This window comes from Amycolatopsis sp. cmx-11-32 (assembly GCF_047608695.1).
Lineage (GTDB): Bacteria > Actinomycetota > Actinomycetes > Mycobacteriales > Pseudonocardiaceae > Amycolatopsis.
In genome coordinates this window covers 57672-115342 of sequence record NZ_JADNQN010000020.1, presented here as the reverse complement: position 1 = coordinate 115342, position 57671 = coordinate 57672, and the positions used below count along the sequence as shown (strand labels likewise).

Below are 57671 nucleotides of genomic sequence, written 5' to 3'. Positions count from 1 at the left end.
CCCGGCAAGCGCTACCTCGACTGGCCCCTGGAAGACCCGGCCGGACAAGGCGTGGACGCCGTCCGGCCGATCCGCGACGAGATCGACCGCCGCGTCCGCGGCCTGGTCGCCGAAATCCTCGACGCCTAACCCCTCGACTTCCCTTCGCGAGACTCAGGAGAACCAGCACCGTGACTCACACCGCCGACAAGGCCGGTGGCCCGGCCGACGCCGACGTCCTGCCCAAACTGTCCTTTCTGGACCGCTTCCTTCCCGTCTGGATCATCGTCGCGATGGGGGCCGGGCTTCTGCTGGGCAGCGTGATTCCCGGTCTGCAGGGTGTGCTGGACGCGGTGAAGATCGGGCAGGTGTCCCTGCCGATCGCGCTCGGGCTGTTGCTGATGATGTATCCGGTGCTGGCGAAGGTCCGCTACGACAAGCTCGACACGGTGACCAAGGACAAGCGCACGATGGTGCTTTCCTTGGTGCTCAACTGGATTCTCGGCCCGGCCTTGATGTTCGCATTGGCGTGGCTGATGCTGCCGGACCTGCCGGAGTACCGGACCGGGCTGATCATCGTCGGTCTCGCGCGCTGTATCGCGATGGTGATCATCTGGAACGACCTGGCCTGCGGTGACCGTGAGGCTGCGGCGGTGCTGGTCGCGCTGAACTCGGTCTTCCAGGTGATCATGTTCGGCGTGCTCGGCTGGTTCTACCTCGACCTGCTGCCCGGTTGGCTGGGGCTGGACGCGACGACGCTGGACTTCTCGCCGTGGGAGATCGCGCTCAGCGTGATCATCTTCCTCGGTATCCCGCTCGCCGCCGGTTATCTCTCGCGCCGCATCGGCGAGCGCAGCAAGGGCCGCGACTGGTACGAGGGGCAGTTCCTGCCGAAGATCGGCCCGATCGCCCTCTACGGTCTGCTGTTCACCATCGTGATCCTCTTCGCCCTGCAAGGCGACAACATCACCTCCCGCCCGCTCGACGTCGCCCGGATCGCACTGCCACTGCTGGTCTACTTCGCGATCATGTGGATCGGTGGCTATGCGCTGGGCAAAGCTTCCGGTCTGTCGTACGAGCGCACCACGACGCTGGCGTTCACCGCCGCGGGCAACAACTTCGAACTCGCGATCGCCGTCGCCATCGGCGTCTTCGGCGTCACCTCGGGGCAAGCCCTCGCCGGGGTCGTCGGGCCCCTGATCGAAGTGCCCGTGCTGGTCGCCCTGGTCTACGTCAGCCTGTGGCTGCGCAAACGCTGGACCGCCAAGGTTCCCGCCGAATAAGCGATTCCGCGCAGGTAGTGGTCATCGACGGCGGCAGCGGGCTACCACCTGCGACGCGCCGGTGGTCGGCGGTCGCCCGGTATGTGATGCGCTGCCCGCAGCGAACAGTGCTGACCAGTCTGAACTCGGCAAGGCGCAGTGACGTCGTCGTCGATCGACCACGTACCGCCGGGGGTATCGACGCCCAGGCGCTACGGAATCTGCTCGGTCCGGCACTACGGATGGCCGGGGCGGTGCCGGTGGACCTGTCGGCGGTGACGTATCCCTCAGGCCCCGGCCGTCGGATCCTGAGGGATCGTACTAAGCCGGGTGGGCCGGAGCCGGCGCGGCAGACGGGTGCTGAGGCCGTACGGTTGCTCACCGAGCAGGAGGACCCGGCAGGGTGTGGGTCTACCCCCGCGGGGGTAGACATTGGTCATGGATTCTCACGAGGAGCAGCGGCAGCGCGATGACGAGCCGGGCGGGTGGGACGGTGACATGGTGACGATCACTCCGTGTGTGAACGGCCCATTGCTGGTGCGCGGAACGGTCGCGTTGCGCACCCAGGCCGGGGAAGTGATCGAAGCGGGCCGGGACACCATCGCGTTGTGCCGGTGCGGCCGCTCGGCGATCAAGCCTTTCTGCGACGGCACCCACAAGGTCGCGAAGTTCCAGGCCGCCAGCGGCCCCACCCGCGACCCGCTGCGCCCCGACGCCGGCTGATCCGTACGGCGTCGTCACGAACATCCGGCGGCGCGGCGCGGGTGCGGGGGTCAGGCGGCGTCGGACGGCGCCCAGGCCTGCGTGCGCAAGGAGCTGTGCCCGGCTTGCCAGCTGGTGAGCACATGCTCGGCCATGGCGTTGTCCACGGCCAGCGCGCACGCGGCGCCGAAGAGGAGGTCGCCGGTGGTGGAGGGGTAGTCGGCCGCGTAGCCGCCACACAGATCGTGGGCTGCGATCTGTTCGTGCACCGCGTCGGCCTCGACGTGCTCGTCGTAGAACAACGTGGTCGCGGCGTCGTAGCCCAAACGGCGCAGGCCGTTGCCGTAGCGGCGGTTCGGCAACGACGAGGTCATCTCGAACACCGCCAGATGACCCAGCAGCGCCGGTGTCCAGCGGCGGTGCAGGCCGAACAGCGACATCGTGTTGCTCACGGCCAGTGTCACCCCGGGCACCTGGTCGAGAAACGCGCCGTAGGTGTCGTCGAGCCCGAGGTCGCGCATCATCGAACCGAACAACTGGGAATGCATTCGCTCGAACCGGCCGCCGCCATACTCGTCGGCCTGGATCTCCACCAGCGCCGCTTTCGCCCGCCCGCCGACGCGCGGGATCGCCCAGCTATGCGGATCGGCCTCCTTGAGGTGGTAGATCGAGCGATGCGCGACGAACTCGCCGAACTGCTCGGCCGTGGCCTCACGCTGCAGATACGTCGCCAGCGGCGGGCCGTTGTCGGCGTCGATGAGAGCGGTGAGCGCCGCCGGGACCGCCTCGGGCGCGACCCGTTCCCGAGGCGCGTCCGCCGTGACGTGCTCCAACGCCGCCAGCAACCGGCGCTCGAGGACACGGCGCAGCGCCAGTAGCGAGGGTTCGGTTTCCCACGCGTGGTCGACGTCGTCGAAACCGCGATAGCTCAGCTCGTAGCAGACCCACAGACTCAGCTGCAGATCTTCCTCACCCAGAGCCGCCCCCGCGTCCCCAGTACGCGATTGCCGCGCGGCGTGTTCCACGGCGGGTGGCAACGCGTGTGGCGGGCGGGTGAGATGGGCCAGCAGGGTGGTGCTGACCGGACCACGAGGGCGGGGTGTCCGCATGGCGTCAGGTCCTTTCTCGACTGTTCCGACTGCCTGGTGATACCCCGGTAACCGATCTTCCACGCGCGTTGTAGCTGCGAGTCACACGTGGGGGCGACCACTCCGAGTCGAAGGCCCACTCGCCACGGAAGAACTTCCGCGACCTGAACGAGGTTCTTCCGCACTCGGACTGCGCGGCGGGGACTTCCCGTTGCAGACTTGCCGGAGCTGACAGCGCTAGCGAAGGGGACAAAGAGCGATGTTCGAAGGGTTCGAGCTCGAAAACGTCGATGTCGGCGACGTGACCCTCAGGGTCCGCCACGGCGGGTCAGGGCCGCCTCTCGTTCTCCTGCACGGTCACCCCCGCACCCACACCACCTGGTACGACGTCGCTCCCCGGCTCGCGGACGTCTTCACCGTCGTCTGCCCGGATCTCCCCGGCTACGGCCAGTCCTCGAAACCCGAGACCACCGAAGACCACTCCGCCCACTCCAAACGCGCGATGGCCCGGCACATCGTCGCGCTCATGCGGCACCTCGGCCACGAACGGTTCGCCGTCGCAGGCCACGACCGGGGCAGCTCGGTCGCCTACCGGCTCGCCCTGGACCATGCCGAGGCCGTCACGAAACTCGCAGTTCTCGACGGCCTCCCCATCGGCGAGCACCTTTCCCGCGCCGATGCGGCCTTCGCTCAGGCCTGGTGGCATTGGTTCTTCTTCGGCCAGCTCGCGAAACCCGCTGAGCGGGTGATCAACGCGGATCCGGACGCCTGGTACGGCGGCGATCCCGAAGCGATGGGTGCCGAGAACCACGCCGACTTCCTGCGCGCGATCCACGATCCCGAGACCGTCCACGCGATGCTCGAGGACTACCGCGCGGGCCTCGGTCCTGACCGCGACGCCGATGACGCAGACAAAGCGGCCGGGAACAAGATCACCTGCCCCGTCCTCGTGCTGTGGTCCAGCCGCGACGACCTCGAAGACCTCTACGGTAGTCCGGTCACCGTCTGGCAGGAGTGGGCCGGGGACGTCCGCGGGCATGCCGTCGATTCCGGCCACCACATGGCCGAGGACAACCCCGCCGACCTCGCCGCAGCGCTCCGCGCATTCTTCGGATGAGCAGCGTTCGGGCGAGCCGACAGCGGCCCGTTGGGAAGTCGCCGCGCACGATCTACGGCGGTCGCGAGAGCGTTGGATGGGGGGATGACCACGCTTCCGATTCGTGATCGTGCCGGCAATGTCTTGCTCGGCGTTCGTTTCCTCGGGGAAGAGGCGTTGGCGGTCTCTGCCGAGCGGGCGGTCATGCCCGCGTCGCTGGTCGTTGTCGTTCACGCGGGCTCTGTCCTGACGATGTTCGACAGCCGGCGCAGGCAGTGGGAACTGCCGGGCGGCATGCGAGAGCCCGGAGAGGCCCCGCGTCAAGCCGCTGTGCGGGAACTACGCGAGGAGACAGGCATCGACGGGGTCGACTTGACCTTCGTAGCGGTTGCCGAGTTCGCTCTCGTGGAGCCGGCGCGTCGGGAACTGCTGGCCGTCTACCGGGGTGAGCTCCAGGTGGTGCCTCGGCTCGTTGTGAACGACGAGGCACTGGGCTTCCGGTGGTGGCGGCCAGCGGAACCGGTGAGCGAAGAGATGAGTCCGCTGGACGCGGAAATCGCCAGGCGCGTGTTTCTTCGCGACCAAGACGGTGAGGGTGGCCCGTTCGTTCAGGAGACCGAGTAGCGGTGGCTGTGCTCGAGCGGATTTCGGCGATGCTGATCTGAACGATCCGGTCGGCGCCCAGGTCCCGCGGCCGTTCCTGGTGGTCGCCGAGATCTTTGAAGGCGAGGCTCTCGTCGCGAGCGTAGGCGGAAGGGGTGGCGAGGGCGCCTGTCAGTGTCGTTGTCGTTCTCGTCATCCTTGTGTCGCGTTCAGTTCGGCTCGACCGGCGAATTCCTCTTCGCGGGCAGGCGAGGGGCAGGGAAAGACCAGGCAGGAGACCGCCGCGATGGCGGCGAGTACGGCGATGGTGACCGCCATCGCGGTATGTCCGTCGCCCATGCCGACGAGCGGTGAGACGACGGCCGCGAGTCCGAACTGCGCCGCGCCCAGTACGGCCGATCCGGTTCCCGCTGCTCCGGGCACCGCGTCCAGGGCGATCGCGGTGGCGGGTCCGAGGATGAATCCCAACGACGAGACCGCGAAGAAGATCGGTACAGGCAGCCAAGCGACGCTGATCGGCAGCAGTGACATGACGAGCAACACGGCCGAAGCACCGGCGAGCCAGCTGACGCCGACGGTGAGGACGCGGCGCGGTTCGGTGCGCCGCAGTGACCGCGCCGCCGCCGCGCTGCTCAGCACCAGGCCGAGTGCGTTGAGTGCGAACATCAGCCCGTAGCCGACGGCGCTCATGCCGATGACCGTCTGATACAGGAAAGGTGACGCCGAGATGTAGGCCATCAGCACGGCGAAGGAAAAGACGAGCGTGACCGTGGCGGACAGGTACGCACGACTACGCAGTGCTCGGAGCCCGCCACTATCAGAGCGCCCTCTTCTTTCCTTCGGAAGGCTCTCTCGCACCATCACCGCGGACCCGGCGAGCATCGCGACGGCCAGCCCCGCCAGGACACCGAGGATTCCGCGCCAGTGGATCGCTTCGATCAGCAGGCTGCCCAGCAGCGGCGCGACCACCGGCGCCACCCCGCCGACGATCATCATCAGGCTGAACGCGCGGGCGGCGGCGCGGCCGGTGGCCAGGTCGGCGATGACCGCGCGGCCGATGACCATACCCGCCGCGGCGCTCAGTCCCTGCAGGAGTCGCGCCGCCAGCAGAACGGCGATCGTGGGTGCGATCACCGCGAGGACGCTCGCGACGACGAACACCGCCGAGCCGACGAGTAGCGGTCCTCGCCTGCCCCAGCGGTCGGATACGGGGCCGAAGATCAGTTGCCCCGCCGCGAGTCCGAGCAGGAACGTCGTGAGGGTCAGTTGGATCGCCGTGTCGCTGGTCCCCAGGTCCACGGCCATCCGCGGGAACGCCGACAGGTAGAGGTCGATGCCGAACGGGGCGACGCTGGCCAGCAGGGCGAGCACGAGGAGCAAGGGGACCGGGATGGTGTCGCGGGACGAAGCGTCCACCAGTTCTCCTATCAGATGATAGCTATCAACTGACAGGAAATGTACCATTGCCTGGTGGACGAGGAGCAAACGTCGCGGCTGTTCGAACTCGCCGACCTGATCCTGGCGGTGGGCCGTCAGATCCACGCGTCCAAGGAGTTCGCGAACAGGGAGTTCGCTTCCGAGTCGTGGACGCCGCTGGAGAGCGCCGTGATGCGGTTCATCGACCGGAACCCTGGCACGTCGGCGCGCGCCGCGGCGGAGGCCACCCAGCTGATCTCCAGCAACTTCAGCAGGGCGGTGCGAGGACTGGAGAAGAAGGGTCTCGTGCACCGCGAAACCGATCAGGACGACGCCCGGCGAATCCGTCTCTACCCCACCGCCCGCGCCCACGAGAACCTGCGGCAGCTCCGCGAGATCTGGAGCGGGCTGCTCGACGGGATCGTGTCCGATCCGGACGAAGTCGACGCCGTCACCTCGGTTCTCCGGCGGGTCGAAATCCAGCTCACCGCGAAAGCCGCCGCCACGGACATCCCCGGGAAATCCGGATAGCCACGGCCGCCGCGAATCTTTCCGGAAAATGACGGGATCGCGAAGAGCGTTGCCCTCGCGGATCGCCGGTGTTCCGATTCCCTCCGACATCGACAGCTGGAGGGAACCCATGGAAATCGGTAAGCCGTCGGCACGTTCGAAGCCGCGACGCAAGGTCTTCGCCTTGGCGCTTTTCGCGCCTCTCGTAGCTCTCGTCGCGGTGCCCGGCGCGGCGGCCGCCGAGACGGCGGTCGACCGTACGATCAAGGTCGTCACGTACAACGCGGGAGACGCGAGTGGTCTCAAGGCCGACCTCGTCCGTCTCATCGAGACCGAACGCCCCGCCGTCCTCGGCCTGCAGGAGGTCGCCGACCGCGAGGACGTGGTGAAGGAGGCGGCGGCCGCGACAGGGTATGTCGCCATTTACGAGGCCGACCGCCGAGCGGTCAAGCACAACGCCATCCTCGTGCGCGGAAACCTGACCATCGCCGGCCATGGCGCGCGCGAGATCTCGCCCGCGTCCAAAGTGGACCCCGCCACACCTGGTACCGGGCCCGCGGAGCCCGGTGACTGTGGCTGCTGGGTACCGCCGAAGTACGTCAACTGGGTACGGGTCGGAGGAGCGGGCTTCGAGTGGGTCGTCGGCGTCGTGCACCTCACCCCGTCCGCGCAGCGGTTCGACCTCAACCGCGAACTGCACAACCGGCAGGTCCGCGAAAGCGCGGACTGGTTCTCCTCTCGCGCGGCCGAGCCGGTGCTCATGGGTGACTTCAACGCCGAACCGCGCTCGGATCTGATGGCGGGGCTGCGGCGCGTGGCCGAACCCTCCAGCGCTCCGAGCCATGACACCAAGTCCATCGATCACGTGTGGGCGAAGAAGGACTCGACCGGATCCGAGACCGATGCCCTCCCCGGCTACGGAAGCGATCACCGCCCTGTCCGTGTCCGTGTGACGGTGACCCGATGAGGCGCGCCCTGTTCACCGTCGCGGTCGTCGCGGCCCTGCTGGCGGCCGTACCGAGCGCGACGGCGGCCCCGGCCGAAGCCGGGCCGCGCGACGAGTCACTGGACTTCCGATTCCCGGCGGCGGATCTGATGCGAGTGCCGGAGACGAACACCTACCTGGCGATCGGTGCGAGCATCCCCGGCGTCAAGCTGCCCTACGCGATGGTCGAGTTCGGCAAGGGGGCCTTCCAGCGCCGCGGTGCGATCGACGGCGACGCGTGGGACGGTGTCACGTTCCCCGCCGGTTACTGGGCAAGGCCGGACTCTCCACTGTGGACACCGGCGATGCTCGCGCGTCAGGAGGACGGCAGGGTCGTCTACTACGTGTTCTACAGCGCGGCACTACCCGGCCCCGAGCCCGCCGGCCAGGCGAAGCACTGCATCGGCTACGCGACGTCGTTACGCGCCACGGGCGAGTTCCTCGCCAATGCCGATCCGCTGTTCTGCCCGGAGCGCGGGTGGGCGATCGACGCCGACGTGAGCAGGGGACAGGGTGAGGTCTGGCTGACCCTGCGCAACGGGGCGTGGACGCGGGACCGGGTCACCGCCCTGGGTGCCGCCAAACTGGACTTCGACCGCTCCCGCCACGTGCGGCGGTTGTCGGAAGCCGATGCGAAGAAGCTCCTCGACAACGCGAATCTCGAGTGGACGTGGCACAACAGCCCGCCGGACGACGTCCTCACGATCGAGAATCCCAACGCCGTCCGCATCGACGGGGAGTGGTACCTCTTCTATTCGGGGAACAACTGGTACGCGAACCGCTACGCCACCGGCGTCGCCTACTGCGGTACGGCGTTGACCGACAACCGGTGCACGCCGATGTCCGAGCAGCGCGCGTACTTCTCCTACGAGCCCGACCCGGACGGCGAACCGCGGTTCCGGCCGGGCCTGCCGGACAAGTACCACAAGAAGAACCTGCCGGGTAACAAGCGAGGGCCCGGCGCGTTCAACGCGTTCCAGGCGCCGGACGGCTCTTGGTGGGCCGCATGGAACTACATCACCGACGCGAGTCCGCTCCCGGGGGAAGACCCGTCTCCGGAACGACGGAGCAGAATCGCGCGGCTGACCAAAACCGGCGGTGGGGCCACCGCCGAGTTCACCGTGACCTGGTGACCGGAGACCTCGGCCGCCTGCTCGCGCGGAGCAGGCGGCCGAGGTCCTCTCCACCTGACGCCGAGGAGACCGTCGCGGCACCGTGAATCAGGCGATCCGGTAACTCGATGTCGTCGTCCGGGTGCGGCGCGTCCGGCCCAGTCCACTTTGGACGAGGGCGACCGGCGCCCGCGCGGTCCGTGCGCCCCTCTGCCGGTCTGTGTGCCGGGGTGTGGCTGACAGACTGCGGGGGTGATCGTCGGATATGTGCTCGCGTTGCTGGCGGCGTTGGCCTCGGGTAGTGGCTCGGTGCTGGAGTCGGTCGGTGTCCGCCGCGCCGGCGCCTTTGGTGGTAGTGCGCTGGACCTGGTGCGCCTGCGACGGCAGTGGATCTACTTCCTGGGTATCGGCGTCGACCTGGTCGGGTTCGCCTGTGCGGCGGCGGCGTTGCATCGGCTGCCGCTGTTCCTCGTGCAGTCGGTGCTGGCGTTCAGTATCGGGGTGACGGCCGCCATTTCGGCGTCCATGGGCACCCGGTTGGCGGCGGGAGGCTGGGTGGCGCTCGGTGTCGGGGCGGTGGGCCTGGTGCTGCTGGGAATGTCGGCGCAGCCGGGTCCGGCGAAGGTGCTTCCGGCGGCGTGGCGGTGGGTTCTGCCCGCGATGGCGCTGGTCGTGGGGGCGATCGCTTGGTATGTCCGGCGGTTCGACCGTCCGTGGACCGCGCAGGTGCTGGGTTTCGCGACGGGTGTCGGCTTCAGCGTGGTCGGTGTGTCGGCGCGCACTTTCGCGGCTCCGTCGTCGGGCTGGGCGGTGCTGGTGGAACCGGCCGTGTGGGGGATGGTCCTCAACGGCCTCGCGGCGGCGGTGGCGTTCGCACTGGCGCTGCAGAAGGGTGGTGCGACGGCGGTCAACGCGATCATGTTCACCACGAACACGGCGTTGTCCTCGGTCATCGGCCTGGTCTTCCTCGACGACCGTATCCGTGACGGCTTCGCCGCCTTCACGGTCGCGGGACTGATCCTGGCCATGTCGGGCGCGATCGTCACCGCCCATTACGCCACCCACGCCAAGGAACCCTTCCGCGCGGCCCCAAAGGGTGCGTGAGCGACGTCATAAGCCGGAAACCGACCTTCCGGTTGGTAAGGTTTTACGTGACCAACTCGCGTGAGCGCATCCTCGACAGCGCGGTGCGGCTCCTACGGTCCGGCAGCACGCTGTCGCTCGAATCGGTGGCCGTCGAGGCGGGCCTGGTGCACCATCACCGCACCAAACAGGCGCTCCGCTCGAGGTGAGAGGAGTCCGTGAAACGGGAGTTGGCGGTCGCGGCCTTCCCCGTGTCACCGCGGATCACCTCGGCGGGTGGAGGCCGCGTTCTTCACCGGAGAATTGTTTCCCGCGACGCCGGCTCCAGCTGCACGCGGAAAGGAGCGAGGTGGCGGCGACCGCCCCGCCCACCATGAGAACCGGAATCGGGTTGCGTCAGGGAGCCGGCGGTGCGGAGAGTTGCTCGATGGTTCGATCCGCCCTGCCCCCCCACGGGCACGATCTCGGCCCGCTTCGCAACCCTGCTCGGACAAACCGCTGACCGAGGTCGCCGCGGTGAGACAGAGCCGGTGTGCCGGCAGGGCGAGCCCCGACGGCACACCGGCGACCGCGTGGATCGCGCCGCGACCGGTTACGGAATGACGCGGTTGCGCAGATTGTTCGGGTACGGCCCTTCGCCGTGAATGTTCAGCTCGTTGCCCACCTCGAAACTGTAGAACGGGTGCGAGTTGAAGTAGCTGTCCAGATTGGTTCCGCCGAAGCAGATCAGATCCGCGCCACCGCCCGAATTGGGGCCGTTGCACAGGCTCAGCGTCGGATACCGGAACGAGTCCAGCGGCCGGAAACCGGCGCCGCCGGGGCCGGGTACGGGCAGGTGCCCGATCAGTCCGCCGGGGTCGCCCGGCCAGTTCGACTCGACGGGCTGCCGCCGACCGTCGGCGAACAGCACACCCTGGACGTTCCGTCCGGGCGGCTCGGTCTCCAGCACGGTGCCCGCGACGAGGGCGCCGAGGCTGAACCCGACGATGTACACCTTGGTGTCGAGGTCACAGCCGTAGGTGACGTAGAGGTTGTAAAGAGCGGTCCTGAGGTTGGCGACGCCCGCGTCGACGTCGGCGTACAGGTTGATGTCCCCGGCGCCGTTCGGGTACGGGATGCGCACCGGGTTGGCGCCACCCGGCGCGAGCGCCGGGTCCAGCAGTTTCTGGGCGCCGCCGTCCTGGTATCCGGGCACGACGAACATGACCGGCCCGCACGCGCCGTCCGGCTTTGCGGCGGCCGCCTGCGCCGCCCCCGAACCGGCGACCGCGCTTGCCAGGGTGATGACGGACAGGACGGCGGTCGCGAGCAAACGCGCTCCGACTCTTCTCATCGGTTTCTCCCCACTGTCGAATTCCCATGACGAACGGTAATGAGCGCCGATGAAATATCGATGAAATGCCAGGCCCCGCTGAATGTGTCATCGAAATTCCAGAGTGGCCATGCCGGGCTTCGTGACGCACATTCCGGTGGCTACGGGAGGGCTCATACGGGATGGGGTGTCGACGCGATCATCGAGCCGGTGGTGGGCATCGCGACCAAGTTCCTGGCGGAGACATCGGGCCCTGCTGAGCAACGCGGAGGCGACCGCGAAGTCGCACCAGAGTTGAGCCTCCGCCGCGACGGCGGTCTCGTGCCGGCGTTCCGGGCGATGCGTAGTCAGCCCATCGTGGCTCTGCGGCGCTAGCCGGCCGCGAGGTGTCAGGTTTCTCGATCGGGTAACCGGCGGCTGTTTACGGTTCGTTCACCAGTGAATCGACGCCTCGGAGGTTCGTCCCTTGCCGGAGAGGTCTGACACGGCGGCCACGCTCACCCATCAGGCGGCCAGACTCGGTGAGTCGGATCCGGCGCGCGCCCGCGAACTGCTGGGCGCCGCGCTCGCGAACGATTACGACTACGAGCCCGCCTGGCGCTGGCTCGCCGAGCTGGTCACCGACGACGGCGAGCGGCGGTTCTGCCTCGACCGTGCCTACGCGATCAAGGTCGATGCGGCGACCGCCCGTGCCCGCAAGGCGCTGGCGGCCGTGCCGTCGACGCCACCCGCCGAAGTCGCCGACCTGATCGACCCGCCGCCGCCCGCCACGGCCACGGCCGTGCCCGGCCGCCCTCGAAAGACGCGGTGGGTCGCGGTGGGCGTGGCCGTGGCCGTCCTGCTCTCGGTGCTCGGGATGTGGGCGGCGTCGGGGGACGAGCGGGGCGAGCCGGTCCACGTGGCGCTCGTGGCGGGGATGACCGGTGACAACGCGGTGGCCGCGTCGCAGATGGAACGCGCGGTACGGATGCACCTCGACACGGTGAACGCCGAGGGCGGTGTCCACGGGCACCCGGTGGAACTGCTCGTTTACGACGACGAGGACACCGTGACCGCGGCTGTCGGCATCGCCCAGCGGATCGTCCGCGAGAACAAGGTGATGTACGTGATCGGGCACGCCGGCAGCGACACCACGCTCGCGGCGGCACCGATCTACCAGCGGGCCAGGATCCCGGCCATCACCCCGTCGGCGGGCGCGTCGATGATCACCGACGGCAGCGACTGGTACTTCCGCAGCATGTTCGGCGACCGGACGCAGAGCGACTTCCTCTCCGTCTACATCTCGCGTGTCCTGGGTTCGGCCACCGCGGCCGTCGTCCATGAGGAGGACGAGGACGGCCGGTCCGGCCGGGAGACGTTCCTGGAGTCGTTCGGCGAGTTCGGCCGCGTGACCGCCGATCTGCCGATCGCCATGGGCCCGGGAGCACACGCGGCGTCGGTCCAGGCCGCGGTCACCGAGCTCAGGACACACGACCCGCGTGAGCCGATCCTGCTCGCCGTCAAGAAGAAGAGCGGCCTGGAGCTGATCGAGGGGCTGCGTTCGGCAGGTGTCACGGCGCCCATCGTCGGTGTCTCGGCGCTGAGCTCGCGGGCCTTCCACGCCTCACTGGTCGACGCCGAACGGAAGCGGAGCCTGCCGGGCTCGCTCACCGGGGACCTGTTCATGGGGACGCCGATGGCCCACGACTCGCTGTCCGGGACCGCCCAAGTCTGGGCCGACGCCTACGAGCGGCGCTACGGGGAACGTCCGCAGTGGCAGGCCGCGACGGCCCGGCAGGCCGTCAACGTCGGCCTGCACGCGATGCGGGCCGGAGGTCTCGACTTCGGTGAGGACCACCTCGGACAGGACCGCGAACGGGTGCGCGACACGATGGCGTCGTTGAAGGACAAGAAGAACTCCTTCCCGGCACTACTGGGGCCGCTGTACTTCACCGCGAACGGGTCGGCGCAGATGGCGGTGTCCGTAGTGACCAGTGACGGGGCCCGGTTCGTCTCGGCGCCGACCCAGTTCACGATCCACGAGCCGCTGACCGAGGAAGCCCTGAGGGCCGATGTGGCGGACGGGAACGTCATCGCGGTCAAGAACCGGTACCTCAGCCGCCGTCAGGTCGTGGCCACCGGGATCAACATCAACGAGATCCGCGAACTGGACACCGCGGCGGGCACCTACTTCGTCGACTTCTTCGTCTGGTTGAAGTACACCGGCGACCACGTCGCGGCCGACGTGCAGTTCGTCAACGCGGTCCGCCCCGATCTGACGCTCGGGGAGCCGCTGCGCGACGTCACCAAGAATGGGCACACCTACCGCCTCTACCGGGTGGCCGACCGGTTCAAGAGCGCACTGGAGTTCCGTGACTTCCCGTTCGACCGTCAGCGGCTCACCGTGCTGCTGCAGAACCGGACCCAGACCGCCGACCAGGTGTCGTACGTGACCGACAAGGAGATCCTCGACCAGGACCCCCGGGTCTACCTGCGCAGCGGCGCCGACGCCACCGCCGACATCAACCAGGTGCCGAACTGGGTCGCCTCGTCGGTCCGGTTCTACCGGCAGACCGTCGGCAGCAGCGACGCCCTTGGCGACGGCCAGGCCACCGGGACCACGACCGGTATCCACTACAGCCAGTACGCGGGCGAGGTAGAGCTCAAGCGGGACACCCTGCCGTTCCTGATCAAGAACCTGCTGCCGCTGGTGCTGCTGATCGGCGTCACGTTCCTGTGCCTGTTCTTCAAACCGGACGACGACCGGGGCGCCGTGTCGATGGGCGTCACCGCGATATTGAGCACCGCGGTCCTGCTCAACAACGTGACCTCCCAGCTCCCTTCGGTCAGCTACATCGTGGCCTTGGAATGGGGCTACTACTCGTTCATCCTGCTCGCCGGCATCTGTGTCCTGATCACCATGGTGCGCAAACGCCTCGCCGTGACGAAACGCGACCACGCCGAACAAGTCCTGAGCAGAACCGCCCGTATCGGCTACCCCGTCTACCTTCTCGCGGTCGTGGCCTGGTTCGCGCTCGTCTACGCGTGAGACTCGACCCGTGCGGTCCTGTGGGCTTGACATTTCTGGTGCCTGCGAGGCCGAGTGGGGAAGATTTGGGACGTTGAATGTCCGAAATCCTCCCCGCTCGGGCGTGTGCCAGGGTTCTTGGGCATGTCCCTGAACCCCTGTCGATCAAGCTTCGCAACCGGTGTGACTCCGCGACGATGTAGGAGTTGGAACATTCAACGTCCGAATTCCTACATCGTCGGCAGCGACGACAACCGCCTGACCTGCAAGGAAGCCTTCACACGGTTGCTGAGGCTGCAGTCAGGTGTTCCGAGTCCGTACTCATCCACCCCAACCGCCTCCAACACTCACGACACCAGCTCGGGACTCGCTAGCCTCCGTAGCCGGTGGCGACCGCCGTGGCGCGGTCCCGCAGGGAGGTGCGCAACCAGTGCGGGGCAAGGGCTTCCGCGTTGGTGGCGAGCTGCCACAGTGCCCATTCGGCGTGTCTCGAGTCCTGGAAGGTCAGCTCCAGCCGTAGCCAGCCGTCCGCGTCGGCATCTTCGGCGAGGACGGCCAGCGCGGTGCCCACCAGGTCCTCCCGTCGCGCCGGGTTCACCCGCACCCGCACGGCGACCTGGTCGCCACCGGTCCGAAACCGCGTGCTGCGTTCCTGCCAGGCCCGGTCCAGGTTGACCAGGTCGGCTCGTTCGGCGGGTTCGGGGAGTTCCTCGGCGGCCGACACCCGGGACAGCCGGTAGGTGCGGTCCTCGCCGGACCTCGTGGCCAGCAGGTAGCCCTGCTCGCGGACGGTGACCAGGCCGATCGGGTCCACCGTGCGCCATTGCGGTTTCCCGCCCGTTGCCGCGTAGTGGATGCGCAGCTTGTGGCCGGCGAACACCGCGCGCCGGATCTCGGCCACGATCGCGTCGGGCACCTCCTCGACGGCCACTCGGCGCGCGAGGAGGTCGGTCTCCGGGTCGATGAGCAGGCGCTGGGCCGCGCCCGCCGCGGTGTCGCGATGGCCTTCGGGCAGCGCGTCGACCACCTTGAGCATGGCGGAAGCGAGCGCCGAGCCGAGTCCGAACACCTGCGCGCCGCGCCGCGATCCGGCGACCAGCAGGGCGAGTGCCTCGTCGTGGTTCAGCCCGGTGAGCTCTGTCTGGAAACCGGGCAGCAACGCGAAACCGCCGTGCCTGCCGCGTTCGGCGTAGACCGGGACCCCGGCCGCGGACAGCGCCTCGATGTCCCGCAGCACGGTGCGGGTGGACACCTCCAGCTCGCGGGCCAGCGTGGCCGCGGACAACCGGCCGCGGTGGCGCAGCAGCAACACCAGCGAGACCAACCGGTCGGCGCGCATGCCGAAAACTCTAGCGGAATACACGACACAGGATGTCGTGATTCGCTGAGAGGCTCCTCCCATGACAAGCAAGACCGTGGCCACTGAGCCGAACGACCTGGGCAAGTACTTCATCGAACGTGGCAACGCGGGCGATGTCGAGGGGCTGGTGGCGTTGTACGAGCCGGACGCCGTGCTGGCGTTCCCGCCGGGCTCGCTCGCGACAGGACACGCGGAGATCCGCAAAGTGTACGAGCAGTTCGTGGCGGCCGCGCCGGTGCTCGAGCCGGGCAGGCAGCATCCGGCGCTGGTGGCCGGCGACCTGGCGCTCACGGTGGTCACGCTGACCACCGGTGAGCTGACCGTCGAGATCGCCCGTCGCCAGCCGGACGGTTCGTGGCTCTGGGTGCTGGACCAGCCGATGCTCGTGCCGTAGTGGAGCGGCGGTTCGCGACGATCGGCGTCTACGGCTTCACGGCAGGCGCTTTCGTCGAGAGGCTCGTCGGCGAGGGCGTGGGGTTGCTGCTCGACCTCCGCCAGCGCCGCGGCGTCCGGGGCCCTGACTACTCCTGGGCGAACTCGGTGCGGCTCCAAAGCGCGCTCGCCGCGGCGGACATCGGCTACCGGCACGTGAAGGAACTCGCGCCGACGACCGAGCTACGCCGGCTCCAGTATCGCGAGGACGACCGCCAGGGCGTGGGCAAGCGCGACCGTGTCGCGCTGGCGCCCGAGTACGCCGAGCGCTACACCCGGGAGATTCTCGACCCGTTCGATCTCGGCGCGCTGGTGGCGGGGATTTCCGGCGACTCGGTGACCGTGCTCCTCTGTGTCGAGCGTGATCCGGAGGCATGCCACCGTTCGCTCGTGGCCGCTCGCGTCCGCGCCGAACAGCGTTCGCCGGTCACGGACCTCCGCCCTCACTGAGATCGGATCGCACCCGCCCGTTCTTCCTGGCGGGTGCGATCCGAGGAATTCTCGTCAGGTCGAGCAGTTCTTGGCCGAACCCGTGTTCACCTTGGCCCCGGTGAACTCCTCGAGTATCGCGATGTTTTCCGGGGCGTAGTTCTTGGCGACGATCTTGTCCACGTCCGGGCTGCCGAGTTTGCCGGCATAAGACGCGGATTGATCGAGCCAATACGCCGCACGGAGAAACTCGACGAGTACCAGTTCACGCAGTTCGGGCTGAGCCTTGGCCTTGGCCCAGTAGGCGGGATATTTGGCTTTGGCGACGCGCAGGTAGAGCAGAAGGTACCGAATATTCGTGGCGACGATGTCCCTGGAGTTGCTGGCTCCCACGCCTTGGATGTACTCGGCGACCACCGTCGCCGCGGGCAGTCCCATGAGTCCCGCGTTGAGTTCCGCCATGACGCCCTGCATGCGATACGACCCTTGCTGCTGGTCTCGCAGGTAGATGCCGTCCATCGAGTCGGTGAGCTTGTCCGTGATCAGCGGCAGTATTTCGCGCCGGGCGAATCCACCGTGGAGTGGTACCTTCATCGCCTTGCGGGAATTGTTGATCCACGCGGACATGTACACGTCCCAAGAGGTTCTCGAGGGATCCAGATCCCACATATGGGTCTCTTCGTGGATCGCCACCATCAGGGATTCGGCGAGCCCGTTGAAGCTGGTCTTGGTGACGAACTGGCTGAAATACTTGTCCTTCGCTTGAGCGATCGCCAGGCCCTCGCCGCTGGGCCACCGCCGCTTGTACACGGCCTGGATCGTCTGCAACCACTTCGAAGACTGGAAACCGGCTTTGATGTCACTGACATCGGCCTTCGGCTGCACGGGCTCTTCGTAGCAGAAGGGGGCACGTACGCCGGTCGTACCGACGTCTTGAGCCGCGGCGGTCGCCGGAATCGAGGTGAGGGACAGAGCGAGGCATACGGTCAGCACGGAAATGGGATATTTTCGACGCATAAGGACCTCGGTTCACGGTAGGGATTTTCCGTGGGTCAGGTCGGCAGTGTCCCCTACTCCGCACCGTTACTTCAATGATCTCGCTCCGACTGCGGCTGTACAGGCTAGGAATTATGGCGGCGAACGGGCGAGCCGGTGATCCTCAGCTTCGCGCCAATCGGGACCTGCGCATGCCGTACCCGAAGTAGATCAGCAGTCCGAGCGCCATCCAGCCGCCGAAGACGACCCAGGTGGCGCCGTCGAGGCTGAGCATCATGTAACCGCAGCACAGCACCCCGAGGATCGGCGTGACGGGGGAGAACGGCACGCGGAACGAGCGCGGCGCCTCCGGTTCCCGTCGCCGCAACAGCAGGACGGCGACGTTCACCAACCCGAAGGCGAAGAGCGTGCCGATGCTGGTGGCGTCGGCCAGCTTCCCGAGCGGGATGAACGCGGCCAGTGTCGCGACGAAACCGGAGACAACCAAGGTGTTGATCCGCGGCGAGCCGGTCTTGGGGTCCACTTTGGACAACGCGGCCGGCACCAGGCCGTCGCGGGACATCGAGAACAGGATGCGGGTCTGTCCGTAGAGGACGGTCAGTACGACGCTGGAGATCGCGACGATCGCGCCGACGGCGAGCAGCGCGGCCCACAGCGGGTTGTCGGACACGGCGCCGAGCACGTGCGAGAGCGCGGCTTCCTGGCCGTCGAACTGCTGCCACGGCAGCGCGCCGACCGCGGCCACGGCGACAAGGCAGTACAACACGGTGACGATGGCGAGCGAGAGCAGGATCGCCCTCGGCAGGTCGCGCTGAGGGTTTTTCGCCTCCTCGCCCGCCGTCGACGCCGCGTCGAAGCCGATGTAGGAGAAGAACAGTTTGGCGCCACCGGCACTGAGCCCCGCCAGGCCGAGCGGCAGGAACGGGGTGAAGTTCGCCGCCCGCACGGCGGAGAACGCGATCGCGCAGAACAGTACCAGCGTGCCGATCTTGACCACGACCATGATGGTGTTGACCCGCGCGCTCTCCTTCGCGCCGGACAGCAACAGGACCATGGCGAGCAGCACGACGACGATGGCCGGGACATTGACGATCCCGCCCGAGCCCGGTGGCCGGCTCAGCGCGTCCGGGATGGCGACCCCGAGGGTCAGCCGCAGCAGCTCGTTGACGTACTGCCCCCAGCCGACGGCCACCGACGCCACGGAGACGCCGTACTCGAGCACCAGGCACCAGCCGCAGACCCACGCGACCAGCTCGCCGAGAGTGGCGTAAGTGTACGAATAGGACGAACCCGACAACGGGATCATGCCGGCGAGTTCGGCGTAAGAGAGCGCGGAGAACAGCGCGGTGATACCGGCGAGCGCGAACGACAGCACGACCGCGGGACCTGCGACGGGCACCGCTTCGCCGAGTACGACGAAGATCCCGCTGCCCAGCGTCGCGCCGATGCTGAGCGTGGTCAGCTGCCCGAGGGTGAGGGTTCGCTTCAGCGTGCCATGATCACTCTCGGTGATCAGGTCGGCGACCGGTTTCCGCCGCACCATCGCGGCTCGCAGATTCATGCCGACGACCGTATCCGCCGCCTCCAGCGTGCTGAACACGAGATCGTTGCGTCGTTAGCTGAATTACAGATGATCAGGCGGCGATCTCGCGTGATCAGGCGGCGATCTCGCGTGTCCAGGCACATGTGTCACGCCTTGGACGCGCTCACCGCAGCCCGGAAAGGAACTCCGCGACTCTCCGGAGGCGCGACGGCCTGGGACCGGGATCGGCCGTCCGCAGCACCTACGGTCCCTCGTTCCCTGCGGGACGGCGCACTGCGGACCGTGCTCCCTGGCTTCGATCTTGGTGTCCACGTGGAACGGCGGTCAAGCGAAAACCGTTGGCATCGAAGGGAAAGTGACCGGAATACCACGGTATTCCCGGCGGGCGTGGTTCGAGGGGACAGTGATCTCTGTGCGAACAGGCAGTCGTCGTGCCGGACCGGAAGAACGCCCCGGTCGTCACTTCTGCCGGTTCTTCCTCATGGTCGCCGAGGGGGTCCGAAGGTGGAATTGAGCCCATCGAAGCCGTCGATCACCGGGAGGTCAGCGTGGCGAGCAACCGTGTCACCGGGGTGACCGCACTGGCGGGCCGGGCACCGTCGCCGTCCGACGGCAACGCCTTCCTCGCGTCCTTGCACGCGGAGCACCGCGAGCACCTGCTGCGGTTCACCCGCCGCCTGCTGCCCACCGACCCGCACCGGGCCGAGGACGTCGTGCAGGAATGCCTGTTCCGTGCCTGGCGGAACAGCGAGACCCTCGCCGGGAAGGGAAGTTCGGTCCGAGGCTGGCTTTTCACGGTGGCCCGCAACCTCATCGTCGACTGGTCCCGCCGCGACAACGCCCGCCCGGTCGTGTTCGGCGACGACGACTTCGATCTGCTGCCGGGCGGTACCGACTTCGCCGACGAGGTCGTGGAACGGTGCGTCCTCGAAGAAGGACTGGCCCAGCTGACGCCGACGCAGCGGGAAGCCCTCGAACAGATCTACCGGCACGACCGCACCCGGCAACGCGCGGCCGTGAGTATCGGGGTGCCGGTCGGCACGGTCAAATCGCGGGTGCACCACGCGCGGATCGCGATGACGGAGGTGCTGGCCTGCAACGGGGTCACGGCCGCGGGCTGGTGACCCGCCCGGTCTCAGGCCGATTCCCGGACGGCGACGCCGAGCGTGCCAGCCAGTTTCCGGGCCATGCTCCTGGCGAGAGGGGTCTCGTACCGGGCGCATTCGGCGAGGGCACGCACCCGGTGCCGCCGGGCTTCCTCCGGTTCGCCGACGGCGTCGGCGATCTCGGCCAGCTCGACCATGATCTCGATCTTCGTTTCGGACTGGCGTTCTTCGGCGAGGGCGGACCGCAGTTGTTCTTCGGCTTCCCTCAGCCGTCCGGCCCTGGACAGCACCCGCCCGCGCAGGTGCTGCGTCCGCGCCACCCCGAACATCGCGTCGTGCTCGCGGAACAACGACTCGGCCTCCGCGAGCAGTTCCAGCGCGGTGGCGACGTCCCCGCTCGCCGCCAGGCTGTCGGCGAGTCTGGTCAGGACCATGGACAGCAGTTCGTCGTTGCCCGGCGCGGTGGCCGAACCCCGGTAGTAGGCCACGCTCCGCCGTTGCACGGCCACGGCTTCGTCGAACTCGCCGAGGGTGTGCAACATGCTGCCCAGCAAGGACAACGCGAGATGGTGACCGTTCGGATAACCGGCATGTTCGAACAGCTCCACCGCCCGCCTGCTGATTCGCGCGGCCTCACGGGGCGAACCGAGGCGCCGGGTGATGGCCGACCCGTAGTACAGCGACCACGCCTCCGTCACGACGTCTCCCGCGTCACCCGCCGCCACCACCGCGAGCTTGTGCGCGGCCAGTGCTTCACGCGGTTCCCCGCAAAGCGCGTAGAGCGCCCATGACACGTAGTTCAGCTGCTCGGCCGCGGATTTGACGTCACCCAAGGCCCGCGCCGCCGCCGCGCCTCCCCGGAACACCTCGAGCCACAGATCGCCGGTACCGCGCAGATCCGAGTACCAGTGCATCGCCTCGGCCAGATCGAGGACGCGGCGGTGTTCACCCCGACCCACGGCCGCGCGCAGGGCGCCGCGCCAGTGCGTCTGCTCCCGCGCCAGCCACCGGGCCGCGGAATCCCGGTCGTGCACGGGATCGGGCCCGTCGACGGCGGCCGTCACCTCCGGCCGGTCGTGGTCGAAGAACTGCGCGGCCTTCGTCGCCACCGTCAGCAGCCACTTCCGGACGCGCTCACCGGCGGCGTGCACGTCCTCGGCCCGTTCGGCGGTTTCGAGCCGCTCCATGGCGTAGACGCGCAGCAGGTCGTGGCTGGTGTAGCGGCCGGGTGTGCCGCTGAAACCGAGAAGGCTGGCTTCGGCCAGTTTCTCCAGCGCCGCTTCGACCTCGTCCGCCGGTTGCCCGGAGGCCACCGCGGCGAGTTCGACGGAGGTGTCCGAACCGGGCACCAGCGCCAGCAGACGGAACACCTTCGCGACGTCGGGAGTCAAGTGGCGGTAGGAAAGTTCGAAGGCGGCGCGGACCTGGAGGTCGCCTGCGGTGAGCACAGACAGCCGCCGCCGTTCGTTCTCCAGCTGGTCGGCGAGATGCGCGATCGTCCACTGAGGACGGCTGGCCAGCCGGTTTCCCGCGATGAGCAACGCGAGCGGCACGCCGCCGCAGAGCTTCGCCACCCGCCGCGCCGCGTCCGGTTCGCCGGTCAGCCGTCGCTTCCCGGCGATCACGCCGAGCAGTTCCGCAGACTCGTCTCCCGACAGTGAACCGAGCGAGATCCGGTGCCGCGCGTCCAGTCCGGCGAGGGTGTTCCGGCTCGTCACCAGCACCATGGAGCCGGGACTGGTGGTCAGCAGCGGCCGCACCTGGGCCTCGTTGGCGGCGTTGTCGAGGATGAGCAGCACCTCGCGGTCGCGCACCAGGGAGCGATAGAGGGCCAGCCGGTCGTCGGGATCGTTGGGGAGCCCGCGTTCGTCCACGCCGAATCCGCGCAGGAGCCGGTGCACGGCGCGTTCCGGGCTGAGCGGCTGGAGATCCATGCCGCGCAGGTCGAGGAACAGGCAGCCGTCGCCGAAATGCCGGGCGAGCCGATGCCCGGCGTCCACGGCGAGCGCGGTCTTGCCCGCGCCCGGCAGGCCGTGGATCACCGCGACCTGCAGGCGTGCCGAGGATCCGGCGTCCCGCGCGACGTCGTCGAGGATCCGCTGTTCGGCTTCCCGTCCGGTCAGTTCGGTGAGGTCGGGCGGGAGGGCGGCGACAAAGGACCTCGGCGCTTCGGGTTCGCTCTCCGGTGCCGGGGTCTCCGACGGCGCGGGCAACCGGCGTCCGGATCGGGCCAGATCGCCGAAGTCACCGGCTTCCTTGCCCGCCAGGCCGAGTCCTTCGATAAGCAGTTCCGCGGTACGCCGCTGAGGACTTCGGACGCGTCCGCGTTCCATGTCGCTGATGCTGCGCACGCTGATCCCGGTCCGCTCCGCGAGCTTTTCCTGGGTCATGGGGATGCGCAGCCGGTAGAAGCGCAGGAAGTCACCGAACGCGGTCGTAGCCACGCAGTAGAGCCCCTTTCAGCGACGCCGTGCCGATGGCGGCCATCCTGCCATGGCGCGGCGTCGCCGAAAGAGGGGTCAGGGGAGGTCGGCGGGGGACAACAGCCGCAGGTCGGCGACGGTGGGGGCACCCGTGGTGCTGAGCCGCCCGGCCTGACGGGTCATCATGATCTCCATCACTTGACGGGCGTAACGGGCGTTGCCGAACGCTTCGCCGCGTTCCACGTCCGCGAAATGCCGCCGCAGCGCGATGACCGTCTCCGGGGCGCACTCGTAACCGTTGGTCGTCGCCATCCGGTGCACGATGGTCACCAGGTCGTCGGTGCTGTAGTTCTCGAACTCGATGTGCCGGGAGAACCGGGAGGCGAGACCGGTGTTGGAGGAGAGGAACTTCCGCATCTCCGCGGAGTAACCGGCGACGATGACCACCGTGTCGTCTCGATGGTCTTCCATCAGTTTGACCAGGGTGTCCACGGCTTCCTGCCCGAAGTCACCGCCCGTGGCGCCTTCCGGTGTGAGGGCGTACGCCTCGTCGATGAACAGCACGCCACCACGCGCGCTTTCGAACGCCTCCCTGGTCAGGTGCGCGGTGTGCCCGACGTAGCGACCGACGAGGTCGGCCCGCGCGACCTCGACCAGATGACCTTTGCGCAGCACGCCCAGCGCGGCGAGCAGTTCGCCGTAGAGCCTCGCCACGGTGGTCTTGCCGGTACCGGGTGCCCCGGCGAACACCAGGTGATTGCTGATCGCGGGGACCGGCAGACCGGCCTGACGCCGCTGCCGGGCGGTCGCGATCAGGTTCACCAGATCGTTGATCGCGTCCTTCACCCCGGCCAGGCCGATCATCGAGTCCAGCCGCGTCCGCAACGCCGTCAGCGCGCCGTCGTCACCGGCCCCCGCGCCGGCCGCCACACCACCGGGCACGTCGGCGGGGAGCAGGAGCGACAGGCTCTGGTCGTCCGCGTCCTCTTCGCTCGCGAGACGGAACGCCTGCAGGTCCACCATCTCCTCGAACACCTTGCGCGCGGCCCGCCCGTTGCCGAAGTCGTCACCGCGTTCCATCCGTCCGAAGTGGACGGACAGGGCGTTCCTGGTGTCCTCGGGTACCTGGTACTGGTGTGCGGTGCACATGCGCTCGACGATCGTCACCAGTTCGTCGGTGGCGTAGTTCTCGAACTCGATGGTCCGGGTGAACCGGGACGCGAGGCCGGGGTTGGACTGCAGGAACGCGGTCATCTCCGGCGAGTAGCCCGCGGCGACCACCACGAGGTCGTCACGGTGGTCCTCCATCAGCTTGACCAGGGTGTCGACGGCTTCCCTGCCGAAGTCCGGCCCGCTGCCCTTGCTCTGCGCCGTCAGGGTGTACGCCTCGTCGATGAACAGCACACCGCCCAGCGCTTTGGTGAAGGTCTCGGTGGTCTTGATCGCCGTCCCGCCGACGATCTGGGCGACCAGGTCGGCCCTGGCGACCTCGACCAGGTGGCCGTCGCGCAGCACGCCGAGTTCGGCGAGGATGCTGCCGTAGAGCCGGGCGACGGTCGTCTTCCCGGTACCGGGCGGTCCGGCGAAGATGAGATGCCTGCTGGTCGGCGGCGCGACGAGGCCGGCCTGCTCGCGTCGGCGAGCCATCTTGTTGAGGTTCACCAGCGTCTTCACCTGATGTTTGACGCCACTGAGGCCGACAAGGGCCTCCAGTTTCGCGAGCGGCGCGTCCTCGTCTTCCGCCTGCCGCGGTGCCGCGTCCGTCGCGCCGGTGTCCGCGACCTCCACCGTGCTCGCCGTGCCGCCGTCGGTGTCCGGGCCGCCGTTGCCGTTGCTGGTCAGGTTCTCCACCGACAGCCGGGCGCTGGGCACGGTGACCCGCAGGCCGCCCCCGGTGTTGTCGGACGCGGTGCAGTCCACCAAGCTCACCGCGTCGGACGACTCGATCCGCACGCCGTCGCGGCGGTTGCCGCTGACGTCGTCGGCCGTCAGCTTCGCCCGCGCGCCGGCGTCCACCCGCACACCGTGGCCACGGGAGCGCCGGACCGTGGACCGGGACAGCGTCAGTTCGCCGCCGTCGTGCACCACTACTCCGTCTTCGCCCGCTTCGACGATCTCGCAGTCCCGGAGCGAGCCGACGCCGCCCGGTCCGATCAGGACACCGGACTGTCCCGGCTGGAACACCCGGAGTGTGCTGATGTAAGGACTTCCGCCCTCGGAGACGCTCAGACCGGCCTTCTTGGCGTCGCGGACCTCGCAGTCCTCCAGCCTGCCGCGGCCGTTCCCCGTGACCTCGATGCCGTTGCCGCGGCAGCCGTTCAGCGTCGCCCGGCGAAGAAGCGGGTTGGCCGCCGCCTCCACCAGCACGCCGTCGCCCGCGACGTCATGGACCTCCAGCCGGTCGAACTCGGCCGTCGCGCCGTCGGTGAGCAGCAGGCCCGCCGACGAGCCGCCGCGGACGGCCGTGCGATGGAACGAGGGGCCGCTCGCTTCGTCGACATGGATGCCCGCGCCGGTCGCGTCGGCGACCTCGCAGTCCTCGAAGGTGCCGCGGGATCGTCCGGTGACCCGGACCCCGACACCGCCGGTCTTGGCCGTGCGGCAGCGGCGCAGCAGGGGGTCGGCGCCGTCGGCGACGGTGATCCCGTCGCCGGTGGTGTTGGTGACGCGGCATTCTTCGAGCACCGGTGAGGAATGGGTGCTGACGAAGACACCGCTCGTGCTGTCCCGGACGGTGGTGTCGAGCACCTTCGTCGCACTGTCCTCTTCGAGGGCGATCCCCGGCCGCTCGGTGGCGGAGATGTCGCAGTGCTGGATGGTGCCCTGTGCCTGTCCGTTCGCGCAGACGCCGTTGCCCTTGGCGTGCCTCAGGGTGCAGTCGCGGACCGTCGGGTTGCCGCGTTCGGCGATCACCACGGCGGACGTCTGGACGTGTTCGACGACGCAGTCCTCGATCGTGCTGGGAGCGGGTGAGGTGACCACGATCCCCGCGCCGGCGGGGTTGGTCACCCGGCAGCCGCGCATCGCCAGCGAGCCCGAATTGCGGGCCAGCACGGCGGTCCAGGCGGCGCCGATGATCTCGCAGTCCTCCACCGCGGCCTGGCCACGCGCGACGTCGACGGCGGGCAGTTCCTCGTGCTGACCACGCAGCACCAGACCGGTGAGTTTCACCGCTTCGGCGGCGAGTTGCAGCACGCTGCCGTTGCGCGCCACGATCTCCACACTGCCGCGCACGTCACTGGCCGCGATGGTGACCACCTTCGTCACCACCAGCGCTTCGTCGTAGCGGCCGGGAAGCACGGAGATCACCGTGCCGTTGCGCGCGTCCTGCAGCGCGGCCGAAATGGTGCGATACCCCTGATCGCGGTCCACCGTGAGCACGTGCCGTGACACGAGCGCTCCCCTCGTCGTTCTGCGGGCTCCACCGTGGACAACGCGGTGGAGGCCCGGCACGGTTCACCTGGCGGGGAAACTGCCGGTCCTTCTTCGTGTTCGGCGCCCGCCCCGCGTGCTGGACTGGGACGATGAGGCGACAGCTGACCGTGGCGTGCGCGACGCTCGCCCTTCTGGCGAACGGTGGCCTCGCGGCCGCGCAGGACAGGGAACTCCCGCAGATCCCGCAGACCCTGCGTGCCGGGCAGCCGTGCACCGCCCCGTCGGGCAAGAAGATCCCTTCCGCGCCGTGGCAGCTTCCGTACCTCGGCGCGGAACGGCTCTGGTCGCTCTCGACCGGTACGGGCGTGACCGTGGCGGTGGTGGACACCGGTGTCGACACGTCGATACTGCCCGCGGACGCCATCGGTGAGGCCGGTACGGACTGTGTCGGGCACGGCACCGTCGTCGCGAGCCTGATCGCCGCGCCCCCGTCGTCCGACGCCGGGGTCTCCGGGCTCGCGCCGGGCGCGCGGGTGCTGTCCGTGCGGGGTACCGACAAATTCGGGGCCGCGACCGCGTCGGGCATCGCCGGCGCGCTCGACGCGGCCGTCGGCGCGGGGGTACGGATCATCTGCGTCGCGACGGCCGTCACGGAGGCGGATCCGGTGTTGCGGCAGGCCGTCGACCGGGCGATCGCCGCGGGTGCGCTGATCGTGGCCGCGGCGGGACGGGACCTCACCACGGCACATGACGTCCCACCCGGCCCGTACTACCCGGCGGCGTTCCCCGGGGTGCTCGCGGTGACCGCCATCGGCCCGGACGGAAAGGCCACGCCGGTTCAGGGAGCCCTCGCCGCACCGGGAAACCTGGTGGTGGGCAGGGGACCCGGCGGTGGCCAGGTCGTCGGCGCGGGCCCCGCGTTCGCCGCCGCGCACGTGGCCGCCGCGGCGGCGCTGATCCGGGCGTACCGGGGCGAGGTGACGGGCGCCGACCTCGCCCGGCGGCTGCGGGACACCGCCTCGCCGCAGGCCGGTGTCACCGTGCTCGACCCGCTAGCGGCCCTGACCTCGGTCGCGACGGCCGACGTCGGCGGGGCGGTGCGCCGCGAGCCGGTGACGTTGGTGCCGCCGCCCGACGTCGCGCCTGTCCGGCAGTCGGCTTTCGCTGTGGTGGCTGGGGTTATGGTGGCGGTGTGCCTGCTGGGGGCGGCGGCCGTGGTGGTGCCGCGGGGGCGGCGGCGAGGGTGGCGCGCCGGTCGTTAGCGGCTTTGGGGACACGCGAGGCGGCGTGTCGCGAAAGCCACTTTCGCGACGCTCAAGGTCTCGAAAGTGGCTTTCGCGACACGTTCCAGGGCGCTTTCGGCGAGCAGAAGCGCACCTCCGGTGGATGTCTCCGATGCCGCATTGGGGACATCGACCTCGAAGCAGTTGCGCGAGAACCGGGCGCACACCAGGGATCACGTCGGCAGTCCGTGCAGGACTCCTGCACGGAGCGCTCGACTCCGGCGGCTGGGCCCGCCGCCGGGTGGCCCTCCCTCGCCGCCGGGGGTGGTCGCGGCGAGGGAGGGCGAGCCGGTCATTTCGTGACGAGTTCCGCTTCGTGGGCCGAGAGCGCGGTCTGCACCACGGTCGTGCCGCGCCGCGTGACGTACTGCGCCCGGCCAGGGGTCAGCACCCGCGGCCGGACCTCGCCGAACACCATGCCTTCCGACAGGGGGCAGGACAGCAGCATCACCGGGGTGTTGACCTCGGTGAGGCGTCGCAGCAGAGGATCGTTGGCGCCGCGGCCGATGCCGTTGGCGCCACGGGCCACGATCAGGTGCAGGCCCAGCGCGTTTCCTTGCGCCAGCGGATCGAACAGTTGCTGGAACAGCGCGTTCGACGACGACGCGACCATGTCGTAGTCGTCGATCACCACGAACACCTGCGGCCCGGTCCACCAGTCGCGCAATCGCAGGCGGGCCGGGGTGATGTCCGGTCCGGGGATCCGGGTCCGCACCGCGCGGGCGACGCCGTCGATCATGTCCCGCACCGAGTCGCCGGACACCGCGTAGCCCAGTCTGTACTCCTGGGGCACGGCGTCGTACAGGCCGCGGCGGTAGTCCACCGTGATGATCCGGGCCTCCTGCGGGTCGTACCGCTGGGTGATCCCGTCGATCACCAGCCGCAGCAGGTTCGTCTTCCCGGACTCCACGTCCCCGACGACCATCAGGTGCGGGTTGTCCTCGAAGTCGTGCCACAGCGGTTCGAGCCGCTGGTCGTCCAGGCCGAGGGCGAGCCGCACGTCCGAGTCCGGCGCGGGCAGTTCGGCCCGGTCCAGTACCACGGGCAGCATCCGGACCGGGGGAGCGGACGGGCCAGGCCAGGCCGCGGCGATCCGGCTCACCAGGGTCTCGACGTGCTCGGCGACGTCGCCCTCCGCGCCGTCGATCGACGGCAGGGAGGTGAGGAAGTGCAGTTCCTTGTCGGTGAGGCCGCGGCCGGGGATCTTCGGGACGGTCGCCGCGGCCCGCATGTTGATCACCGAGTCGACCGGGTCGCCGAGCCGCAGTTCGAGCTGCGTGCCGACCAGGTCGCGCACTGCGCTGATGATCTCGCTCCACCGGCTCGACGCCAGCATCAGGTGGATGCCGTAGTTGAGACCGCGCGAGGCCAGTTCGACGAACGTCGGCAGCAGGTCCATGAAGTCCTGCCGGATGGTGGACCAGCCGTCCACCACCAGGAACACGTCGCCGTGCCGCTGGTCGGCGAACTCGCCCGCCGCCCGTTTGCGCCGGTAGGTGGTCATCGAGTCGATGTCGTGGTCGGTGAAGAACCGTTCCCGGCGCGTCAGCAGCGCGGTGACCTCGCCGATGGTGCGGTGGATGCGCTCGACGTCCAGCCGTCCGGTCACGCCGCCGACGTGCGGAAGTTTCCGCAGGCTCGACAGCGTTCCGCCACCGAAGTCGAGGCAGTAGAACTGGACCTCCGCCGGGGTGTGCGTCAGCGCCAGCGAGGTGATCAGGGTCCGCAGGGCCGTGCTCTTGCCGCTCTGCGGCCCGCCGACGATGGCGACGTGCCCGTCGCTGCCTGCCAGATCGACCAGCAGCGGATCCCTTGTCTGTTCGAACGGCCGGTCCACCAGGCCGATCGGCACGGCCAACGCGCCGACACCGGGCCAGTCCCGCGCGCTGAGGCCGCGGTCGGCGGTCTCCACGAGCGGCGGCAGCAGTTCGTCCAGTGAGCCGGGCGCGTCCAGCGGCGGCAGCCACACTTGGTGCGCGGGGGGACCGCTGTCCCGGAGCCGGTCGACGGCCAGCTCCAGCAGGCTCGGCACCGCACCCTCCGGCTCGGCTTCGGGCACCGGAACCGGCTCGGGCTCCGGATCGCGGCGGGCGGTGAACTTCGAGGTGAACGGCACGATCTGTTGTGCCACCACGGCTTGTTTTACGTTCCGCCGCACCACCCGGTGCGGCCCGGAGACGTACGCCGCCTTGAACCGGTCCAGCGCCGCGGTGCCACTCTTGAGGAAGCCGTTGCCCGGATCGGACGGCAGCTGGTACGCGTCCGGCACGCCCAGCACGCCCCGGCTTTCCATCGCGGAGAAGGTGCGCAGGCCGATCCGGTAGGACAGATGCGATTCCAGCTGGTGGATCCGGCTTTCGTCCAGCCGCTGGGAAGCGAGCAGCAGGTGCACCCCCAGCGAGCGGCCGAGCCTGCCGATCATGATGAACAGGTCCATGAAGTCCCGGTGCGCCGACAGCAGCTCACTGAATTCGTCCACCACCAGGAAGAGCGTGGGCAGGGGAGCCAGCGGTGTCCCGTTCGCGCGGGCCCGTTCGTAGTCCAGTGCCGAGCTGTAGTTGCCCGCCTTGCGCAGAAGTTCCTGGCGCCGCACCAGTTCACCGTTGAGCGCCTCGCGCATCCGGCCGACCAGCGCGGCCTCGTCGGCGAGGTTGGTGATCACCGCGGAGGTGTGCGGCAGACCGTCCAGGCCGAGGAAGGTCGCGCCACCCTTGAAGTCCACGAGGACGAAGTTCAGGATCTCCGAGGAATGCGTGAGGGCGAGCGCCAGCACCAGGGTGCGCAGCAGTTCGGACTTCCCGGAGCCGGTCGCGCCGATCAGCATGCCGTGCGGGCCCATGCCCGACTGGGCGGATTCCTTGATGTCGAGGTCGATCGGCGCACCGGTCGGGCCGACGCCCAGCGGCACCCGTAGCCTGCCGCCCGGCCGTTTCGCCGCCCAGCCCGCCGCGACGTCGTAGGTCTGGATGTCGGTGATGCCCAGCATGGCGGTCAGGTCGAAGTCGGCGTTCATCGGCTCGGCCGATCGCTGCCGCGCGCCGACCCGGTACGGCGCCAGCCGCGTCGCCAGCGCGGTCGCGGTGTGGAGACCGATCCCGTCCGGCCGCCCGAGGTCGCCGGCGACCTCCTTGTTGTGCTGGTCCACCGTGATCAGCTTCAGCGTCCCGCCATCGAGCCGGAACCGCAGTGTCTGCTGATCGTCCTTTTCGGACAGGGCGGAGGAGAGGTCCACGACCGTCGTGTTGCGGTAGCCGTCACCGGCCAGCCGGGAGGTGGGCGGCACGGTGGCGCCGTCGACGAACAGCATCACGCACGGTTCGTGGCTGTCCGGTAGCGCGTCGGGATCGAACCCCGGCCTGATCGCGAACTCGTCGCTGAGCGCGTTCTCCAGCTCCGCGGTCGACTCCACCACGAGCCGGGCCTCGCCCGCGCCGTCGGTCTCACTGGGGTGCAGGTTGTGCGGCAGCCATTTCACCCACTCCCACGCCGCCCGCCGTTCCGGTGAGGCGAGCACGACGATCCGCAGTTCCGCGGGGGAGTGGAAGACGGCGAGGTGGGCGATCATCGACCGCGCGAGCGCCCGGATCGGTTCGGTGTCCTCGCCCTCGGTGCGGATGAGGATCCTGGCGAACGACGGCAGGAACACCGCGACCGGCTGGCCGTCCACGGTGCCGTAGGCGTGGATGAACCGGCGCAGCGCGTGCGCGGACAGCGGCTCCAGATCGTCGACGGGTTTGGTGGACAACGGGTTCAGCCGCCAGGCGAGGCGCTGCGGGCCCCTGGCGATCCGGATCTCCCCGAAGTCCTCGTCCTGCGCGTCGCGTTCCCACATCCGCGACGTGCCCGGCAGCGACCACAGCGACGTCGGATCGGGGTGCCGCCAGGCGAGGGCTTTCCGCTGGCTCGTGACCACTTCACGGACCTTGCGCCGGGACTGGGCCAGGTAGCGGAGGTAGTCGCGCCGGGCGTCGTTGAGTTTCTGTTTGCGCTCGCCCGCACTGCGGCCGAGCTGCCCGACCAGCATGGCCATCGACGACACCGTCATCAGCCCGGCGGCCAGATAGCTGAACGCGCCGTTCTCGCCCGGCCGGACGAACAGCAGCACGGTCGCCGTCGACGACAGCGCCATCGGCAGGTACATCATGACCGCGCCGGCACTGCGCTGGACTTCGGGCAGCGTCGGCGGTTCCTGGATGCTCAGCTCGCCCTCGGGCATTTCCGGTCCTGGCCGTCGCGGCCCCTTGCGGAAGGTGATTACACTCAAGCCAGGATTCCTTCCCTCTCGGACGCGCTGTGGTGGCGGCTCCACAAGAGGTGACGAAATCCGACCACGCGACGGTTCACTCGTGATGCCGCGCGTCGGTCGCCGAACCGAAGGCGTGTGCCATGGCGACCACTTCAGGACTGTGCAAACTCCGGGTCCGTGCCCCTTCCGCCTGCTTCGAGCTGGCGGTGCCGGTCGACATCCCCCTGATCGATCTGATGCCGACGATCCTCGGTCACGCGGGCCGTGAGCTCGCCGAGGAAGGTGTGGACCACGACGGCTGGACGCTGCAGCGGCTCGGGGATCCACCGCTGGACCAGGAAGCCACCGTCGATTCGCTGAACCTGCGCGACGGCGAGACCGTGCATCTGCGGCCCCGCCGCGAGCAGCTCCCGACCGTCCACTTCGACGACATCATCGACGGGCTGTCCACCGAAGCCCGCGGCCGTCCGGACTCGTGGAGCCCGCAGGCGACGCGATGGACGATGCTCGGCTGTGTCCTGGCGTTCGTCGCCTTCGCGTTCGGGCTGCTGGTGTCCGCCCCGGCGGCATGGCCGACGCTGGTCGCGGCCGCCGCCGCGGCGATCTTCCTGCTGGTCTGCTCGGCCACCGCGGCACGCGCGCTTGGCGACGGGACCGCGGCACTCGCGCTGGCGCTGGCAGCGGTTCCGTTCGTCGGCCTGGCGGGCTCGATCGTCCCCAGCGGACCGGAAGGCACGGTGCTCACCGGCGCGCGGCTGCTGGCCGCCTGCGTGGCGGGCGCGGGAGCGGCCGCGCTCGGACTCGCCGCGGTGGCGGGTGCCGCGCCGGTGTTCGTCTCCGTCGCCACCCTCGGCTTGTTGTGCGCCTCCGGCGGCCTGGTGCTGATGCTCGGCGGCGTGAGCGCCGCCGCTTCGGCGACGATCATCGCGGTGCTCGCCGTGCTGCTCGGCGCGTTCGTGCCGCGGATCGCCTTCCGGCTCGCCGGGCTGCGGCTGCCGGGACTGCCCACCAGCGCCCGTGAACTGCAGGAGGAACTCGAACCGCACGCCGGTGACGAGGTCGTCGGCAAGGGCCGCGTCGCGGACGGCTTCGTGACCGCGTTGTTCACCGCGATCGGTGCCTCCTGCGTCGTCTCGATCGAATTCGTGGTCCGGGACACTTCCTGGCAGGCCACCACGTTCGCCGCCGTGCTCAGCACCTTGCTGCTGGTGCACGGCCGTGCGCTCGGCAGCGTGTGGCAGCGGCTCCCGGTGATCGTGCCGGGGGTCTACGGTGTGCTGCGGCTGCTGCTCGCCACCCAGCAGGACTCGGCGAGCCCGCTGCCGATGGTGGCTGGGGTGTTCCTGCTCGCCGCCGTGCTGATCGTGGCCAGGTGGACGCTGCCCGGCCGCAGGCTGCTGCCGCAGTGGGGCAGGCTCGCGGATCTCGCGGAGACCCTCGCGGCGGTGTCGCTGCTGCCGCTGGCACTGTGGCTGCTCGGCGTCTTCGCCTTCATGCGCGGTCTCGGGGGCTGACCATGAACTCGAAGACCGATCAGGTCCAGGCACACAAGTTCATGCTGGGCAGACTGTCGTCGGCCTTGCTGCGGGTCGATCCGGACGCGCCGGAAAGCCCGCTGAACCGGACGTACCGGGGCAGCGTCATCGGCGTGCTGATCGCCGTCCTCGCCTGCCTCGGCACGCTGGTGTTCGGCCTCATCTCACCGGGCGGGAACAAGTCATGGCGGGTGGAGGGCGCGCTCGTCATCGCGGATTCCTCCGGCGCGCGCTTCCTCTACGCGGGCGGCAAACTGCTGCCGGTGCTGAACTACGCCTCGGCCAAACTGGTCGCGGGCAACCAGCTGGTCGTGAAGCACGTCGCCGAGGCGTCGCTGAAGGACGTGCCCCGCGGTGACCCGCTGGGCATCATCGGCGCGCCCGACTCACCGCCGTCACTCGCGGCCGACCCGTGGGAGGTGTGCGCCGTGACCGGCCGTGACCGGTCCGGGCCGACGTCCCTGCGGGTGGGCGGGGTCACCGCGAATCCCCTTGGCGACGACGCCGCGGTCGTGGCCGTCGCCCCGGACGGGGTGAACTTCCTGCTGTGGCGCGGCAAACGTCATCGCGTGGCGACCGAACGGGGCGCGCTCGACGCGCTGGACGGCGTCCTGCAGCTGGTGAGGGCGCCGGCCGCGCTGCTCGACGCACTTCCCGCCGGACCGGACTTCGGGCCGCCCGCGATCGACGGGCTCGGTACCGCGGTGCCGGGCCTCGGCGCGGTCGGCAGGCTGTACACGGTGGCAGGCGAGCCGGCGCAACCTTACGTACTCACGAAGTCGGGGCTCCGGCCGATCTCGGAACTCGACGCGCGGCTGCTGACGGTCGATCCGGAGGTCCGCCGCCTCGCCTACGACGGCGGGGAAGCCGCGGTGGCGTCGCTGCCCGGCCGGGTGGTCAGCGAACACCTGTCCCCGGCCGAACCACCGCCGCCCCTGAAACCGCCGAAGGCGACCACCCTCCACAGTGGACAAGCACTGTGCGCTCTCGTCACCCCGGACGGCGACACGCCGCGCACCCAGGTCGCGGTCGCCGACCGGCTTTCCGGTGCCGGGCAGCCGCCGTTCGACCAGCCCGGTGTCGCGGCGCCCTGTGCGCGGGTCGACCGGATCGCGGTGCGGCCCGGCTCCGGTGCCCTCGTCAGGGCGACGGCCGCGTCGGGGAGGCCCGGCGACGCGCTCTTCCTCGTGACCGACACCGGCGTGAAGTATCCCGTGCCGCCGGAGGGTGCCAAGGCGCTCTCCCTCGACCCTGCCGGGTCCCGCGGTTTGCCGACGACCCTGCTGAACCTGCTGCCGACCGGGGCCGCGCTGGACCCGTCGGTGCTGCGTGACGGGGGCGCGGTGCTGCCCGCGGCCACCACGTGCGGTTCCTGACCAGAGGAACCGGTGCCGCGACTTCTGCCGGTGGTTCCGCATGGTCTCCCGCGCCCGGTGTTGGTGAGCTTGCCCTGGAGCGTCAGCGACACCACGGGAAGGACGACAACCGATGAGCATGCCGCATTTTCAAAAGACCGACTCGGGCATGAAGGGTGGCCTCACGGCCATCGAGGAATGCGAAAGCGAGTGCAAGAGGATCCACGGAGGCGTGACGTCGGTCCGGGCCGACTTGAAGAACGACTGGCAGGGCGCGGCTTCCCAGACCTTCCTCACCCAGCTCGAGGCGTGGGAAACGGATTACGTCCAGGTTCTCGCGCTGCTCACGGAGATCAAGGAAATGGTCAACGCGAGCGACCAGCAGATGAACACCGCCGAGGACGAGATCAACCTGGTGGCGATGTCGTCGTTCGGCGGCGAAAGCGACCGCGTCCTCAAAGAACTGTCCTGACCGGCGTAATCCCCCGTACCGAGAGGAAACGATCATGACCACCCCTTACGACGGTTTCGCGGTCAGCGGCAACCTTCCGCACCTTGCCGAGCGGATGGTCGGGCTGAGCAAGGCGATCGACAACGCGCTGCTCGATCTGGAGAAGTCCATCAAGCCGATGACCGACACCTGGCTCGGTCAGGGTGCGACGTCCTACACGGAACTGCAGCGCAAGTGGCACGCCACGACCAGCGCCATGGAAGGCCGCTTCAAAAAGGGCCACCAGACGTTGTCCATGTCCTTCGAGAACTACACGCGCACCGACCAGAACATCGGGGCGAAGTTCCAGGGAATCTAGGTCGAGGCCGGTCGCGGGGAAAGGAGAAGGAGCATGGCGGACAGCGGCGACATCAAGATCACCATCAGTTTTCTGAAAGATTTCCAGGACAAGGTCCTGCGGAAGATGGTCGACGATCTGCTGAAGGATCCGAATGTCGCGGAGCTGGCCCAGACCGTGAACAGCGCCGCCGGGAAACGGCGGCTGCTGGCGGGTTCCGAGGCGTGGGAGCCCGCCAGGCTGCTGATCGAGAAGTACGAAGCCCCCACCACCGGGACGGCGCCGACGTTGTACAACCAGGTCGACGCGATCCGGAAACAGCTGATCACCTTGAACGAGAACATCTCGTACGTGGTCGACATCGCGGAGAAGGGCGAGGACGAGAACCTCAAACTGTCCACCGAGCTGAACATGAGCCAGCTCGGCGAGATCTTCACGACCACTTCCGCTCCGCCGCCCCCCGGTGGTAACAACGGTGGCACGGGGAGCTGAGCCGCGATGACTTCCGGACTTCCAGGGGGATCGAAGACGCCGTGGGAGGACGTCCTCAACTACTTCACCGGCAGCGGCCCGACGGGTGAGCTGGCGAAGATGCCCCTTCGCGAGACCATCCTGAACGTCCAGTGGCTCAAGTGGGATGTCTGGTCCTCCACCCGGCACTATCACGGCTACAAACCCAAAGGGTGGGACTACACCGTCAACAGCTACTCGACCACGAGAGAGTTCTGGGCGGCGGCCAGCGCGAACTACGAGGCGTTCGGGCCGGTGATGACCGCGTACTACGGCGGCCTGGACGACATCCTCGACTCCATGAACGGCTACTACAACACCAACCCGGTGGCGCAGCCGTCCACGTTCACCAAGGCGTTCAACGCGCTGAACGGTACGAAGTCCCTTCTCGCCGGGATGTCCACCGGTTTGGGTGGCTGGCGGGACAAGGTCGGGAAGAAGGGCGACGACTTCCAGGGCACCGGCGCCGGCGCGTTCCGGGACGTCCTGGACGGGCTTGTCTTCCGGTGCGACAACCTCGTGAGCCAGTTGGGAACGCGGCCTGACGACCTCAAGACAAAAACTCCCGAGGACAATCTCGACACGAAGGATGTCAACGAAGCCGCCGTTGGTCTTCGATGGGCTTTCGACCGGCTTCACCAGGGTTATGCCGAATGGATGTCGCCTCTCTCGGTCCCTTGCCCCACCGCGAAGTTCGACAGCATCACTGTGCCGGGCAACCAGCTGGCCTGGCCGGGTGGCTGCCTGACCGCGATTTGGAACAGCCCGAAATTCACGGCGGATCTGAAAAGCAACAGGTCCACCGACAGTTACTGGGGTTTCGAAGAACGCTACCCGAAAAGCGACCTGCTCGGGGCGGACGCCAGAAGTCCCGCCTTCTGGGAAGGGATCATGGAGGCGGCGAAAGGTCTTTGGACCGACCACATCGAGCGCACGTTGGACGTCGCCGCCAACGCCGTGCTCAAAGACCTTCCCCCGAACTACAGCGCGTTGGGTCTTCTGCTGCCGCAGATCCGGGAGCCGAGGCGGCTCAATCTCCATAAACCGCCGCCGACCACGCCTCCGCCTCCTCCGGGGTCGCAGACCCCGCCTCCGCCGCCGGGGTCGAAGGACGGGCCGCCGAAGCCGCCGCCCGGGCCCAAGGACGGACCGCCGAAGATCCCCGACCCCACCAAGGGTGACAAGGACACCAAGGGGCCAAACGGACCCAACGGGCCCAAGGTGCCGGTTCCGCCGCCGGTGGACAAGAACAACCCCTTGTTCCCGAACCCGAACAACCCGGACAAGCCGCCGCCCGTCGGCCCGAAGCCGGATGACCGGCTGAAGGTGCCGTCGGGGTCGACGATCAGGCCGGACGGCGTCGTGCTCGGCCCGGACAAAAAACCGTTGCTCGATCCGTTCGGGCGGCAGGTCGTCGTGCCGCCGGGTTCCCGGATCGGCCCCAACGGCGACATCATCGGCCCGAAGGGCGACAAGCTCACTGAGAAGGACCGGCTGGCCCGGCCGGATCCAATCAAGAAGGACGGCACTCAGCAGAACGACCTCGATCAGTACCTGAAGTCGTTACGCGGCAACAACGCCCCGTCGATTCCGACGTTGCTGCCCGGGACGCACTCGCCGGTCTCGCTTTCGTCCGGCGGACCGCTGGGTGTCCACAGTGGATTTTCGGGGTCCGCGCCGCATCCGGGGTCGATCGGTTCGGCCGGTGACGGCAAGCCCGAGACGACCACGTCGCCGCCAGGGAAGCCGGTGACGACCGAGGGCGGTCCGTCGCTGGTCAAGAACCAGCAGAGCGGCGGCGCGCCACAGAACGGGATGGGCGGCGTGCCGTTCTACCCGCCCACCGCGGGCGGGGCAGGAGCAGGAGGGGGCGCGGACCAGAACAAGGGCGAACGCGACCGGACGACGTGGCTCGCCGAAGACGAGGAGACCTGGGGTACCGATCCGAAGCTCCCGCCGTCGGTGCTGGGTGCCCGCAAACGCGGCAGGCGGCTCGCGGGACGGGGTGCCGGTGGCCCGAACAACTACGGACAGGGAGGAAACGATGGCCGACTGGCTGGAGGAGCAACTTCACCAGGCTATGGCCACGCTGAAGGATCAGCGTGACCGGATCGAGTCGGCGAAGGCCGAACTCGCGTCGCGGACGACTTCCGCGACCTCCGCGGATCATCTGGTCACGGTGACCGTGGACGCGCAGAACACCGTGGTGGGCATGAAGTTCCACACGACGAAGTACCGCTCCATGCCGCCGGAGCAACTGGCGAGGACGCTGCTCGACGTGCTCGGCCGCGCCCGGCGGGAGATGGCGGACACGGTGGTCGAGGTGTTCGGTCCGCTCATGGATCAGCGTGACGACCTCCGTGCGGCCATGACGGGCACCACCGAGGTCGACAAGGCGTTCTCGGCGCTCTGGAACGAGGCGCCTTCGGACGTCTTCGGCAGGCGAGGGGACTGATCCCGTGATCCTGGGCGGGCCGGACTCGCGGACGTGGAAGTGGGAGCAGGCGCTCAACATCTTCTCCTCGGAACCCAACTTTCCCATCGTGCCCTCGCGGGCGGACATCATCAAGAAGACCTGGCTTTCTTGGGGCACCCACACGCATATCCGCGGCCCGAGCAACAAGATGCCGACGAACCTGATCCACGCCGAGATCATGACGGCCTACACGTCGTACTACGCCACCGCCGACGCGACCCCGGAAATGACCGAACTGGCGGCGACGTATTCGGCCAACATCGACAAGATCGTGAACTCCTTGCGCGACGATTCGAACGACATCGCCAAGCGGTCCACGTTCGAGCGGGCGGCGAACACGCTGGGCGAAACGGCGAACCTGCTGTTCGACCAGTTGTATCCGCTGCAGACCTGGCGGGACAAGACCGGGCACCGCGGTGACGACTTCCAAGGCACCGGCGCGGCGGCGTTCTGGACGGTGCTGGACAGGCTCACTCACCGCTGCACCAACCTGATCGAGCAGATGAGCCGCGAACGCGCGTCCTGGGTCGCGCTGCGGGACGCGATGCAGCTGATGGAACACGTCGCCGGGTTCCTTCACGACGGACGCGAAATCTGGGCGGGAGACAACTCCTTCACCTACGACACCGGGCTGGGTTTCCCGGTCACGGGAACCGGACAGGAGCTGTCCACCCCCATCGGTGTGGTCCGCGCGATCTGGCAGGCACCCGCACTGGTCAAGGACGTCAACAGCCACAAGGCCCACAGCTACTACGCGGACGCGGTGGGGGACAACACGCCGGCGAGCAAGCTCCTCGGCGGCAAGTTCAGCGAGACCGGACCCCGGGAGAAGCTGGAACTGGCGGCGAAGCGGGTCTGGGGCGAGCATCTCGTCCTGGTGGACAGTTGGGGCGCCGGCGCGGTCGGCTTGCTGGAGGCGACCTACTGGACGGCCAGGCAGTACCTACCGGAAATCCGGACACCGGTCTATCTGAACCTTTCCGGTGGCACCGGTGACGGCGGCACCGGCGGGGGTGGCCAGGGGGACAGCGGGCCCGGTCCCAACGGGGGCGACGGCCCGGCCAAGGACGAAGGACCGGTCGTCACCGAGAAATCCTCGGCACCGCCCCCACCTCCGCCACCGTTCATCAAGACCGGTCCTCCCGTTCCCGGCGGGCCGAACACCTCGATCGGCGGGCCGGACCCGTTCCTGAAGGTGCCGACCGGTTCGTACGTCGGCCCGGACGGCGTCGTCATCGGCCCCAACGGCAAGCCCGTGCTGGGCCCTGACGGCAGGCCGATCATCGTCCCGCCGGGCTCGCGGGTGAGCGGGAACGGCGAGATCATCGGCCCGAGGGGCGCCGGGAACCTCGGACAGAAAGACCGGCTGCGCAAGCCTTATCCGGCGCCGGGGGGCGTCCGGATCGGGAGCAACGGGGAGTCGGCGCTGGAACGGCACCTCAAGTCGTTGCGGCGCACGCCTCCTCCGCAGTTGCCGCCGCTGCGCGCACCGGACTCCCTGCCGATCACGATGTCGAGGTACGACCCGCAGGCGAACTTCCACAGTGGACCGGGATCGCTCGGCGGCGGCAGGGGCGGTGTGTCGCCGGAAGTGTCTTCGCCAGGCGGGAAAACGGTGGCTCCGCCCACCACGGGGCAGGGGCAGCTCGGTAATCCCAAGGGCGCTTCGGGCAACGGCGTGCCGTTCTACCCGCCGATGGCCGGTGGCCCCGGCGGTGCGGGGCAAGGGAAGAGCGAACGCGACCGGACGACGTGGCTCGCCGAGGACGAGAAGACCTGGGGCACCGATCCGGCGGTCGCGCCCGCCGTACTGGGCAGACGCGGTCGACGGTCGCGGGCGCCCGTCCAGCAGAGCATGAACCCGGAACACGACTACACGTTCGGGCTCGGCCAGAAACCCGCTGCCGGCCATGGCACGGGCACCACCACCGGATGAGGACGGGGAGACCATGGCGAACTTCAGTGCGGATCCGAGGGCCATGGAGGTCATTTCCGAGGGATACCAGTCGATCGCGGCGAAGATGTACCGGATCTGCGAACTCGGCCAGGATCGCATCGATCTGCTGCTCGAAGCCTGCGGCGACGACGAGATGGGTGAGGAGATCAAAGAGAATCTTCATGCCCCGGCGGCGAAGATCGAGGGTGCCTTCACCTCGATCAGCACGGTCGTCGAGAACCAGACCAACGTGACGAAGGGCATGGCGGCACAGCTCGCCGCGGCGGAGAGCGCGAACATCGCGAACGTCCACAAAGGTCTCAAGCGCTAGTCAACGACCAAGGAAGCGGGAACACCATGCCCACGGAGGCAGATCAGTCCACGGGTGTCGCGGTCGCCGCGGCGGAAGCGGCACCCGCCGTCACGGAAGCGAAGGCGGACACCGAAACCACGTCGTCCGCCACCGAGACCGTCGCCGCGGGCGCGGTTCCCCCGGTCGTGGACGCGAGCACCGCGGCCGAAGGGTCGACGCCGGGCCGGATGCCCAAACCGGTGATCGTCGCGGCGGCGGTCGCCGGTGTCGTGCTGGTCGCCCTGCCGATGGCCTTCGGCGGGCTGCTGGGCGACGACAATCCCGGCGAAGGATCGAAAGACGCCGGATACGCGCAGGATCTCCCGCCGGGCGGCGGGTTCGTGCCAGGCTTGGCGGCTCCGCCGACGGACAACTCCGGTGGCTTGCCGGGAAGTCAACCCGGTGCACAGCCCGGTCAAGCACTCCCGGGGCAGCCGGTCGACGGTGTCCCCGCCGGACAGGCGGGCGCACCAGCCGAAGCGGGGACACCGGCCGTCCCCGGTGTCCCGGCGGGCGGTGGCGGGCCGGGACCGGTGCGACAGCCGCAGAACCAGCCTCAGGGCCCGCCCGCTCCGCCTGCCGCGGCCAAGACAATGTCCTACGAGGGCACGGCGGGCAAGGGATGCGGTGGTGGCACCGGATTCACCGGCGTCGGGGCCTACAGCGACGGCAAGGCGGGCTGGGTGAACCACGGAAACGGCGGCTGCGGCACGTCGTTCGCGTCCGTCCCCATGTCCGGCGACGCGAACAAGGACGACCCCGGCGCGTACGGGTTGTGGACGTTCAACACCGGCCCGGTGACCACCGGAACATGCACTGTCACGGTGTTCATCCCGAACGGCGACCTCACCGCCGTCGGTGGCAGTCCGTCGGTCTACCGCGTCTACGACCGGTTCGCGGTGGAGAAGGGCACCCCGGTCGGGACGTTCCAGGTCGACCAGATCGCGAACCGCGGCAGGTGGGTAAATGTCGGCACGTTCCGGATCAACGGCGCCAAGCTGGCCGTCCAGCTGCTCAACCGGGGCCGGGACTGGTCGGGTTCGAAGAAGACTTACGCGCATCACGCGGCGGCGGCGGTGAAGGCCAAGTGCCAGGCGTGACGCTCGCTTGAAGTACAGGAAGGACTCCTTCCCTGCTTTGCAAGTCAGGGTCTCGGCGAAGTCGAGGTCTTGCAGGTCAGGCAACTATTCGTCGCGGGCTCGCACCGGTGCGGAGCTTGATCAACAGGGGTTCAGGGACATGGCCCCGGCACACGCCCGAGTGGGGAGGATTTGGGACATTGAACGTCCGGAATCCTCCCCGCTCGGCCCCTGCAGGCACCAGCGATGCCGAGTCCGGATTGCCAAGAGCAGCGCAGACCGGCAGCTCTGCGCTCTGCCGGGACCCTGACCCTCAAGGCAGGGAAGGACTCCTTCACGCGCCGCAGCTGTGATCCATGGTGACACTGGGACGAACGTGGCGCCACTACCTGGACGCGCAAGTCCGTGAAGGCCCCCTTGAGGGACCCAGAGTCCCTTAAGGAGGCCTTCACGGACTCGCCACCACGGCAGGTGACCGAAGCGTTCAGTGAACCGTCCGCCCGGCGGCGTGCGTTGTCTCCGGTGAAACGGAGGTAGGCGTGCCCATCAAGGTCGACCGCAGCGACTTCGGCGACGTGCCCGAGTGGGCGCGGACGCTCCTCGAGGTGCTCGGCGTCTCCTGGCCCGCCGCCAACCAGCACAAGTTCCGGCGGGTGGCCCAGGAGTACGACCTGGTGACGGAACAGCTGGCCAAGCTGCCGGACGACATCGCCAGGGTCAAACGCGGGATCGACCAGAAACTGTCGATGCCCCAAGGGGGCGAGGCGTTCGACAGGAGCATGAAGCCGCTCACCGGCGGGACGCCGAACCTGCTGGGTGAACTGGCCGAGGGGACGAAGGGGATCGCCGACGGCTGCCGCAAGGTCGCGTTGGACGTCGAGTACACGAAGTTCTCCGCGATCGGCCAGCTTTTCCTGCTCGCCTATGAGATCGCGATGGAGTACGCCCTCGCGTCCGTCACCGCCGGCGCGTCACTCGCGAACCTCACCTGGCATTACGCCCTCACCCGCGGGTACCTGCTCGTCCTGTTCAAGATGCTCGTGCGGGCGATCGTGTTCGAGATGTTCATCGGGATCACCGGTGGGCTGATCATCGACGCCGCCGTGCAACGGCTGCAGCGGGAACGGACCGAATGGGACGACGAAACCACCAAGCAGACGGCGATCTCGGGTGCGATCGGCGGTCTGCTGGGCGGCGCCGTCGGCGAACTGGGGGAGCGGCTGGGCCGCAAGGTCGGCGCCCTGCTGGGCAAGGACTTCGGGAAGATCGCCACCGACGACCTGCTGAAGCTGGTCAAGGATCTCAAGCTGCCGGGCGGGGACGAACTCGCCGACAACTGGGTGCGCGACCTCGGCCGCACGTTGACCGATCGGGCGGGTAAACAGCTCACCGATCCGGCGACCGCGTTCACGAAGCGGGCGATCGAGGGCTTCAGCGACGAGGTGGCCGACCGCTTCGGCACCGCGTTCGGCAAGACCCTCGGCGACGACGCGGCCCGGCAACTCGGCCGGGACTACGCGCGCACGTTCGTGGACAACTGGGGCAAGCGCGGACTGGACGGAACCGGGGCGTTCGGTGACAGCCTGCGCCGGGCGCTCGACCCGCACAGCGACAAGATCGGCAAGGACGCCGTCGATCTGCTCACCGGTCACGTGCCGGAGGTGCTGTCCCGCAACGTGAATGATCGTCTTGGCGGCAACCTCGCGGCCAGGGCGGCCGAATTCAGCACCACTTTCCTCTTCGAAGGCGTCTCCGGGGTGATGAGCCAGGCGACGATGGCGGCGCTCAACGGCGAGTCCGTGTCTGCGGCGGAGTACGGAATGGGGTTCGTCGGCGGCGTGGTCGGCGGCGCCGTGAGCCACAAACTCGAAGGGATCGGGGAACGAGGACTCGACGCGGCGATCACGTCGATGAAGGAGAAGTTCGGCGGCGTGGGGTCGCTCGGCGACCTCTCGGCGAGTACGACGCTCGACACCAAGAGCGGGACGGATCCGGCCACGGTGACGGCGCCTGCCACGGCGACCACCGGAACGACCGGCGCTGCCACCACTTCGGACGTCAAGTCCACTTCGGACACCAGAACTTCCGCCGGTACCAAGGTGTCAACGGAGACGAAGTCCACTTCGGACAGTAAGGTCGCCAAGCCGGAGTCGGACGTCAAGCCAGGCAAGACGGCCGCGGAGGCCAAACAGCCGGATGCGAAGACCGTGCGCACTACCTCCGACAGCGGGAGTCCAGCGGACGAAGAACGTCCGCGCACCCGGCCCTCGCCACTGCGCACCACTTCCACCGAGGAGACGGCGGCGCCGCAGGCACCCGCCCAGACCGAGTCGAGTGCGGTCGAAGCGGAGACGGCCGAGACTGTCACCACCGACCAGGTCGCCGAAGTCGAGGCCCCCGAGGCGCAAACGGAAGCCCCCGAGCCCGAAGCCGAGCCCGAGCCCCTCGCGCCCGTCGCTCAGCCGGAAGCCGTCGCTCAGCCGGACGAGCAGGTTCTCGTGCTCGCGGATCTGCCGCCGTTCCTCGCCGACGGCCAGGCACTCGGTTCCGCGCCGGTGCTCGCCGTGGAGGGCGTCGAGGAACTGCGGGACGAACTCGGCAGGCTGCTGCCCGGAGTCACCCCCGATCGCCTCGACGCGATCGGGGACGCCGTCCGCGACGATTTCGAATCCACCCTGAGCGGCCTGCATTTCCCGCTTCGCACGGCGGAAGGCTGGCGTGAGGTCACGATCCGGGCCGCCTTCCGCGGCGACGTGACGAGTGAGCCGAAGGAAAAGACCAAGGCGGACCTCACCGTCCAGTCGGGCATCACGAACTCGGAGAACATGACCGTTCTCCACGCCGGTGACGTCGGGATGGCAGGCACCGTGCAGGCACCGGTCGGTCCGTACGGCACCGTGGGCGGCAAGGTGGCGCTGGCGGCGCCGGGCGTGGCACAGACCGTCACCGTGTCCACTTCGGACCAGCGTGCGATCCGCTCCGGCGAAGGTTCCCGCCGCGTGGTCAGGAACGTGGAGTTCACCCTCAGCGTGCACGACCAGGACGGTGCCGAGGTCGACGGCCCGGCCGAGCCGGTTCCGGGCAGTGTCACGCTGCGCCTTCCGGACGACCTGGTGGGGATCACCCCGCCGTCCGGAGTGACCGCGACGAACCTGGAGCCCAGGGCTGGTCGCGGACTACGGAACCCGGTGCCCGAGGCGGTCACCGGTCTCGGCGACGTGTTCACCGACACCGCCGGTCTGCTGCACGGTTCGGTGACCGCGCTGGACGCTCCCGGCCGGGAGGCGTTGCGCGCGTTCCTCGGCACCGCGAGCGTCAGGGAACACTTCGGCGCCATGCTGGAAGGCTGGGTGACTTCACCCGCGCTGCTCAGCTCGGACGGCGACAGGGTGGGCGCGGTCCGGATGAAGGCCGTCCTGGCCAGGGCCGAACTCGTCGGCCCGACGACCGGGACCCAGTTGCGGCTGCACGAATCGGCGACCACCGGGTCGGCCGTTTCGGCCTCCACCAAGCGCGGGTTCGACGCCTCGGCGGCGGTCGGTGGCGGCGGCACTGTCGGCGGAGCACGGGTCGCCGCCGGGGTCGGTGGCGGCTTCTCCTCAAGGACAGGGGACACCACCGCGTCCGGCCGGTCGTCGACCACGAAGGCGGGGATCCAGCTCAAGAGCGACATCGGTCTCTACCGGTTCGACGCCGAAATCGTGGTGCAGGCCTTGGACGGCAGGGAAACGCCGTCCGTCACGGCGACGGTCTACGCCAGGGTGGGGATGGCGGAAGCCGTCGCACAGGGCCTGCCGGTGCCGGCGGGCACCGGCACCGGCATCACCCCACCGGACAAGGCGAAGTTCCAGCCCGCGCACCTCGCCGCGGGGCTCGCGGCGGGCAACGTGCGGGTGGGCCGGTTCGAGGGCGCGGACGGCGTGTCGGCCGAGATCCGCGCCAGGCTCGCGGAAGTCGCCCGGTACGCGGATCTCCTGCCGGGCTGGGACGGGCACGACGTGAACGCGGCACAGACGCTGGAGATGCTGGCCAACGAGCGCCGACTGCAGGCCGCGCTGTCGCCGTTGGCGTTGCGCAACCGCATGGACGCGTTGCTGGGGGCGGGGGTGTCGGTGACCCTCAACCGCCAGGGCGACTTCCGGCAGGACCGCGTCACCATCACCGTCCGGCTGGAACAGAAGTCGGCCGAGCACCGCGGCCAGGTCAAGGACCGCGTGGTCCGCAACGCCACGACGACCAGTCCGGCGCTGGGCGCGTCGTCCTCGTCCGCCAAGGGCTGGTCGGTCGGCCCGGAGGGCAAGGTGACCGTCGGAGCCGGGATCGTGGCGGCCACGCTGGGCATCGTGCCGACGTTCGCCGCGAAGTACGGCCGTGCCACCACCACCCGGACCGGAGGGGGTCCGACGGTCGATTCGACCTACCTGAACATCGGCAGCCCCGACTCGCAGGTCTTCGAGCACACGGGCCGCTTCGTCGTTTCCATCACCGCGTATTCCCGTGCCCGCGAGGTGGCCCGGAAGACACTGCCCGGGCTCCCCGGAACTCAGGTGCCGCATGTCCGTCCTCTTTGGACCACACCTGACGAGGACCAAGGCCCGTACCGGCTTCCGGTGACCTACACGTTGCTGACATCGGACAGTGTGACCCTGCCCGCCGACCCCGGAAAGTTCGCGCCCGGCGCGCCGAGGGTCCGCACGCTGGACCCGCCGCGGTCGATCATCGGGCATTTCCAGGCCCTCGCGCCGCCGGACGTCGGCGAGTGGGTCGGGGTCGAGGCCATCGCGCACACCGGCCACGTCAGCGAAGCGGCCATGGCGGCGCTGGTGGAGGCGTCGGACGGCGACCAGGCGCTCACCCTGCCCGGCAGCGACGCATGGGCAAGCGTCCAGACGATGCTGAGCACCGAGAACATCAAGGCGGCCCTGAGTTCGTTCACCCATGGGACGCTGAGCACCGAACTCGTCTATCCCCGGCGGTTGGCCGACAGGGTGGGCAGGATCGGCGTCGTCGCCCGGTTGAGCAACCCCGTCTTCGTCCGAGTCGCCGATGACGCCGGCGCGGAACGCTCCACCGCGGGCGGCTACCGGTTCGAGAGCGGCAAGAGCAAGAGCAGCGGACCGGCGGTCACCGCCGGGGTCGCGATCACCGGCGCGGCGAACGACGATCCCGCGAGTTCCGGCACCGGTGGGGTGACCGGGAAACCGTGGGCGAAGACGACCACCAAGGGCGAGGGTCTCGACATTTCCGCGAGCGTCGACCGCAACGTCACCACGGCGGCCGGTACGCCGAGGGTGCTGGCAAGGTTCGACATCGCCTTCACAGTGCTCGCCGAGGCGCGGCAGCAGACCGTCGTGGTACGTCCCGAAGCCCGCGGCGCGGCTCGTTTCGTAGACCTTCCCGGCGCCGCTTTCGTCTGGCTCACCGAGGACCAGGCCCGCCGCTACGGCCTGTTGCCCGCCGAACCGAGGGAGACCCGGAAGCGGCCCGAGCGGCTTGCCGCGCCCACGACGCTGCCGCCGTTTCGACCAGGGGCGCTGGGACTGGGCGCGATCGAGCGCCTGCCCGACCTGTCCGATCTGGTGCCGGAGTTGACCGCGCGGCTGTCCCGGCACGACGTGCCGTTGCTGCCCGGCAGGTTCCTGGACGACGCGATGAACAACTGGGCTCGGTTGACCGACCTGGTCTCGCCGGATGGTGTGCAGGCGTTGGTGGACAGTGCCCTCGACGGCGGCATCCCCTTGCAGGCGCATTTGCCGAAGCTGTTCACCGACCGCGGTTTCCAGGTGCTGCTGACCGCGCGCGTCGTTGGCGAACCGGCTTTCCGCGAGGTCGTCAACGACGGCCGGACCATCGAGCACAGCACCGCCCGCGCGATCCGGACCACCCGGACGGAGGGCACGGCCAAGTCGTGGTCGGCGGCACTGCGGCTCGGCGGCCAGGAGAAGTTCTCCGGCGGCGCGACGGCGACCTCGGTCGGCGGTGCCGTCACCGACGGCGTCGGCGTCACCAAGACGACCAGCGTCAACGAGGTCACCAGCAGGCAGGACACGCGGTTGCGGACGGGCACCGGGCCCGCCGCGCTGTTCGACGTCCCGATCCAGTTCACCCTCGAGGTGCGGCGTGACGGCAGGTTCGTCGCCGCCGGGAACACCGGCAAGAAGAACCTCGCCATCCGGCTGCTGGCCGACAACCTGACGCCGGGCGCGGGCGCCTTCGAGAAGTCCGGCCCGGCCAGGTTGTCACGGCGGGACGCCCTCCCCGGCGAGTTGCGGACCTGGCGCCGTGGCGGCGTGGCGAAGCTGCCGGAAACGGCGTCGGTGGAGTCCGTGCGCGCCGCCGCGCGGTTGCGTGAGGTCGTGCGGGACACGCTCACCCTCGCCGGGGCGGACAGCGGTATCACCGGCTACGGCACCGGCACGATCAACGCCCTCTGGTCCGCCCTGAGTCCTCAAGTGCTGCAGGCGTTCCTGCCGTCGATGACGAGTGAAAGCCTTCCCGTGCCCGCTCTCCGGGAAGCGGCCGTGCTACGGGGCAAACGGGCGGACGTCGAGGTGCACGCCCGCCTCACCACACCTCGCCTGGTCGCGTTGAGCGACGGCGTCAACCTGGAGAGCCCGGCGAACGCGACGACGGCGCGTTCGGCGGAACGCAAGACGGCCGAGGTCGGTGAAGTGACCGTCGGCGGGCCTTCGGTCGTGCCCGTCAAGGAGTCGGCCAACATCGGCGGCCTGTTCAGCGGCGCCGAGACACGCTGGGCCGACGAGCCGGCCGTCGCGACGACCGACGGCACGACCGTGTCCGCCGCCGCGAACCTGAAACCGGCGGGACGCACCGCGCTGGTCCGGTTCGACGTGGACTACCGGATCGTGGTCAAGGTCGGCGGCCGCACCGAGGTCGTAGACCTCGCGCTGCCCGCCTCGGCGGACGTGCGGATGCCGGTCGGCGATCTGACGGACGTCACCGGCCAGAAGGTTTCGCGTCTGCTGAAGGCACGACAGGGACGGGTCGCCCGGACGGCGAAGTCGTGGCGCGAGGCCGAGGTCGGCGCCCAGCGGCACCGCCTCCAGGCCCATGCGCTGATCCGGGAACTGGGTGTCGGCATCGACTGGCCCGCCACGGTCGCCGCGGCACGAGCCGAGCGGCCGGGCAGGCTCGAAGAGCGGCACCACAAGTACGCGCGCCGAACCGAACAAGCCTTGCGGGAGGCCGAAAACCTCGCCGAGGCGGCGCGGACCCGGCTCGAACTCGTGCGCTCCGCCACCGACGCGCTGCAAGCCGATCTGGAGGCCATGGCGGACGATGTCGACGATCTCGCCCGTGAAGCCGTCGAAGAGGCCGAGGTCCAGCGCGCCGCCGCGACCGACGAGGTGGCCAGGACCCAAGCGGTACTGCAGGCCGCGTGGCTGGACCTCACCGAGTCCAAACAGGACGCGTGGTGGCTGGCGAAAGGCGCGCTGGACGCCGAATTCACCCGGCTGGCGGCACAGCCGGGCTCGCCGGAAGACGAGGCGTGGCGCCACAGCCGGGCCACCGACGCACCCTGGTTCACCGTGGCGGAGCCGCTCGACCCGGCGAAGTGGGAGCCGCTGCGGGCGGAGACGCCGAGGCGGGCGGTGGCCACCGAGACCGCCGACGTGCTCACCACCCTGCGCACCGGGCCGGACAAGCGCTACGACGGCGTGATCCGGTACGGCGTCAGCAGATTCAAGGTCGGCGACCGCCATGTCACCGAATTCACCGTGCCGATCAACCTCGTGCCAGGCCCTGGCGTCACCGGCGAGCAGCTCACGGCCTTGCGCGAACGGGCACGGGCGGGTATCGAAACCCTGATCAACAAACGCCACGGCCTGCCGAACGGCGACCAGTTGCACGTCCGGGTCGAGTTCACCGAAGACAGGCTGACCGGCGAGAACGGCGAACCCGGGTACCGCGCGTACGACGTGGTCGCCCGCGACGACGAGCGCACGACACAGACCACCTGGCGACCGGACGCCACACCGGAAGAGCTGGCCCACGAACTGCTCCACTACCTCGGCGCGCCCGACGAGGAGCACGACCAGGATCGGGTGTTCCTGAGCAAGGAAGACGACGGCACGACGGGTGTCGTCACCGGCGACGGCGGCATCATGGGCGCCGACGTGGTCGAACCGGGACAGGCCCCGCGGTTGCTGCCCCGGCACGCCTGGCAGATCCAGCACGTCCTGGAAAGCCAGCTCGGATCGGGCCACCGGCTCACCGACCCCGGCCAGGACGACCTGCCGGGAGTCCCGCCGTCCTTGCTCACCGACGTCCAGCGGACCGCCATGACCAGGGAGCGGCGGGAGGTCTTCGCGGTCGGTGGTGACACGGTGTCGTCGAACCTGATCGAGGCGATCGCCAGGACGGTGGCTCCCGATTCGCCTTCGCGCCAGGCGGAACTGCGGGAACTGGGCGTTTCGCTGCCGCACGCGACCCCGGAGGAGGTCGCGCACGCGCTGGGCGTCCGGCTGCGGATGCTGACCGAGGGTGGGACGACCGTCCGCCTCGGCCCCTCCCGCGGTGAAACGGCGCGTGTGGTCCTCTCGTCCTCAGGCGACTTCCTGGCGACCCACCGCGTCCCGGAGGCCGCCGAGACGCGGCCGCCGACGAGGCGCGCTCCGGTGGACCACACGTTCGGCGAGTCCGACGGCGGTGGCCAGGCCGAGAACGCCGACCCCGGCATCGACGATTACACGTCCCGTTACGAGGCCGTCTTCGCCGGGTTGCCGAACCTGGTGAGCGCCGACGACGGCGCTCGGCTCGGAGAGCTGTCACGGATCGCTGAAGGCGGGCGGCTCGAAAACCACGTCGAGGCGGTGCTCCGCTCACGCGAGATCTCCACACTGCTGGGCCGCATCGATCAGGGACTGGGGACGCTGACCGAGCCGGACATCCGGGAGAGGGTGCGGTCGCTGGTCAACGACGCGCTGCTGGTGACGTCGCTGACGCCTGCCAGGGAACGGGACTCCCGGGACAATTCCCGTTTGGGCCTGGGGACCGTGCGCGATCGCCGGGTCGTGCGGCCGGTGTCGATCGACAGGCTGCGACAGCTGCTCGGCGACCTCGCCGTGAACCTGGAAGCGGGCCGGGATCCGTTCACCGCTCTCGGATCGACGGTGCAGGGGATCGACTACCGGCCCGACCAGGAACTGCCATCCCGGCTGGCCCGCCTCGGGCTGACGAACCTCACGCCGCCGGCGCGGGCCACCCTGCAGGACGACCGGCTTTTCCAGGCACTGCTGGAAAACCCCGCCGCGATGACCGAAGCGTTGTTCGCCGCGACCGGGCACGACGAGCAGCACTTCATGAACTCCTGCGAAGCGGCGGCCACGAACTCCGAAATCCGTGGCCTGGTCCCGACCATCGCGGGTCTGCTGCTGGCGGGCCGTGGCGTCGCCACTCACGTCGAACAGCAGCTGGAGGGGATGCGGGCGGACCAGCTGACCAAGCGGGATCGGCCCTTCGGCCGGACCATCGGCGCGCTGGCGCGCGAACGGGTCGCCAAGGCCGGGCTACGGTTCGACGGCATCGAGAAGCAGGCGATGCGGCTCGCGACGGCGGCCGCCACCGATCCCGCCGCCCTTGAGGAATGGGCCGAGCTCACCACCCAGTGGGGCCGCACCCTGCAGAAACTGGCCGCGGTGGTCCGGCTCGACCGGCGCGACGGTTCTTCCGTTCCCGTGCTGACGAAGAAGATCATTCCCGGGGCTTGGGAGCTGAGCGCTCCTCTGCTGCTCCCGCTCGCCGTGGACCGGCCGATGAGGCGCGCCACCGGACTGGACGACCTCCCGTACCGCGAGAGCGTCCACCGGCATCTGGCGCCCGCCCCTCGTGAGAACTACCGCGGCAGGCTGTGGACCGAGCCGGAGGTGCCGCTCTCACCGGGGCTCGAGCCCGATCCCGGCGTGTTCTGGCAGCGGATCCGCTCCGGTAACGGCGTCCGGGTCGGCACGGAATCCCACCAGATGTTCCTCAAGGCGGCCGAAGTCGGCGGCGAGCGGATGTTCGTGCTCGGCGATCCGAAGAAGTCGAACCACGATTACCTCTCGTTCGGCGAGTTCGCTCGCTGGGCCGAGCGCAACGACATCCTGGTCGGCCGGGACGTGCTGGTGGATCGCGCCGTCGTGGTGCCTTCGAGGCCGGATCCCGCGCCGGAACCGGACGAGGCACCCGCTCCCGAAACCGGTGAGCCCGAACCGCCCGGCGGACTCGCCGTCGACGTGCTGGCCGAGGCGGAGTCGCACGACGCCGGGATCTGGCTCACCGACCCCTCGGCCGACCCGACCGCGAGGGAAGCGCAACGGAACGCGGTTCTCGCACTTCGCGGGGATCCCCGGTTCTTCACCGTGGTCGCGCACGTCGGCCCCGGTGGCGTCCCCGAATTCCGCGGACGGCCGATCACCCCGGAAGTGATGGTCGAGGTACTGGCCCGGCTCGCCGAGGACGGCGTCTGGACCGATGGCAGGACCCTGCGGTTCGTCGCGTGCGGACTCGGTTCGCCGGACGTCCATGGCTACGTCTCCACCGTGCTGCACGGACTCGCCGACGAGAACCTCGAGACCGACGCCTACGCGGGTGACACCGCGGTCTGGTCGACGCCCGGCCGGGAAAACGGGGCCACGCCGGGCGAACTGGTGGTGGCGAGCCAGGTCGGTTTCCACCGCGACGGCCGCCCGGTGGTCACGGGCGATGGCCAGTGGCTGCACTTCCGGTTCGCCGAACGCGCCGAAATCGAGGTGACGGAGCACGGCGCGTACCTGGTCGCCGGCGACGAAGACCCGCCTGTCTTCCGGAAGGCGCCGGGTGGCTTCGACGTCGTGCCCACCACCGACGGCGACCTGATCGAGAAGACCATCCCGGGCTCCCTGCCGTTCGGGACCGAGACGGTCGACGGTAGCGGCGTCGGGACCGCGGAGACCGTGCGGGCGAACCTGGCCGAGTTCGCGGAGGTGGTCGCCGCTCAGCCGGTTCCGCCGCCGGTGGAGGTGCGCGGGCCGGTGGGTGATTCGCGGCTCTCGACGATCGCCAGGACGCTGCGGTCCACGCTGACCCGCAGCGTCCGGCTGTCCGTGCTCACTTCCGCCTCGGAGCGTGACGTCGTCGTTTCCACGGTCGTCCCGCACGAGGGGACTGGGGAGGCTCCCAGAGAGTTCGAGATCTATTTCGAACAGGGGAGGAAAGATTTCCCCTCGGCCGGGCGGTCCACTTTGGACGCAGCGGCGGTGCTGGTGGCGTCGGCGGTCCGCGAGGGTGACCCCACCGTGAGTGTCGTCGGGTACGGCAACGGCAGTGTCACGGACAAGGACCAGGCAAGGAGGACGGGTCAGGCGCGCGCCGAAACGGTGGCGAAGGAGTTGAGTGCCGCGATCATCGCCAAGCTGCCGACCGACGGATCAGTGAAAGTCCCCATCGTCGACCCGACGTCTCAGGGAAGTGATCTCGGCAGCGAGCCGCGGAACGACCTCGCCGCCCGGCGAGCCCGCCGTCGCGCGGTGATCTCCGTCGAGCTCAACCCTGGTCGCCCTTTGCCCACTGCGGATGAGACGCCCGTCCTCAGGCCGTCGCCTGGGAGCCGGAACCAGTCCGAAACGTCGACGAGGTCGACGGTCACCGTCAACTCCGTCGTGGTCGACGACCTCTATCCGGGCAGGATACTGCCACGGGACATCGCTTCCCCGAGACAGCGGAAGGCACTGCGCATCCACGGTGCGGAACCGGTCTTCATCGGGAACGAGGCCCCGCACATCACCTTCCGCAAAGCTGTCGCCGCAGGCCTGTCGGACCGGGCACCGCTCGAGTACAAGCGCGTCACCCGCGAACTCGACGAGTTCGCGAAGAACCATCCCGGCGACAGCGACCTTGCGAGACTCGCCGACGCCGCCGGGGTTCGCGTCCACGTTCTCCGCGCCAACGGGACTTGGCGGAGCTACGGTCCGAAGACCGGGCGTCCCGTGCACCTCTTGCTCGCGGACCTCGACGGCGAGGACAACTACCTCGGCCTGCGGGAGAACGTCCACATCGGACGACCGCACGTGAGCTACCCAGGCTCCTCGGTGCTGGTGACCGGGGACGAGCGCAAGGTCGTGCACCGCGGCGAATTCGAAATCGAGACCGTCAAGGGAAAGCACTACGTCCGCCTCTACACCGCGGTACTGGCGCCCGCCAAGCGTGCGTCGGAGTACAAGGACGTGCACCAGGAGAAGAGCGGCAAGGTCGTGCCGTTCAGCGGTCAGGGCCGTGACGGCGCGAAAGAGGTCTTCTGGGTCGGCGGCGGACGGCCGCTGCGTGCGGTGCAATGGATCTCCAAGTACGAAAAGGACGTCAACCGCGTGCCCGACGTCCAGTCGGCCCTGCGGTCGTTCCTGGTGCCGCTCGGCACCTTCCTGGCCGCCACCCGCCAGGCCACCGTCGAGTCGAGGTCCGACGGCAACAAGCTCTCGATGAACGTCGACCAGAACGGTGACACCAACCAGTTCGGACTGCGCGGCCTCGACTTCACTCGCCTGCGGGAGCGCGCCCTCGACGGCTCGCTCATCACTTACACCCACGGCGCGAACGAGAGCCTGATGCCGGAGGCCGCCGGCCGCCAGGAGGACATCGCCGACCTCTACTCGCGGCTCGGTCTCAGCCCGGACTTCAAGTCCGAAAGGCTGGGGAAGGACGTCGACCCGTGGTTCACCTGGTCGGCGGGCGACCGCAAGTACTTCCGGAACGATCCGGCCGCCCTGCGCGGTTTGGCGAAGACACTCAGCAACCACTACCACACGTGGAAGGAGTCGCCGGAAGCGTTCTTCAGCCCGGCGGCCGACGCCATCCCGGGGGTCGAGGGCGACCCGGCCGCGGACAGCCCGTTCCGCCGTGCCGAGGAGATGAACGTCTTCCTCAACACCCGCGGCCCCGGAAAGGCGGCCGTCGATCAGCTGGCCGCGAAGATCGACGAGGCCATCGATACCGTCGTCAGGGCGCAAGCCCCCGATGGAGTGCCGGTGGGGCCGTCGGAGTTCAAGGACGTCGTCCTCAATCAGATCAAGGCCAGCCTGCAGGTTCCGCAGCAGGTCCTGAACGCGGCGACGGCCGCCGTCGCGGCGAACACCGTGCGATACCAGAACCTGGAGGCACTCCGGACGGCCCTGCTCACCCATCCGCGAATCTCGGTGGAGGCGGCGAAGATCGTGGCCCAGGCTGTGGAAGCCTCCCTCGAAACACATCTCGGGCCGGAGGCGATCGAGCAGGAGTTCACCCAGCAGGTCCTCGACGTCATCCGGGAGACGGTGCGCGCCCGGTTCGAGCAGTTGCGGTCCGACTGGGGCGGGGACCTGGACGCCCTGTCGCAGGCGAAGCGCGGCTACCTCAGTGGTGCCCGCGGCGAGGCGTTCACCAAGGCGGTCATCGACGAGCTCACCGGCACCCTCGCGGCGCAATTCGCCCAACCTGACCTGACGATCTCCCGGGCCGCCTTCGCCGCACAGCTCAAGGAACAGGCCGTGCCCAAGGCCATCCGCCCGGTCACCAAGAGCAAACTGGTCGATCTCGAAGCCAAAGACTTGAAGAAGGTTTTCGACGCCAGGCTGGGGGAGGTCGCCACCGCGCTGACGAAGGAGCTCAAAAGCAAGAACGTCGCCAAACTCGCCAGTGCGGAGTCCCGGACGGCCGTCGCGAACGCGGTGGGCCCGAGGGTGCGCGAGCTGGAACTGGCCGCGAAGTCGTTCGCCAAGGTGACCCGGCAAGAAGCGGACGAGTTCATGGACCTGCTGCCGCAGTTCGCGACCCAGGCGGAGATCGGCTCCCTCGTCGCCACCGACGAACGCCGGATCAAGGCCGACTTCGACACCCGTCAGACCCGGCTCGACGGGGACCACATCGAAGGCGAGCCGTTCTCGAACGACTATGGCCGCTGGCTGACGGAACACGTCCTCGGCTTCACCTGGAAGCACGAGCCACACGTGTTCGACGCGCATCAGCGGATCGGCCGGGAGCTGACCGAGACCATCCGCGCCGAACTGCGGGCACCCCATGACCGGTCCGCCAAGACGATCCTCGACGCACTCGTCACGAACGTGGACGAGGGAGTCACCGACCCGCGGGGCGGGCTGGCCCGCAAATTCGCCGAGACGGTCAAGCCGAACGGCGGTCCTCATCGCACCGGCACCGAGACGAAACCGAACACCTTCAGCGAGCACGCCCAGATGGTGATCAACCAGTACCTCAAGATCACGCAGGGACACGAGGACGCCGGCCGGTTCGTGAAACGGGACGCGATCGTCAAGGCGATCCTGTTCCACGACATGGAGAAAGTGAACTCCAAGAACCAGTACGGCGACGCGCAGGTCCAGCACGACAAGGAACCGGAACACCGCGGCGCCCTCGAACAGATGAGACGCTACGAAGGTCTCTGGTCGGACCGCCGGGAATTCGAGCTGGTCTGCAGGTTCGTCGACTCCGACCCGTTCGGCTACTACTTCCGCGAAATCGGTGTGGACACGAAAGGCAAGAAAAAGAAGGGCGCCGAAAAGGAAGGTACGGAAAAGAAGAGCGCGGACAAGAGAGTCATGGACAAACACGGCGTCTACGGCTTCGTGCGCGATCTCGCGCACTGGGTGAAGCGACCGGACGGTACGGCGCCGAATGCCCGCGACGTACGGAATCTCTTCCGCGAATTCCACCAGTACTACCAGGCGGATTTCTCTTCTTACAGTGCCCATGCGAGGTTCGTCCACGACGATGACGACGCGGTGTGGCCGGGCTACGACAAGCTCATCGGGATGGCGGAAGCGGAGAACGTCGGGCACGTGCTGGTGCCCGGCGAGCATCGGTTCGCCTATTCCTCGGCCGATCGAGAGAGTGGAAAGCTCCCGTACGAAAAGAAGTACCGGGACCTGGCCGCCCTGTTCGACGAGGCCGTCCTCGCCGAGGAGCAGGCGAGTGCCGAGCCGGTGACGGTCACCGTGCCGGACGAAGAGGACGCTCCGCGAGAGCCAGGTGCGGGCGGGTTCGACTCCGACGCCGTGTTCGACGTGCTGGTGCCGTCGCCCGGAATCGGCACCTCCGGCCTCCGCGACATCACCAGCCCCGACGACGACGCGTGACCGAACCCGGAACTCGCGTGCTCAGAGGCGGAACTCGTGTGTTACGCCTCCAAGCACGCGAGACCCGTAGAACGTCAGGCGGTCCGGAACTGCCGGGCGGTTCTGCCGCCCCTCCTGCATGGTGCCCGGCGCCCCGGTCAGGTGTCCTGATGAGGTCGAGTTCGCGCCAACGGTAGGAGAAGCCGGTGCCCACAACGGAGGAGTTCACCCTGGCGAGGGTGTTCGACCTCATCGATCCCGCGACCGGCCCTGGTTTCGCGCCCGGCCACCCGCGTGTCGACGACGAAGAGGAACGCCGGGCACTGGTCGCGTATCTGTCGGGCGGCACTCCGGTACTGGTCACGCCGACGCTGATGGACGACGTCGTCGACCCGGCCCGGAAGGCTGTCGTGCCGTCGAACTTCCTGACCGACGGCGAGTGGATCTGGACCGACACCGTGACCTACTACCTGGAGCACCACGGCCTGGCCCCCGAACCGGGGTTGCTGAGCCGGATCCGGGCGGGTGGGGGAGTGGTGGATCCGGTGACACCGGAAACCGTCCGGCGCGCGGCCGGGTTCGTGCTCGAGCCGCCGGGCCCCGAGCGTCGTCCGGTGTGGAGTCAGGGCTGACAGCCCGGAGCACCTTCCGGTCCTTCTGCCGGTGGTTACGCATGGTGGCGGAAGACCTGATCACGTGTACTGGAACACGAGTCGCAGAACCGCTCGACCAGAGGAGTTGACGTGTCGCTACGAATCCAAGGCTTCACCGGTCGTCCCGCCAGCACGGCCGAGGACATGGTGGCCGTCTATGTGTCCCGCGAAGAGATCCGCGGGATGGACGCGAGTGAACTCGGCGTCCGGATCGCCGCCGCCGCGGAGCGGCCGGAGCGGACCACCATCGCCGAATTCGAACCCGCGCCCCGCTACACGATCCAGGACGTCCTGCTCGGGAACATCACCTGGGAGGAACTGACCCGTTCGTCGGCCTGACCGGTCACGACGCGTTGGGATGCCCGGCGAGCCGCACGCGCAGTTTGGCGGCTTCGGCGCGATCCAATCTGTCGCAGATGGACAGTGCGCGCTCCCGCGTGTCGCGTGCGGACGCCGGGTCGCCCAGTTCCTCGGCCAGGGCCGTCAAATCGCAAAGAGTGTCCACTTGGGACTGTGGCTGGCCGAAGCGCTCGAACAGCGCAAGGGCCTCGGTCAG

At 69.0% G+C, this 57671-nt stretch carries 39 protein-coding genes (2 of these 39 cut by a window edge); 29 read left to right on the top strand and 10 right to left on the bottom strand.

Going from position 1 to position 57671, the window contains the following annotated elements; genetic code table 11:
* The 3 genes from ACM6LR_RS37355 to ACM6LR_RS37345 form a co-directional block, all read left to right on the top strand.
* Positions 1 to 129: the 3' end of an arsenate reductase ArsC gene (locus ACM6LR_RS37355; protein WP_414941814.1), read on the top strand. It extends 276 nt beyond the left edge of the window; only the last 129 of its 405 coding nucleotides appear in the window; its start codon lies off the left edge, out of view; the stop codon is at positions 127 to 129.
* Between the two features lie 41 nt (positions 130 to 170).
* A complete protein-coding gene (gene arsB / locus ACM6LR_RS37350) occupies positions 171 to 1262 on the top strand; it encodes an ACR3 family arsenite efflux transporter (RefSeq protein ID WP_414945475.1) in 1092 nt (363 codons plus the stop codon).
* A 417-nt stretch (positions 1263 to 1679) separates the two neighbouring features.
* Entirely contained in the window at positions 1680 to 1964 is a 285-nt protein-coding gene (locus ACM6LR_RS37345; protein WP_414941816.1) for a CDGSH iron-sulfur domain-containing protein, read from the top strand.
* Between the two features lie 50 nt (positions 1965 to 2014).
* Here ACM6LR_RS37345 and ACM6LR_RS37340 read toward each other — a convergent pair whose 3' ends face one another.
* Positions 2015 to 3052, bottom strand: a complete 1038-nt coding sequence (locus ACM6LR_RS37340; RefSeq protein ID WP_414941817.1) for an iron-containing redox enzyme family protein — start codon at positions 3050 to 3052, stop codon at positions 2015 to 2017.
* A gap of 238 nt (positions 3053 to 3290) precedes the next feature.
* Between ACM6LR_RS37340 and ACM6LR_RS37335 the strand changes: the two genes are divergently transcribed.
* The gene (locus ACM6LR_RS37335; RefSeq protein ID WP_414941818.1) at positions 3291 to 4148 is read left to right on the top strand and encodes an alpha/beta fold hydrolase; all 858 of its coding nucleotides are present in this window, start codon (positions 3291 to 3293) and stop codon (positions 4146 to 4148) included.
* Positions 4149 to 4232: 84 nt separating this feature from the next.
* Positions 4233 to 4751, top strand: coding sequence for an NUDIX hydrolase (locus ACM6LR_RS37330; protein ID WP_414941819.1), 519 nt, complete (start codon positions 4233 to 4235; stop codon positions 4749 to 4751).
* 171 nt (positions 4752 to 4922) lie between these two features.
* Here the strand turns inward: ACM6LR_RS37330 and ACM6LR_RS37325 are convergent, their stop codons facing one another.
* Entirely contained in the window at positions 4923 to 6146 is a 1224-nt protein-coding gene (locus ACM6LR_RS37325) for a multidrug effflux MFS transporter (protein ID WP_414941820.1), read from the bottom strand.
* A 54-nt stretch (positions 6147 to 6200) separates the two neighbouring features.
* Here ACM6LR_RS37325 and ACM6LR_RS37320 point away from each other — a divergent pair, with 54 nt between their 5' ends.
* From ACM6LR_RS37320 to ACM6LR_RS37300, 5 genes are all read left to right on the top strand, one after another.
* Positions 6201 to 6677, top strand: a complete 477-nt coding sequence (locus tag ACM6LR_RS37320; RefSeq protein ID WP_414941821.1) for a MarR family winged helix-turn-helix transcriptional regulator — start codon at positions 6201 to 6203, stop codon at positions 6675 to 6677.
* 109 nt (positions 6678 to 6786) lie between these two features.
* Entirely contained in the window at positions 6787 to 7623 is an 837-nt protein-coding gene (locus tag ACM6LR_RS37315; protein ID WP_414941823.1) for an endonuclease/exonuclease/phosphatase family protein, read from the top strand.
* Complete coding sequence (locus tag ACM6LR_RS37310) at positions 7620 to 8774, top strand: family 43 glycosylhydrolase (RefSeq protein WP_414941824.1); 1155 nt, start codon at positions 7620 to 7622, stop codon at positions 8772 to 8774. The genes ACM6LR_RS37315 and ACM6LR_RS37310 overlap by 4 nt, the downstream gene beginning before the upstream one ends.
* Positions 8775 to 9005: 231 nt before the next feature.
* Positions 9006 to 9857 carry a hypothetical protein gene (locus tag ACM6LR_RS37305; RefSeq protein WP_414945474.1) on the top strand — a complete coding sequence of 284 codons (852 nt, stop codon included), beginning with the start codon at positions 9006 to 9008 and terminating at the stop codon, positions 9855 to 9857.
* 47 nt (positions 9858 to 9904) lie between these two features.
* Entirely contained in the window at positions 9905 to 10045 is a 141-nt protein-coding gene (locus ACM6LR_RS37300; RefSeq protein ID WP_414945473.1) for a hypothetical protein, read from the top strand.
* Positions 10046 to 10428: 383 nt separating this feature from the next.
* Here ACM6LR_RS37300 and ACM6LR_RS37295 read toward each other — a convergent pair whose 3' ends face one another.
* Positions 10429 to 11169 carry a hypothetical protein gene (locus ACM6LR_RS37295; protein ID WP_414941827.1) on the bottom strand — a complete coding sequence of 247 codons (741 nt, stop codon included), beginning with the start codon at positions 11167 to 11169 and terminating at the stop codon, positions 10429 to 10431.
* A 39-nt stretch (positions 11170 to 11208) separates the two neighbouring features.
* On the opposite strand from ACM6LR_RS37295, the gene ACM6LR_RS37290 reads away from it, so the two are divergent.
* Together ACM6LR_RS37290 and ACM6LR_RS37285 are read left to right on the top strand one after the other, a co-directional pair.
* Entirely contained in the window at positions 11209 to 11523 is a 315-nt protein-coding gene (locus ACM6LR_RS37290; RefSeq protein WP_414945472.1) for a hypothetical protein, read from the top strand.
* A 91-nt stretch (positions 11524 to 11614) separates the two neighbouring features.
* On the top strand, positions 11615 to 14176 hold the full coding sequence (locus ACM6LR_RS37285) for an ABC transporter substrate-binding protein (protein WP_414945471.1): 2562 nt from the start codon (positions 11615 to 11617) through the stop codon (positions 14174 to 14176).
* A 349-nt stretch (positions 14177 to 14525) separates the two neighbouring features.
* Here the strand turns inward: ACM6LR_RS37285 and ACM6LR_RS37280 are convergent, their stop codons facing one another.
* Complete coding sequence (locus ACM6LR_RS37280) at positions 14526 to 15494, bottom strand: helix-turn-helix transcriptional regulator (protein WP_414941830.1); 969 nt, start codon at positions 15492 to 15494, stop codon at positions 14526 to 14528.
* 76 nt (positions 15495 to 15570) lie between these two features.
* Here ACM6LR_RS37280 and ACM6LR_RS37275 point away from each other — a divergent pair, with 76 nt between their 5' ends.
* A complete protein-coding gene (locus ACM6LR_RS37275) occupies positions 15571 to 15909 on the top strand; it encodes a YybH family protein (RefSeq protein WP_414941903.1) in 339 nt (112 codons plus the stop codon).
* Positions 15909 to 16397, top strand: a complete 489-nt coding sequence (locus ACM6LR_RS37270) for a DUF488 family protein (protein WP_414941831.1) — start codon at positions 15909 to 15911, stop codon at positions 16395 to 16397. Before ACM6LR_RS37275 ends, ACM6LR_RS37270 begins: the two co-directional genes overlap by 1 nt.
* A gap of 54 nt (positions 16398 to 16451) precedes the next feature.
* On the opposite strand, the gene ACM6LR_RS37265 is transcribed toward ACM6LR_RS37270, so the two are convergent.
* Both ACM6LR_RS37265 and ACM6LR_RS37260 read right to left on the bottom strand, forming a co-directional pair.
* Positions 16452 to 17369, bottom strand: a complete 918-nt coding sequence (locus tag ACM6LR_RS37265) for a hypothetical protein (RefSeq protein WP_414941832.1) — start codon at positions 17367 to 17369, stop codon at positions 16452 to 16454.
* Positions 17370 to 17535: 166 nt separating this feature from the next.
* Positions 17536 to 18933 carry an amino acid permease gene (locus tag ACM6LR_RS37260; protein WP_414941833.1) on the bottom strand — a complete coding sequence of 466 codons (1398 nt, stop codon included), beginning with the start codon at positions 18931 to 18933 and terminating at the stop codon, positions 17536 to 17538.
* Positions 18934 to 19463: 530 nt separating this feature from the next.
* Here ACM6LR_RS37260 and ACM6LR_RS37255 point away from each other — a divergent pair.
* Positions 19464 to 20039, top strand: coding sequence for a sigma-70 family RNA polymerase sigma factor (locus ACM6LR_RS37255; RefSeq protein WP_396565522.1), 576 nt, complete (start codon positions 19464 to 19466; stop codon positions 20037 to 20039).
* Positions 20040 to 20050: 11 nt separating this feature from the next.
* On the opposite strand, the gene ACM6LR_RS37250 is transcribed toward ACM6LR_RS37255, so the two are convergent.
* Together ACM6LR_RS37250 and ACM6LR_RS37245 are read right to left on the bottom strand one after the other, a co-directional pair.
* Positions 20051 to 22465 carry an NB-ARC domain-containing protein gene (locus tag ACM6LR_RS37250; protein WP_414945470.1) on the bottom strand — a complete coding sequence of 805 codons (2415 nt, stop codon included), beginning with the start codon at positions 22463 to 22465 and terminating at the stop codon, positions 20051 to 20053.
* Positions 22466 to 22540: 75 nt separating this feature from the next.
* Positions 22541 to 25837: a right-handed parallel beta-helix repeat-containing protein gene (locus tag ACM6LR_RS37245; protein ID WP_414941835.1), complete on the bottom strand. Its 3297-nt coding sequence runs from the start codon at positions 25835 to 25837 to the stop codon at positions 22541 to 22543.
* Positions 25838 to 25968: 131 nt separating this feature from the next.
* On the opposite strand from ACM6LR_RS37245, the gene ACM6LR_RS37240 reads away from it, so the two are divergent.
* Positions 25969 to 27081, top strand: a complete 1113-nt coding sequence (locus ACM6LR_RS37240) for a S8 family serine peptidase (RefSeq protein WP_414941836.1) — start codon at positions 25969 to 25971, stop codon at positions 27079 to 27081.
* Between the two features lie 313 nt (positions 27082 to 27394).
* Here ACM6LR_RS37240 and eccCa read toward each other — a convergent pair whose 3' ends face one another.
* Positions 27395 to 31366 (bottom strand): type VII secretion protein EccCa, encoded by a 3972-nt coding sequence (gene eccCa / locus ACM6LR_RS37235; protein WP_414945469.1) that lies wholly within the window; start codon positions 31364 to 31366, stop codon positions 27395 to 27397.
* A 122-nt stretch (positions 31367 to 31488) separates the two neighbouring features.
* Between eccCa and eccD the strand changes: the two genes are divergently transcribed.
* The 13 genes from eccD to ACM6LR_RS37170 all read left to right on the top strand — a co-directional run bounded on the left by eccD (position 31489) and on the right by ACM6LR_RS37170 (position 57454).
* The gene (eccD, locus tag ACM6LR_RS37230; protein WP_414941839.1) at positions 31489 to 32862 is read left to right on the top strand and encodes a type VII secretion integral membrane protein EccD; all 1374 of its coding nucleotides are present in this window, start codon (positions 31489 to 31491) and stop codon (positions 32860 to 32862) included.
* A 2-nt stretch (positions 32863 to 32864) separates the two neighbouring features.
* On the top strand, positions 32865 to 34259 hold the full coding sequence (gene eccB, locus ACM6LR_RS37225; protein WP_414941840.1) for a type VII secretion protein EccB: 1395 nt from the start codon (positions 32865 to 32867) through the stop codon (positions 34257 to 34259).
* Between the two features lie 112 nt (positions 34260 to 34371).
* On the top strand, positions 34372 to 34710 hold the full coding sequence (locus ACM6LR_RS37220) for a WXG100 family type VII secretion target (protein WP_414945468.1): 339 nt from the start codon (positions 34372 to 34374) through the stop codon (positions 34708 to 34710).
* A gap of 34 nt (positions 34711 to 34744) precedes the next feature.
* Positions 34745 to 35047, top strand: coding sequence for a WXG100 family type VII secretion target (locus ACM6LR_RS37215; RefSeq protein WP_414941841.1), 303 nt, complete (start codon positions 34745 to 34747; stop codon positions 35045 to 35047).
* Positions 35048 to 35080: 33 nt separating this feature from the next.
* Positions 35081 to 35518: a hypothetical protein gene (locus tag ACM6LR_RS37210; protein WP_414941842.1), complete on the top strand. Its 438-nt coding sequence runs from the start codon at positions 35081 to 35083 to the stop codon at positions 35516 to 35518.
* Positions 35519 to 35524: 6 nt separating this feature from the next.
* A complete protein-coding gene (locus tag ACM6LR_RS37205; RefSeq protein ID WP_414941843.1) occupies positions 35525 to 37642 on the top strand; it encodes a hypothetical protein in 2118 nt (705 codons plus the stop codon).
* On the top strand, positions 37617 to 37991 hold the full coding sequence (locus ACM6LR_RS37200) for a YbaB/EbfC family nucleoid-associated protein (RefSeq protein WP_414945467.1): 375 nt from the start codon (positions 37617 to 37619) through the stop codon (positions 37989 to 37991). Before ACM6LR_RS37205 ends, ACM6LR_RS37200 begins: the two co-directional genes overlap by 26 nt.
* Positions 37992 to 37995: 4 nt before the next feature.
* Positions 37996 to 39948, top strand: coding sequence for a hypothetical protein (locus tag ACM6LR_RS37195; protein WP_414945466.1), 1953 nt, complete (start codon positions 37996 to 37998; stop codon positions 39946 to 39948).
* Between the two features lie 13 nt (positions 39949 to 39961).
* Complete coding sequence (locus tag ACM6LR_RS37190) at positions 39962 to 40279, top strand: hypothetical protein (protein WP_414941846.1); 318 nt, start codon at positions 39962 to 39964, stop codon at positions 40277 to 40279.
* A gap of 26 nt (positions 40280 to 40305) precedes the next feature.
* A complete protein-coding gene (locus ACM6LR_RS37185; RefSeq protein WP_414945465.1) occupies positions 40306 to 41400 on the top strand; it encodes a hypothetical protein in 1095 nt (364 codons plus the stop codon).
* A gap of 518 nt (positions 41401 to 41918) precedes the next feature.
* Positions 41919 to 56483, top strand: coding sequence for a hypothetical protein (locus ACM6LR_RS37180; RefSeq protein ID WP_414945464.1), 14565 nt, complete (start codon positions 41919 to 41921; stop codon positions 56481 to 56483).
* A gap of 185 nt (positions 56484 to 56668) precedes the next feature.
* Positions 56669 to 57094 carry a hypothetical protein gene (locus ACM6LR_RS37175; protein WP_414945463.1) on the top strand — a complete coding sequence of 142 codons (426 nt, stop codon included), beginning with the start codon at positions 56669 to 56671 and terminating at the stop codon, positions 57092 to 57094.
* A 111-nt stretch (positions 57095 to 57205) separates the two neighbouring features.
* Entirely contained in the window at positions 57206 to 57454 is a 249-nt protein-coding gene (locus tag ACM6LR_RS37170; RefSeq protein ID WP_414941850.1) for a hypothetical protein, read from the top strand.
* 4 nt (positions 57455 to 57458) lie between these two features.
* Here the strand turns inward: ACM6LR_RS37170 and ACM6LR_RS37165 are convergent, their stop codons facing one another.
* A protein-coding gene (locus ACM6LR_RS37165) for an ATP-binding protein (RefSeq protein WP_414945462.1) crosses the window boundary here: on the bottom strand, positions 57459 to 57671 show its 3' end. It continues 2229 nt past the right edge of the window; 213 of the gene's 2442 nt are visible here — the last part of the coding sequence; the start codon falls outside the window, past its right edge; the stop codon is at positions 57459 to 57461.

What these genes read in the sequence shown, in the direction of transcription:
- ACM6LR_RS37345 (WP_414941816.1), top strand. Translation starts at nt 1,680, where the DNA reads ATGGATTCTCACGAGGAGCAGCGGCAGCGCGATGACGAGCCGGGCGGG.
- ACM6LR_RS37340 (WP_414941817.1), bottom strand. Translation starts at nt 3,052, where the DNA reads ATGCGGACACCCCGCCCTCGTGGTCCGGTCAGCACCACCCTGCTGGCC.
- ACM6LR_RS37335 (WP_414941818.1), top strand. Translation starts at nt 3,291, where the DNA reads ATGTTCGAAGGGTTCGAGCTCGAAAACGTCGATGTCGGCGACGTGACC.
- ACM6LR_RS37330 (WP_414941819.1), top strand. Translation starts at nt 4,233, where the DNA reads ATGACCACGCTTCCGATTCGTGATCGTGCCGGCAATGTCTTGCTCGGC.
- ACM6LR_RS37315 (WP_414941823.1), top strand. Translation starts at nt 6,787, where the DNA reads ATGGAAATCGGTAAGCCGTCGGCACGTTCGAAGCCGCGACGCAAGGTC.
- ACM6LR_RS37310 (WP_414941824.1), top strand. Translation starts at nt 7,620, where the DNA reads ATGAGGCGCGCCCTGTTCACCGTCGCGGTCGTCGCGGCCCTGCTGGCG.
- ACM6LR_RS37295 (WP_414941827.1), bottom strand. Translation starts at nt 11,169, where the DNA reads ATGAGAAGAGTCGGAGCGCGTTTGCTCGCGACCGCCGTCCTGTCCGTC.
- ACM6LR_RS37290 (WP_414945472.1), top strand. Translation starts at nt 11,209, where the DNA reads ATGAGCGCCGATGAAATATCGATGAAATGCCAGGCCCCGCTGAATGTG.
- ACM6LR_RS37280 (WP_414941830.1), bottom strand. Translation starts at nt 15,494, where the DNA reads ATGCGCGCCGACCGGTTGGTCTCGCTGGTGTTGCTGCTGCGCCACCGC.
- ACM6LR_RS37260 (WP_414941833.1), bottom strand. Translation starts at nt 18,933, where the DNA reads ATGAATCTGCGAGCCGCGATGGTGCGGCGGAAACCGGTCGCCGACCTG.
- ACM6LR_RS37240 (WP_414941836.1), top strand. Translation starts at nt 25,969, where the DNA reads ATGAGGCGACAGCTGACCGTGGCGTGCGCGACGCTCGCCCTTCTGGCG.
- eccD (WP_414941839.1), top strand. Translation starts at nt 31,489, where the DNA reads ATGGCGACCACTTCAGGACTGTGCAAACTCCGGGTCCGTGCCCCTTCC.
- eccB (WP_414941840.1), top strand. Translation starts at nt 32,865, where the DNA reads ATGAACTCGAAGACCGATCAGGTCCAGGCACACAAGTTCATGCTGGGC.
- ACM6LR_RS37220 (WP_414945468.1), top strand. Translation starts at nt 34,372, where the DNA reads ATGAGCATGCCGCATTTTCAAAAGACCGACTCGGGCATGAAGGGTGGC.
- ACM6LR_RS37215 (WP_414941841.1), top strand. Translation starts at nt 34,745, where the DNA reads ATGACCACCCCTTACGACGGTTTCGCGGTCAGCGGCAACCTTCCGCAC.
- ACM6LR_RS37210 (WP_414941842.1), top strand. Translation starts at nt 35,081, where the DNA reads ATGGCGGACAGCGGCGACATCAAGATCACCATCAGTTTTCTGAAAGAT.
- ACM6LR_RS37205 (WP_414941843.1), top strand. Translation starts at nt 35,525, where the DNA reads ATGACTTCCGGACTTCCAGGGGGATCGAAGACGCCGTGGGAGGACGTC.
- ACM6LR_RS37200 (WP_414945467.1), top strand. Translation starts at nt 37,617, where the DNA reads ATGGCCACGCTGAAGGATCAGCGTGACCGGATCGAGTCGGCGAAGGCC.
- ACM6LR_RS37190 (WP_414941846.1), top strand. Translation starts at nt 39,962, where the DNA reads ATGGCGAACTTCAGTGCGGATCCGAGGGCCATGGAGGTCATTTCCGAG.
- ACM6LR_RS37185 (WP_414945465.1), top strand. Translation starts at nt 40,306, where the DNA reads ATGCCCACGGAGGCAGATCAGTCCACGGGTGTCGCGGTCGCCGCGGCG.